This is a genomic window from Amycolatopsis sp. NPDC102522 (assembly GCF_055584485.1).
Window position 1 is genome coordinate 270,604 of sequence record NZ_JBVJLY010000009.1, and the last position, 55,142, is coordinate 325,745.

General features: G+C 68.4%; 54 protein-coding genes, 2 tRNA genes and 1 pseudogene (1 of these 57 running past the window's edge). 25 read left to right on the forward strand and 32 right to left on the reverse strand.

What is annotated here, in order from left to right; all coding sequences use genetic code 11:
* Positions 1–214 precede the first annotated feature (214 nt).
* Positions 215–1,048: an SAM-dependent methyltransferase gene (locus ACZ6YV_RS22910; protein WP_465511553.1), complete on the reverse strand. Its 834-nt coding sequence runs from the start codon at positions 1,046–1,048 to the stop codon at positions 215–217.
* A 142-nt stretch (positions 1,049–1,190) separates the two neighbouring features.
* A complete protein-coding gene (locus ACZ6YV_RS22915) occupies positions 1,191–2,288 on the reverse strand; it encodes a WD40/YVTN/BNR-like repeat-containing protein (RefSeq protein ID WP_465511554.1) in 1,098 nt (365 codons plus the stop codon).
* Between the two features lie 144 nt (positions 2,289–2,432).
* Here ACZ6YV_RS22915 and ACZ6YV_RS22920 point away from each other — a divergent pair, with 144 nt between their 5' ends.
* Together ACZ6YV_RS22920 and ACZ6YV_RS22925 are read left to right on the forward strand one after the other, a co-directional pair.
* Entirely contained in the window at positions 2,433–3,752 is a 1,320-nt protein-coding gene (locus tag ACZ6YV_RS22920; protein WP_465511555.1) for a serine/threonine-protein kinase, read from the forward strand.
* A gap of 49 nt (positions 3,753–3,801) precedes the next feature.
* A complete protein-coding gene (locus tag ACZ6YV_RS22925) occupies positions 3,802–4,188 on the forward strand; it encodes a hypothetical protein (RefSeq protein WP_465511556.1) in 387 nt (128 codons plus the stop codon).
* Here ACZ6YV_RS22925 and ACZ6YV_RS22930 read toward each other — a convergent pair.
* Together ACZ6YV_RS22930 and ACZ6YV_RS22935 are read right to left on the reverse strand one after the other, a co-directional pair.
* Positions 4,181–4,354: a hypothetical protein gene (locus tag ACZ6YV_RS22930; RefSeq protein ID WP_465511557.1), complete on the reverse strand. Its 174-nt coding sequence runs from the start codon at positions 4,352–4,354 to the stop codon at positions 4,181–4,183. The genes ACZ6YV_RS22925 and ACZ6YV_RS22930 overlap by 8 nt on opposite strands.
* A gap of 68 nt (positions 4,355–4,422) precedes the next feature.
* On the reverse strand, positions 4,423–4,965 hold the full coding sequence (locus tag ACZ6YV_RS22935; RefSeq protein ID WP_465511558.1) for a type 1 glutamine amidotransferase domain-containing protein: 543 nt from the start codon (positions 4,963–4,965) through the stop codon (positions 4,423–4,425).
* A gap of 66 nt (positions 4,966–5,031) precedes the next feature.
* On the opposite strand from ACZ6YV_RS22935, the pseudogene ACZ6YV_RS22940 reads away from it, so the two are divergent.
* Together ACZ6YV_RS22940 and ACZ6YV_RS22945 are read left to right on the forward strand one after the other, a co-directional pair.
* Positions 5,032–5,136, forward strand: a pseudogene (locus ACZ6YV_RS22940) (DNA topoisomerase IB); the annotation flags it as partial.
* A gap of 208 nt (positions 5,137–5,344) precedes the next feature.
* The gene (locus ACZ6YV_RS22945; protein WP_465511559.1) at positions 5,345–5,707 is read left to right on the forward strand and encodes a hypothetical protein; all 363 of its coding nucleotides are present in this window, start codon (positions 5,345–5,347) and stop codon (positions 5,705–5,707) included.
* On the opposite strand, the gene ACZ6YV_RS22950 is transcribed toward ACZ6YV_RS22945, so the two are convergent.
* Positions 5,690–7,267 carry a SpoIIE family protein phosphatase gene (locus tag ACZ6YV_RS22950; protein ID WP_465511560.1) on the reverse strand — a complete coding sequence of 526 codons (1,578 nt, stop codon included), beginning with the start codon at positions 7,265–7,267 and terminating at the stop codon, positions 5,690–5,692. The genes ACZ6YV_RS22945 and ACZ6YV_RS22950 overlap by 18 nt on opposite strands.
* 184 nt (positions 7,268–7,451) lie before the next feature.
* Here ACZ6YV_RS22950 and ACZ6YV_RS22955 point away from each other — a divergent pair, with 184 nt between their 5' ends.
* Positions 7,452–12,080 (forward strand): HAMP domain-containing protein, encoded by a 4,629-nt coding sequence (locus ACZ6YV_RS22955; RefSeq protein WP_465511561.1) that lies wholly within the window; start codon positions 7,452–7,454, stop codon positions 12,078–12,080.
* Between the two features lie 296 nt (positions 12,081–12,376).
* Here the strand turns inward: ACZ6YV_RS22955 and ACZ6YV_RS22960 are convergent.
* A tRNA-Gly gene (locus tag ACZ6YV_RS22960) sits at positions 12,377–12,450 on the reverse strand.
* Between the two features lie 84 nt (positions 12,451–12,534).
* Here ACZ6YV_RS22960 and ACZ6YV_RS22965 point away from each other — a divergent pair.
* A tRNA-Pro gene (locus tag ACZ6YV_RS22965) sits at positions 12,535–12,608 on the forward strand.
* A 99-nt stretch (positions 12,609–12,707) separates the two neighbouring features.
* On the opposite strand, the gene ACZ6YV_RS22970 is transcribed toward ACZ6YV_RS22965, so the two are convergent.
* The 3 genes from ACZ6YV_RS22970 to ACZ6YV_RS22980 form a co-directional block, all read right to left on the reverse strand.
* The gene (locus ACZ6YV_RS22970) at positions 12,708–14,156 is read right to left on the reverse strand and encodes a tyrosine-type recombinase/integrase (protein ID WP_465511562.1); all 1,449 of its coding nucleotides are present in this window, start codon (positions 14,154–14,156) and stop codon (positions 12,708–12,710) included.
* Between the two features lie 2 nt (positions 14,157–14,158).
* Positions 14,159–14,365 (reverse strand): excisionase family DNA-binding protein, encoded by a 207-nt coding sequence (locus ACZ6YV_RS22975; protein ID WP_465511563.1) that lies wholly within the window; start codon positions 14,363–14,365, stop codon positions 14,159–14,161.
* 232 nt (positions 14,366–14,597) lie between these two features.
* Positions 14,598–15,362 (reverse strand): hypothetical protein, encoded by a 765-nt coding sequence (locus ACZ6YV_RS22980; RefSeq protein ID WP_465511564.1) that lies wholly within the window; start codon positions 15,360–15,362, stop codon positions 14,598–14,600.
* Positions 15,363–15,491: 129 nt separating this feature from the next.
* On the opposite strand from ACZ6YV_RS22980, the gene ACZ6YV_RS22985 reads away from it, so the two are divergent.
* A complete protein-coding gene (locus tag ACZ6YV_RS22985; RefSeq protein WP_465511565.1) occupies positions 15,492–15,788 on the forward strand; it encodes a hypothetical protein in 297 nt (98 codons plus the stop codon).
* Positions 15,789–16,093: 305 nt separating this feature from the next.
* Positions 16,094–16,378, forward strand: a complete 285-nt coding sequence (locus ACZ6YV_RS22990; protein WP_465511566.1) for a hypothetical protein — start codon at positions 16,094–16,096, stop codon at positions 16,376–16,378.
* A 71-nt stretch (positions 16,379–16,449) separates the two neighbouring features.
* Here the strand turns inward: ACZ6YV_RS22990 and ACZ6YV_RS22995 are convergent, their stop codons facing one another.
* From ACZ6YV_RS22995 to ACZ6YV_RS23010, 4 genes are read right to left on the reverse strand one after another with little or no spacing between them, the layout of a single operon-like run.
* Positions 16,450–18,234, reverse strand: a complete 1,785-nt coding sequence (locus ACZ6YV_RS22995) for a DNA cytosine methyltransferase (RefSeq protein WP_465511567.1) — start codon at positions 18,232–18,234, stop codon at positions 16,450–16,452.
* Positions 18,231–18,671, reverse strand: a complete 441-nt coding sequence (locus ACZ6YV_RS23000; RefSeq protein WP_465511568.1) for a hypothetical protein — start codon at positions 18,669–18,671, stop codon at positions 18,231–18,233. Before ACZ6YV_RS23000 ends, ACZ6YV_RS22995 begins: the two co-directional genes overlap by 4 nt.
* A 42-nt stretch (positions 18,672–18,713) precedes the next feature.
* Positions 18,714–19,061 (reverse strand): hypothetical protein, encoded by a 348-nt coding sequence (locus ACZ6YV_RS23005; RefSeq protein WP_465511569.1) that lies wholly within the window; start codon positions 19,059–19,061, stop codon positions 18,714–18,716.
* A gap of 13 nt (positions 19,062–19,074) precedes the next feature.
* Positions 19,075–19,332: a hypothetical protein gene (locus ACZ6YV_RS23010; protein WP_465511570.1), complete on the reverse strand. Its 258-nt coding sequence runs from the start codon at positions 19,330–19,332 to the stop codon at positions 19,075–19,077.
* A gap of 375 nt (positions 19,333–19,707) precedes the next feature.
* On the opposite strand from ACZ6YV_RS23010, the gene ACZ6YV_RS23015 reads away from it, so the two are divergent.
* A complete protein-coding gene (locus ACZ6YV_RS23015) occupies positions 19,708–20,121 on the forward strand; it encodes a hypothetical protein (RefSeq protein ID WP_465511571.1) in 414 nt (137 codons plus the stop codon).
* Positions 20,122–20,126: 5 nt separating this feature from the next.
* Here the strand turns inward: ACZ6YV_RS23015 and mobF are convergent, their stop codons facing one another.
* The 10 genes from mobF to ACZ6YV_RS23065 form a co-directional block, all read right to left on the reverse strand.
* Positions 20,127–24,641, reverse strand: coding sequence for a MobF family relaxase (mobF, locus tag ACZ6YV_RS23020; RefSeq protein WP_465511572.1), 4,515 nt, complete (start codon positions 24,639–24,641; stop codon positions 20,127–20,129).
* Between the two features lie 220 nt (positions 24,642–24,861).
* Entirely contained in the window at positions 24,862–25,875 is a 1,014-nt protein-coding gene (locus ACZ6YV_RS23025) for a hypothetical protein (RefSeq protein ID WP_465511573.1), read from the reverse strand.
* A 14-nt stretch (positions 25,876–25,889) separates the two neighbouring features.
* Entirely contained in the window at positions 25,890–27,614 is a 1,725-nt protein-coding gene (locus ACZ6YV_RS23030; protein ID WP_465511574.1) for a hypothetical protein, read from the reverse strand.
* Positions 27,611–28,333, reverse strand: a complete 723-nt coding sequence (locus ACZ6YV_RS23035) for a hypothetical protein (protein ID WP_465511575.1) — start codon at positions 28,331–28,333, stop codon at positions 27,611–27,613. The genes ACZ6YV_RS23030 and ACZ6YV_RS23035 overlap by 4 nt, the downstream gene beginning before the upstream one ends.
* Positions 28,330–28,776, reverse strand: a complete 447-nt coding sequence (locus ACZ6YV_RS23040; RefSeq protein WP_465511576.1) for a hypothetical protein — start codon at positions 28,774–28,776, stop codon at positions 28,330–28,332. Before ACZ6YV_RS23040 ends, ACZ6YV_RS23035 begins: the two co-directional genes overlap by 4 nt.
* Positions 28,773–28,982, reverse strand: a complete 210-nt coding sequence (locus ACZ6YV_RS23045; RefSeq protein ID WP_465511577.1) for a hypothetical protein — start codon at positions 28,980–28,982, stop codon at positions 28,773–28,775. Before ACZ6YV_RS23045 ends, ACZ6YV_RS23040 begins: the two co-directional genes overlap by 4 nt.
* Positions 28,982–29,350: an SsgA family sporulation/cell division regulator gene (locus ACZ6YV_RS23050; protein WP_465511578.1), complete on the reverse strand. Its 369-nt coding sequence runs from the start codon at positions 29,348–29,350 to the stop codon at positions 28,982–28,984. The genes ACZ6YV_RS23045 and ACZ6YV_RS23050 overlap by 1 nt, the downstream gene beginning before the upstream one ends.
* Positions 29,347–29,631, reverse strand: a complete 285-nt coding sequence (locus tag ACZ6YV_RS23055) for a hypothetical protein (protein WP_465511579.1) — start codon at positions 29,629–29,631, stop codon at positions 29,347–29,349. The genes ACZ6YV_RS23050 and ACZ6YV_RS23055 overlap by 4 nt, the downstream gene beginning before the upstream one ends.
* The gene (locus ACZ6YV_RS23060) at positions 29,628–31,727 is read right to left on the reverse strand and encodes a type IV secretory system conjugative DNA transfer family protein (protein ID WP_465511580.1); all 2,100 of its coding nucleotides are present in this window, start codon (positions 31,725–31,727) and stop codon (positions 29,628–29,630) included. The genes ACZ6YV_RS23055 and ACZ6YV_RS23060 overlap by 4 nt, the downstream gene beginning before the upstream one ends.
* Positions 31,727–32,140: a helix-turn-helix transcriptional regulator gene (locus ACZ6YV_RS23065; protein WP_465511581.1), complete on the reverse strand. Its 414-nt coding sequence runs from the start codon at positions 32,138–32,140 to the stop codon at positions 31,727–31,729. Before ACZ6YV_RS23065 ends, ACZ6YV_RS23060 begins: the two co-directional genes overlap by 1 nt.
* A gap of 208 nt (positions 32,141–32,348) precedes the next feature.
* Here ACZ6YV_RS23065 and ACZ6YV_RS23070 point away from each other — a divergent pair, with 208 nt between their 5' ends.
* The gene (locus ACZ6YV_RS23070) at positions 32,349–33,041 is read left to right on the forward strand and encodes a GntR family transcriptional regulator (protein ID WP_465511607.1); all 693 of its coding nucleotides are present in this window, start codon (positions 32,349–32,351) and stop codon (positions 33,039–33,041) included.
* Between the two features lie 69 nt (positions 33,042–33,110).
* Here the strand turns inward: ACZ6YV_RS23070 and ACZ6YV_RS23075 are convergent, their stop codons facing one another.
* Positions 33,111–33,947 carry a class I SAM-dependent methyltransferase gene (locus ACZ6YV_RS23075; RefSeq protein ID WP_465511582.1) on the reverse strand — a complete coding sequence of 279 codons (837 nt, stop codon included), beginning with the start codon at positions 33,945–33,947 and terminating at the stop codon, positions 33,111–33,113.
* A 460-nt stretch (positions 33,948–34,407) separates the two neighbouring features.
* On the opposite strand from ACZ6YV_RS23075, the gene ACZ6YV_RS23080 reads away from it, so the two are divergent.
* From ACZ6YV_RS23080 to ACZ6YV_RS23120, 9 genes are all read left to right on the forward strand, one after another.
* On the forward strand, positions 34,408–34,848 hold the full coding sequence (locus ACZ6YV_RS23080) for a GNAT family N-acetyltransferase (protein WP_465511583.1): 441 nt from the start codon (positions 34,408–34,410) through the stop codon (positions 34,846–34,848).
* Between the two features lie 124 nt (positions 34,849–34,972).
* On the forward strand, positions 34,973–35,479 hold the full coding sequence (locus tag ACZ6YV_RS23085; RefSeq protein ID WP_465511584.1) for a hypothetical protein: 507 nt from the start codon (positions 34,973–34,975) through the stop codon (positions 35,477–35,479).
* Between the two features lie 124 nt (positions 35,480–35,603).
* Positions 35,604–36,770, forward strand: a complete 1,167-nt coding sequence (locus tag ACZ6YV_RS23090) for an ROK family transcriptional regulator (protein WP_465511585.1) — start codon at positions 35,604–35,606, stop codon at positions 36,768–36,770.
* 96 nt (positions 36,771–36,866) lie between these two features.
* Positions 36,867–37,886, forward strand: coding sequence for an ABC transporter substrate-binding protein (locus ACZ6YV_RS23095; RefSeq protein WP_465511586.1), 1,020 nt, complete (start codon positions 36,867–36,869; stop codon positions 37,884–37,886).
* Positions 37,883–38,644, forward strand: a complete 762-nt coding sequence (locus ACZ6YV_RS23100) for an ABC transporter ATP-binding protein (protein WP_465511587.1) — start codon at positions 37,883–37,885, stop codon at positions 38,642–38,644. Before ACZ6YV_RS23095 ends, ACZ6YV_RS23100 begins: the two co-directional genes overlap by 4 nt.
* The gene (locus tag ACZ6YV_RS23105; protein ID WP_465511588.1) at positions 38,641–39,477 is read left to right on the forward strand and encodes an ABC transporter permease; all 837 of its coding nucleotides are present in this window, start codon (positions 38,641–38,643) and stop codon (positions 39,475–39,477) included. Before ACZ6YV_RS23100 ends, ACZ6YV_RS23105 begins: the two co-directional genes overlap by 4 nt.
* Entirely contained in the window at positions 39,474–40,796 is a 1,323-nt protein-coding gene (locus ACZ6YV_RS23110; RefSeq protein ID WP_465511589.1) for an LLM class flavin-dependent oxidoreductase, read from the forward strand. The genes ACZ6YV_RS23105 and ACZ6YV_RS23110 overlap by 4 nt, the downstream gene beginning before the upstream one ends.
* Positions 40,793–41,695, forward strand: a complete 903-nt coding sequence (locus tag ACZ6YV_RS23115) for a TauD/TfdA dioxygenase family protein (protein WP_465511590.1) — start codon at positions 40,793–40,795, stop codon at positions 41,693–41,695. The genes ACZ6YV_RS23110 and ACZ6YV_RS23115 overlap by 4 nt, the downstream gene beginning before the upstream one ends.
* A gap of 26 nt (positions 41,696–41,721) precedes the next feature.
* Positions 41,722–42,948: an RNA polymerase sigma factor gene (locus ACZ6YV_RS23120; protein WP_465511591.1), complete on the forward strand. Its 1,227-nt coding sequence runs from the start codon at positions 41,722–41,724 to the stop codon at positions 42,946–42,948.
* Here the strand turns inward: ACZ6YV_RS23120 and ACZ6YV_RS23125 are convergent.
* Together ACZ6YV_RS23125 and ACZ6YV_RS23130 are read right to left on the reverse strand one after the other, a co-directional pair.
* Positions 42,945–43,391, reverse strand: a complete 447-nt coding sequence (locus ACZ6YV_RS23125) for a nuclear transport factor 2 family protein (RefSeq protein ID WP_465511592.1) — start codon at positions 43,389–43,391, stop codon at positions 42,945–42,947. The genes ACZ6YV_RS23120 and ACZ6YV_RS23125 overlap by 4 nt on opposite strands.
* A gap of 3 nt (positions 43,392–43,394) precedes the next feature.
* Positions 43,395–44,270: a TIGR03619 family F420-dependent LLM class oxidoreductase gene (locus ACZ6YV_RS23130; protein ID WP_465511593.1), complete on the reverse strand. Its 876-nt coding sequence runs from the start codon at positions 44,268–44,270 to the stop codon at positions 43,395–43,397.
* Positions 44,271–44,393: 123 nt separating this feature from the next.
* Between ACZ6YV_RS23130 and ACZ6YV_RS23135 the strand changes: the two genes are divergently transcribed.
* Entirely contained in the window at positions 44,394–45,197 is an 804-nt protein-coding gene (locus ACZ6YV_RS23135) for a hypothetical protein (RefSeq protein ID WP_465511594.1), read from the forward strand.
* A gap of 90 nt (positions 45,198–45,287) precedes the next feature.
* On the opposite strand, the gene ACZ6YV_RS23140 is transcribed toward ACZ6YV_RS23135, so the two are convergent.
* Complete coding sequence (locus ACZ6YV_RS23140) at positions 45,288–46,097, reverse strand: Fpg/Nei family DNA glycosylase (RefSeq protein ID WP_465511595.1); 810 nt, start codon at positions 46,095–46,097, stop codon at positions 45,288–45,290.
* 1 nt (position 46,098) lies between these two features.
* Positions 46,099–46,572, reverse strand: a complete 474-nt coding sequence (locus tag ACZ6YV_RS23145) for a ribose-5-phosphate isomerase (RefSeq protein WP_007034718.1) — start codon at positions 46,570–46,572, stop codon at positions 46,099–46,101.
* A 45-nt stretch (positions 46,573–46,617) separates the two neighbouring features.
* Here ACZ6YV_RS23145 and ACZ6YV_RS23150 point away from each other — a divergent pair, with 45 nt between their 5' ends.
* Both ACZ6YV_RS23150 and ACZ6YV_RS23155 read left to right on the forward strand, forming a co-directional pair.
* Entirely contained in the window at positions 46,618–47,361 is a 744-nt protein-coding gene (locus tag ACZ6YV_RS23150) for a 2-phosphosulfolactate phosphatase (protein ID WP_465511596.1), read from the forward strand.
* Positions 47,358–48,161: an MBL fold metallo-hydrolase gene (locus ACZ6YV_RS23155; RefSeq protein ID WP_465511597.1), complete on the forward strand. Its 804-nt coding sequence runs from the start codon at positions 47,358–47,360 to the stop codon at positions 48,159–48,161. The genes ACZ6YV_RS23150 and ACZ6YV_RS23155 overlap by 4 nt, the downstream gene beginning before the upstream one ends.
* Here ACZ6YV_RS23155 and ACZ6YV_RS23160 read toward each other — a convergent pair.
* Positions 48,158–48,778 (reverse strand): mycothiol-dependent nitroreductase Rv2466c family protein, encoded by a 621-nt coding sequence (locus ACZ6YV_RS23160; protein WP_005158288.1) that lies wholly within the window; start codon positions 48,776–48,778, stop codon positions 48,158–48,160. The two genes, ACZ6YV_RS23155 and ACZ6YV_RS23160, sit on opposite strands and share 4 nt — an antisense overlap.
* Positions 48,779–48,945: 167 nt before the next feature.
* On the opposite strand from ACZ6YV_RS23160, the gene pepN reads away from it, so the two are divergent.
* Positions 48,946–51,519, forward strand: a complete 2,574-nt coding sequence (gene pepN, locus ACZ6YV_RS23165; RefSeq protein WP_465511598.1) for an aminopeptidase N — start codon at positions 48,946–48,948, stop codon at positions 51,517–51,519.
* 89 nt (positions 51,520–51,608) lie between these two features.
* Here pepN and ACZ6YV_RS23170 read toward each other — a convergent pair whose 3' ends face one another.
* The 3 genes from ACZ6YV_RS23170 to ACZ6YV_RS23180 all read right to left on the reverse strand — a co-directional run bounded on the left by ACZ6YV_RS23170 (position 51,609) and on the right by ACZ6YV_RS23180 (position 53,615).
* Positions 51,609–52,088: a DUF5130 family protein gene (locus ACZ6YV_RS23170; protein ID WP_465511599.1), complete on the reverse strand. Its 480-nt coding sequence runs from the start codon at positions 52,086–52,088 to the stop codon at positions 51,609–51,611.
* Positions 52,075–52,332: an aa3-type cytochrome oxidase subunit CtaJ gene (ctaJ, locus tag ACZ6YV_RS23175; RefSeq protein WP_465511600.1), complete on the reverse strand. Its 258-nt coding sequence runs from the start codon at positions 52,330–52,332 to the stop codon at positions 52,075–52,077. The genes ACZ6YV_RS23170 and ctaJ overlap by 14 nt, the downstream gene beginning before the upstream one ends.
* Positions 52,333–53,120: 788 nt before the next feature.
* Complete coding sequence (locus ACZ6YV_RS23180; protein ID WP_378236521.1) at positions 53,121–53,615, reverse strand: HNH endonuclease; 495 nt, start codon at positions 53,613–53,615, stop codon at positions 53,121–53,123.
* Between the two features lie 430 nt (positions 53,616–54,045).
* On the opposite strand from ACZ6YV_RS23180, the gene ACZ6YV_RS23185 reads away from it, so the two are divergent.
* Positions 54,046–55,023 carry a mechanosensitive ion channel family protein gene (locus ACZ6YV_RS23185; RefSeq protein WP_465511601.1) on the forward strand — a complete coding sequence of 326 codons (978 nt, stop codon included), beginning with the start codon at positions 54,046–54,048 and terminating at the stop codon, positions 55,021–55,023.
* Positions 55,024–55,043: 20 nt separating this feature from the next.
* On the forward strand, positions 55,044–55,142 hold the 5' portion of the coding sequence (locus ACZ6YV_RS23190; RefSeq protein WP_038517366.1) for a globin. Its footprint extends 297 nt past the window's final position; 99 of the gene's 396 nt are visible here — the first part of the coding sequence; its start codon is at positions 55,044–55,046; its stop codon lies beyond the right edge, outside the window.

The window sequence follows — 55,142 nt, forward strand, 5'->3', positions numbered from 1 at the left end:
CGCGCGGTGGGGGGGGGGCGGGTGGGTGGGGGTGTGGTGTGGTTTTTGGGGTTCACACCCCCCCCCCCCCCCCCCCCCACCACCCCGACCCACTCGGTGCCGCCGCCCCGCCCTGCTTGAGGTACGCGAAGGTCGAGATTCCTCGGCTGAGCCGAGGGAAGGGGTCCTTCACACGCAGCTGGTGCGCTGCGGCGAACGTCGCGATACGAAGTCCCTAAGGCTTGACCGCGACCCCGCCCAGGCTCAGGTAGTTCAGCTGGGTCAGCGGCGCGAGACGCGGCCCTTCCGGCCACCATTCGTGCAGATGGACCACGCCGGGATCGAGGATCTCCAGCCCGTCGAACAGCGACTCGACCTCCTCGCGGCTGCGGTGCGCCGTGGGGTAACCGATGCCGGCCATCAGGCCGTCGAGCTTCCGCGCGAACGCGCCGCGCGGGCCTTCGCCGTCGGTGTAGTAGTGCGTGAGCAGCATGTACGACCCGGGGGCGAGCGCGTCGACATAGCCGCGGACGATGGCCCGCGCCTCGTCGAGGTCTTCGACGTGGTGCAGCACCGCGTTGAGGAGCACCGCGACCGGGCGGTCGAGTTCGAGATGCTCGGCGATCACCGGATCGCTCAGTGTCTGCTCGGGATCGCGCAGATCCGCGCCGCTGACGTGCACGAGGTGGTCTTCCAGCAACGCCAGTCCGTGCGCCTGGACCACCGGGTCGTCGTCGACGTAGATGACCAGTGCGTCGGGGTTGTACCGCTGCGCCGTCTGGTGGGTGTTCTCGACGTAGGGCATGCCGGAGCCCAGATCGAGGAACTGGCCGACCCCGCGGGTGCCGGCGAGGAACCGGACCACCCGGCTCGCCCAGGACCGGAATTCCTTGGCCACCGCGGCGCCGTCGGGGGCCACCTGGAGGAAGGCCTCGACGGCGAGCCTGTCGATCTCGTAGTGGTCGTGTCCGCCGAGGAGAGCGTCCTTCATCCGGGCGAGATTGGGCTTGTCGTAGTCGAGAGGTGGCAGCGGGCGCCTCGGCATCGACCGGACCTCGTCCGAAGTCATGGACACGCTCCACCCTTCAGCCGCATGTGGATCGTGACTGAACACGGTCCACGGCTCCCTCGACATCGACGGACAGTGCACAGGTTACGACACGGCGTGCGAGGAAGTGAACCTCCCCAAGGGCCTTGCCTACCTGCGGTGATCATTTGAAAACAAGTTCGCGCCACGTGCGGCCGCCGTCGACTGTGCGGTAGACGGCCGATCCCCCTGCGGCGTCGGGCAGTCCGTCGACCACCACTCCGGCCCGTTCGTCCGGGAAGTCCAGATCGTTGAGGCAGACCCCGCGGCCGCTGAGCTCCGTCGTCTTCCAGGTCACCCCGCCGTCGACGGTGCTGTGCAGGAATCCGGTGCCGCCGCCTTCCGCCGCGACGGTCGCCGCCGCGGGCGAAGCGGCGCTGAAACTCTGGTTGATCCCGAGGGTGGGCGCTTGCGCCGTTCCGGTGAACCGTCCGCCGAGTTTCGGCGCCCGCCACAGCCGCCGGACGGTCGCGCCCGGATGCGGTGTCCCCGGTCCCCCGCTGCACAGCGCCAGCACGCGGCCTTGCCGGATTCCGCTCAGCAGAGCCGAACTGTCCGCCGGGCAGGGCGGCGGCGCGGCGGTGAAGGTCAGCCCGTCGGACGACGTCCAGTACTTCTGGACGCGGTAGTCCGACCCCATCGACACCTGCACGCCGCCGCTGGTGGCGATGTCGCCGTAGGTCGCGGAGCCGGTGACGGTGAACCCCGGGACGGGCGTGAGGACCCGTGTCCCGGAAGGCCCGGCGTACAGCGTCGTCGTCGAGGGGCTGCCGAAACCGGTGACCATCGCGAACACCCGCGCGCCCGCTTCGGTGATTTTCGAAATATAGAACGGTTCCCGGACCCCGGCGAGCCGGACGCCGGACCAGGTGCCGCCGCCGTCGTGGCTGGCGAGCAACCGGTTGCCGTCGGAGAGGAAGACGTCGTGCTCGTCGATCATCGCGAGTTTGACCTGATTGTGGTTGTCCGGCAACGAGATCGGCGGGGCACCGACGAGCCGCCACCGCTTCCCGCCGTCGGCCGTCGACAGCAGGGACGCGCACCATCCCGGTTTCCCGCACGGTGAGAACCCGAGGACGAACCCGCGCAGCGGTCCGGTCCAGCTCGTCGAAGCGGGCGCGAAACCCTTGGGTACCAGCGAATCAGCGGCGGCCGGCGGAGTGCAGACAGCCAGGGCGGTCACTGAGGTGGCGGCGAGCGCGGCCCACCGGTTCGGCTTCATGACCACGAGACGTGCGGCCCTCGCGGGGGTTGCCCACCGTTCGGGGTGAACCCTCAGATCATCTCCGGTACGCTCTCAAACCTTGTTTCGCCCGGCGCCGGACCGGGTACTCGGCGTTCGGCCGGTGAGACGGAGGTAGCACCGATGGACGACGCGGATTCGCGCGCTGGCGGTGACGACGACGAGGAGCCCGATGCGGGGACCACCCAACGCCGCTTCAGCCTGAACGTCCACGACCCAGACCATCTGCCCCGCAAACTCGCCGGCCGGTACGAGATCGGGGACCTGCTCGGCCGCGGCGCCACCGCACGGGTCTTCCGAGCCCGTGACCTGCGCGAACGGCGCGAGGTCGCGCTGAAACTGTTCCACGCGGACACGATGACCCGGGACGAGCGCCGCCGGGAGCAGGAGATCCAGACCCTCAGCTCGGTCCGTCACCCCGGGCTCGTCCCGATGTACGACGCGGGCTCCGACGACGGCTACACCTACCTCACGATGCGCCTGGTCGAGGGCCCGAACCTGGCCCAGCGCCTGCGGTCCGGCCCGCTCTCCCAGGACGCCGTCGTCGATCTGGCCACCCGGCTGACCGACGCGCTCGCCCACGTCCACGCGCACGGCATCACCCACCGCGACCTGAAACCGGCGAACATCCTGATGGCCGACGACGGCCCGATGATCGGCGATTTCGGGGTGGCGCACGCCTTCGACGCGACCAGGGTGACCGAGACCGGCGGTGTCGTCGGCACGGCCGCGTACATGGCGCCCGAACAGGTCCGCGGCGAGAACGTCGGCCCGCCCGCCGACATCTACTCGCTCGGCCTGGTCCTGCTCGAATGCCTGTCCGGGGAACGGGAGTACACCGGGACGCCGGTCGAGGCCGCGGTCGGGCGGCTGCACCGGCCACCCCGGATCCCCTCCCGGCTTTCGGTGACCATGACGACGTTGCTGCGCGGGATGACCGCGCAGAAGCCCTCGCAACGCCCGACGGCGGCGGCGATCTCCCGGATCCTCTTGGAGGACTCCACCGGGACGAAGGTCGTGCGTCTCGGGCCGAGCACCCGCAAGCGGGCGGCCGTGGTCGCCGCCATCAGCGCGCCCGCCGCCGCGATCACCGTCGCCGTGCTGCTGACGGGCAGCCAGACAGCGACGAACCCGCCGGTCCAGCCGGGCGGGATGCTTCCTCCGGCGGCGACGGGAACTTCCGGCCCGGTGGCGAGCCAGGGAGCGCAGTCCCTGGACCCCGCCGAAACTTCCACCCGTGGTGCGGAAGAAACCCACGGCACCGTCGTGGTGACCGAAGTCGTGCCGGTCTCCGCGAACCCGCCTCCAGCCACCGAAGGCGTCGGCGTCACCTCGACACCGAGCGACACGACCGCGGCGGGCGGCGACCCGAGCACCTCGGCCAAACCGAGCAAGACGAAGACCAGGAGCAAGACGAAGACAAGGCCCCAGCCCCCTGGCTGAGCACCCGCTCGACCAGGCTGTCCACTGTGGACGATGATGGGAGACGGCGATGACCTATCTCAACGACCCGCGTGAACCGCAGGAAGAGATCGTCGAGCGGACGCCTGCCAGGATCCGCGTCGTGCGTGTGGTCAACGCCCTCGTCCACGCGGTGTGCTGGATCTTCGCGCTGGTGCTGCTCGTGCACATCCTGCTCGTGTTCGGGGAAGCCAACCCCGCCAACGGGTTCGCGCGGCTGATCGACCAGTGGTCACGCGGGGTCTCGCTCGGACTGCGCAACCTGTTCACCCCGGAGGGTCCCAAACTGCGCATCCTGTTCAACGACGGCCTCGCCGCCCTGCTGTGGCTGATCATCGGCGGCGTGGTGACCGACCTCGTCTCGCGGATCGGACTGCCAGGCCCGAAACGGGTCTGGTACCGCCGGCCGCTCAGCTGAGCGAACCCGGCTTCGCCTCCGGGACGTCCCCGGCCTGGGCCTGCTCTGCCTGGGCGTCGGCGACGTCCGGGGGCGCGGCCTCGGCGGACGGTTTCCGGTCCGGCTCCGGCTCGGTGTCGAAATGCTCACGGCACCACCGGCCGTAGCGTCTCGAATGCACGGTCATCGCGGCACCTCCTCCTCTGCCACCACGATCCCCCATTTTTGTGACGTGCGCCACTCGTTTATCCGGAGTCAGCGGGCGAATTCGGTCACGATCTCGGCGCAGAACGCGGGCAGGTCGCCGGGATTCCGGCTGGAGATCAAGCCGTTGTCGTTGACGACCTCCTGGTCGACGACGGTGCCGCCGGCGTTGCGGATATCGGTGCGCACACTGGGATACGACGTGAGCGTGCGGCCGCGGACGACGTCGGCCTCGATCAGCGTCCACGGTCCGTGGCAGATGACCCCGACCGGTTTGCCGCTGTTCACGAAGTCACGGACGAAGCGGACAGCGTTCTCGTCCACGCGAAGATTGTCCGGATTCATCGTGCCGCCGGGGAGTACGAGCGCGTCGAAGTCGTCGACCGTCACCTCCTTGACGACGCGGTCCACGGTGAACTTGTCCGCCTTGTCGATGTCGCCGTTCATGGCCTGGATCTCGCCGGATTCCAGCGAAACCAGCTCGGCCGTCGCCCCGGCATCGGTGACCGCTTCGCGCGGTTCGACCAGTTCGACCTGTTCCACGCCGTCCGCGGCGAGGATGGCCACGCGGCGTCCGTTCAGCGATGTCGTCATGGGTTTCCCTCCTGAAGTCTTCCTCGCCCCCGGACTACCCCGGGCCGAGCCCGCCGAACCATGGGCATGAACCGCGGGTCCCCCGGCATCCGGAGGCGGCGCAGAGGTCGTGGCTTCGGCTATCTGACCCCGGACGGCGGGCCGCTCAAGGACCGGGACACGATCGAGCGAATCGACGCGCTGGCGATCCCGCCCGCGTGGCGGCGCGTGTGGATCTCGGCGCGCGGCCTGAAGCGGGAACGTGTGCTCGCCGGCGCCTCGCGCATGATCGATCTGGGCGTCTCCGCACCGGTGGAGAGAGTTACGCCGACGAGCACGGCACCCACGGTGTGGCGACACCGCTGTGCGAGCACGTCGAACTCCGCGACGAGTGCCTGGTGTGCGACTACCCCGCGAAACACGGGTTCCAGCGCGAGGTCCGGCTGCCGCGCGTCCGCTCGCGTACCGCGACGGCGGCGACTGGCACGAGGTCAGGGCCGACGACATCAACGAACGACTCCGGGAACTCGTGGGCGAGGGCATGAAACGGACCGAGAAGGCCGTGATGGCAGAGGTCGCCGAAGGCTTGGGCAACACTCCCGCCGTCGCACGCCGGTCCTATGTGGACCCTCGCGTGATCACGGCGTACCACGAGGACCGGACCATCGCGCGTGCGACGAGGAGAGCGGGGAAGGCGGCCGATCCGAACGAGGCCCGCGACATCGTGGAGCGGGCTGTGGTGCGGCTACCGAACGGGGCGTGAGGCTTCGATGGCGAGGACGGCGATGTCGTCGTGCGTCCCGCTGCCGAGCCACTCCCGGACCGCGGAGCGGACCCTCCCGACGACCTCGCGGCCGGACAGCCCCCGGCAGCCGGTCAGCAGTTCGCGCAGCCGTTCGTCCCCGAACAGGTCCGACGTGCGCTCGTGGTGGCGCGCTTCGGTGATCCCGTCGGTGTAGAGCAGGCAGATGTCGCCCTCGGCGAGCCGGATGGCCGTCTCGGCGAACCGGGCCTGCGGCGAGATCCCGACCAGCGTGCCGGGCAGGGTGATCTCGTCGACCCCGCCGTGGCGGCGCACCACCAGCGGCGCGGGATGCCCGCCGGAGGCCAAGGTGACACCGAGGCCGTCTTCGCCCGCCAGCACCGAACCGAGCACCAGCGTGGCGAACCGGCCGCTGCCGCCGGTGATCAGCAGGGAGTTGAGCAGGCTCAACAAGGTCGTGTTGTCGTGCTCGACGAGATCGAGCGCGGCGAGGGTCTGCCGGACCCGGCCGGTGAGCGCGGCCGCCTCGGCGCCCTTTCCGCAGACGTCGCCGAGGACGAACATCGCGCCGCCGTCGTCCCGCGGCAGGACGTCGTAGAAGTCGCCGCCGACGTCGAGCAGCCCGCTCGACGGCTCGTACCAGACGTCGAACTTGACGCCGGGCACCTCCGGCGGAGGCGTCGGGCGCAGCGTGGTCTCCAGGCCGCGGGTGGCCTCTTCCTGGCGGGCGTAGCGATGCGCGTTCGCCAGCGCTGTCCCGGCCGCGCGGGCGAACGCGGTCACCGCGCGCGGGTGGTCTTCGCCGAACGAGGGCGCGCCGCGCCTGCCGAGGACGACCGCCCCGGTGACGCCGGTGCCGGTGTCGGAGCCCAGCGAGACCACGGTGACCGACGGATGGACGGCGAGCCGCTCCGCGACGACGGCGGGCAGCGTCGCGACCTCTTCCTCGGGGACCGCCTTGGCTTCGGGTTCCTCGGTGGAGGCGAAGGTGCCGGCGAGCACCGGCGCCAGCTGGGCCGGGACGCGGCGGATCCGGCCGTGCCCGTGGTTGGTGCGGTGGTCGCAGCTCCACCACTCCCACCGGCCGCGAGTGGTCGGCAGGAGGACGAACACGCAGTCGCCGAGTTCGGCCGCGGCGAGTTCGGCGATCACCTTCGCCGTCCCGTGCCGTCCCCGGGCAGAGGCCAGCCGCGGCCCTGAGGAGGCGAGGAAGCCGTCCACGCGCGGACCGTCGGCCGCGACCGCGGAGGTCACCGTCCAGGCGTGCCAGCCGCCGGGCAGCGTCCGGATCCGCGCGGGGAACCGGCGTCCGGTGTGCTCGACGTGGCCGACGTCGGGGCCTTCGGCTGTCAGCACCGGTCGGCCGCCGCCGAACAGCTCACGGGCGGCGGGATTAGACCAGCGCAGGGCGCCGTCGACATCCTGCACGAGCACCGCGTCACGCACGTCTTCGAGCAGCTCGCGCCAGAATCTCCCGGATTCGGGCAGCGCGCCCTCGCTGGCACCTGCCGACGGCTCCGAGGGGAGCGACGTCGAGGCCGGGGCCGGCCGTGACACCATTCCCGGACCTCCTCCTGCCTGGCGGGTAGCGCAGTGTGAGCGGGCGGACTGGCTCGAAGTGTAGGTCGAATCATGGCACGCTGATGCGACGACCATGGCTTGGCATGCGTGGTGGAGAGGGTCGACACAGATGACACAGCACTCCCAAAGGCATCGGACCCCCGTGGAAGGTGGTGGCGGCCAGGTGGACGAAGCGACCCTGGAACGCCTGCTCTCGGCGGCTCGTGACCTCGGGGACGGCAACTTCCGGCGACGGTTCGTGGCGCACGGCGACGGGCTCGCGGCCCAGCTCGCGGGCGCCTTCAACGACATCGCCGAACGCAACCAGCGGCTGGTGACCGAACTCCTGCGCGTCCGCGAGGCGGTCGGCAAGGAAGGCAGGCTGACCGAGCGCGTCGCGGCCGAGATCGGCCCCGGCGGCTGGGCCACCGCGGTCGACGTCGTCAACGGGCTGATCGAGGACGTGAGCAGGCCCACGGCCGAGCTCAACCGGGTCCTCGTCGCGGTCGCCGAGGGTGACCTGTCCGAGCCGATGCCCCTGGAGGTCGGCGGGCGGCCGCTGCAGGGCCAGTTCGCCGAGGTCGCGAAGACGGTCAACGGCCTGATCAAGCAGCTTTCACGGTTCGCGACCGAAGTCACCAGAGTGGCTCGCGAGATCGCCACCGAAGGACGGCTCGGCGGGCAGGCCGAAGTCCCGGGTGTGGCGGGCACCTGGCGTGACCTCACCGACAACGTCAACGTGATGGCCAGCAACCTGACCGACCAGGTGCGCAACATCGCCCAGGTCACCACCGCCGTGGCGCGGGGCGACCTGACCCAGAAGATCAATGTCGACGCGCGCGGCGAGATCCTGGAGCTCAAGAACACCGTCAACATCATGGTCGACCAGCTGTCGGCGTTCGCCGACGAAGTCACCCGTGTCTCGCGGGAGGTCGGCAGCGAAGGACGTCTCGGCGGGCAGGCGCAGGTCCCCGGCGCGGCGGGCACGTGGCGTGACCTCACCGACTCGGTGAACCTGATGGCGGACAACCTGACCGACCAGGTGCGGAACATCGCCCAGGTGGCCACCGCGGTGGCGAAGGGCGATCTCTCGCAGAAGATCAACGTCGACGCCAAGGGCGAGATCCTCGAACTCAAGAACACACTGAACACCATGGTGGATCAGCTCTCGTCCTTCGCGGATGAAGTCACCCGGGTGGCGCGGGAGGTCGGCAGCGAAGGACGTCTCGGCGGCCAGGCGACCGTGCCGGGCGTGGCGGGCACCTGGCGCGGCCTCACCGACTCGGTGAACCAGATGGCGGACAACCTGACCGACCAGGTCCGCAACATCGCCCAGGTCACCACCGCGGTGGCCAAGGGCGACCTGACGCAGAAGATCACGGTCGACGCGCGCGGCGAGATCCTCGAACTGAAGACGACCGTCAACACGATGGTCGACCAGCTGTCCTCGTTCGCCGACGAGGTGACGCGGGTGGCGCGCGAGGTCGGCACCGAAGGTCAGCTCGGCGGGCAGGCGCAGGTACCGGGTGTCGCCGGGACCTGGCGCGACCTCACCGGGTCGGTCAACTTCATGGCGAACAACCTCACCGCGCAGGTCCGCAACATCGCCCAGGTGGCGACGGCGGTGGCGAAGGGCGACCTGTCGCAGAAGATCGCCGTCGACGCCAAGGGCGAGATCCTCGAACTGAAGAACACGCTGAACACCATGGTGGATCAGCTGTCGGCGTTCGCGGACGAGGTCACCCGTGTCGCCCGCGAGGTCGGCAGCGACGGGCGTCTCGGCGGCCAGGCGGCCGTGCCCGGCGTGGCCGGGACGTGGAAGGACCTGACCGACAACGTCAACTTCATGGCGAAGAACCTGACCGACCAGGTCCGCAACATCGCCCAGGTCACCACCGCCGTGGCGAAGGGCGACCTGACGCAGAAGATCATCGTCGACGCGCGCGGCGAGATCCTGGAGCTCAAGAACACCGTCAACATCATGGTCGACCAGCTCTCGGCGTTCGCCGACGAAGTCACCCGGGTGTCCCGGGAGGTCGGTACCGAAGGCAAGCTCGGCGGCCAGGCGCAGGTGCGCGGCGTCGCCGGGACCTGGAAGGACCTCACCGACAACGTCAACGTCATGGCCACCAACCTCACCGACCAGGTGCGGAGCATCGCCACGGTGACCACGGCGGTGGCGAACGGCGACCTGTCGAAGAAGATCGCGATCGACGCCCAGGGCGAGGTCGCCGTCCTCGCCGAGACGATCAACAGCATGGTCGAGACGCTGCGCGCGTTCGCCGACGAGGTCACGAGGGTGGCGCGCGAGGTCGGCACCGAGGGCATCCTCGGCGGCCAGGCCCGCGTGCCGAACGTGGCGGGCACGTGGAAGGCGTTGACGGACAACGTGAACGTCATGGCCGACAACCTGACCGGCCAGGTCCGCAGCATCGCGACGGTGACCACCGCGGTGGCGCAGGGCGATCTGTCGAAGAAGATCGACATCGACGCGCGCGGCGAGATCCTCGAACTCAAGACGACCATAAACACGATGGTCGACCAGCTTTCGGCGTTCGCCTCCGAAGTCACCCGTGTCGCCCGCGAGGTCGGCACGGACGGCACGCTCGGCGGCCAGGCGGAGGTGCCCGGCGTCGCCGGCACGTGGTCGCGGCTGACCGAGAGCGTGAACCAGCTGGCCGGGAACCTGACCACCCAGGTGCGGGCGATCGCGCAGGTGGCGACAGCGGTGACCGCGGGCGATCTGACCCGGCACATCACCGTCGACGCGTCCGGGGAGGTGGCCGAACTCAAGGACAACATCAACCAGATGATCGCGAACCTGAAGGAGACCACCCGCGCGAACCGCGAGCAGGACTGGCTCAAGACCAACCTCGCCCGGCTGTCCGCGCTCATGCAGGGGCACCGCGATCTCGCGTCGGTGGCGTCGCTGATCCTGTCCGAGCTGACCCCGCTGGTGTCCGCGCAGCAGGGCGCGTTCTTCCTCGCCCGCGAGGACGAGCAAGAGGAAACGGTCCTGGAGAGCATCGCCACCTACGGGCTGGCGAAGTCACAGGCAGGCCTGCGGTTCTCCCCCGGCGAGTCGCTCATCGGGCAGGCCGCGGTCGACCGGCGCACGATACTGGTCCACGAAGCTCCGCCGGAGTACGCGCTCATCTCCTCGGGGCTGGGTTCGGCCGCCCCGGTCAACGTGATCGTGCTGCCGGTGCTGTTCCAGGGCGAGGTGCTCGGGGTGCTGGAACTGGCGACGATCAACGCCTTCAGCACCGTCCACATCGACCTGCTGGAGCAGCTGAAGGAGACCATCGCGGTCAACGTCAGCACCATCCAGTCGAACTCGCGCACCGAGGCGCTGCTGACCGAATCCCAGCGCCTGGCGCAGGAACTGCGCGCGCGGTCCGAGCAGTTGCAGGCGCAGCAACGGGAACTGCGCCGGTCCAACACGGATCTGGCGGAGAAGGCGGCCCTGCTGGCGCAACAGAACCGCGACATCGAGGTCAAGAACAGCGAGATCGAGCAGGCGCGCCAAGAACTCGAAGAGCGCGCCGGGCAGCTGACCATGGCGTCGCAGTACAAATCCGAGTTCATGGCGAACATGTCGCACGAGCTGCGGACCCCGCTCAACAGCGCGCTGATCCTCGCGAAACTGCTGTCGGAGAACCCGGACGGGAACCTTTCGGGCAAGCAGATCCAGTTCGCGCGGACGATCTATTCGGCGGGCAGCGACCTGCAACAGCTGATCAACGACATCCTCGACATGGCCAAGGTCGAGGCGGGACACCTGGATCTGCAGATGTCCGACGTCACGCTGCCCGAACTGGTCGAGTACGTCGAATCGATCTGCCGTCCGCTCACTTCGGACAAGGGCCTGGAGTTCGCCGTCCTGATCGACCCGCCGGTGCCGTCGTCGATCCACACCGACGAGCACCGCGTGCAGCAGGTGCTGCGGAACCTGCTGTCCAACGCGGCGAAGTTCACCGACGAGGGCGGCGTGCGCCTGCACATCCGGATGGCAGACCCGGGCGAGGTCGAAGCCGACTCGCTCCGCCAGGCCCCCGGCGTCCTCGCGTTCGCCGTCGAGGACACCGGGATCGGCATCGCGCCGGACAAACTCGCGATCATCTTCGACGCGTTCCGCCAGGCCGACGGCACCACCAGCCGCAAGTACGGCGGGACCGGGCTGGGCCTGTCGATCAGCCAGCAGCTGACGGAACTGCTCGGCGGCGAACTGCGCGTCCGCAGCGATCCCGGCAAGGGCAGCACGTTCACCCTGTACCTGCCGGTGAGCGCGTCGAACCTGATCGTCCCGACCACGCAGGCGAGCGGTGTCCCGCTGATCATGGCCGTCCCGCAGGTGATCCCGGTGACCCCGTCGCTGCGGTTCCACGGCGAGAAGATCCTGATCGTCGACGACGACCTGCGCAACGTCTTCGCGCTGGCCGCCGTGCTGGAGCGCAACGGCCTGGAGGTCATCTACGCCGAGACCGGCGTCGCGGGCATCCGGGCGCTGGAACGGCACGAGGACACCGCGCTGGTGCTGATGGACGTGATGATGCCCGAACTGGACGGCAACGCCACGATCACCGCGATCCGCGCCGAAGCCGCGCACGAGGACCTGCCCGTGATCGCTGTCACCGCGAAGGCGACCGCGGAGGACAAGGCGCGGACCCTGGCTTCGGGGGCGGACGACTACGTGACGAAGCCTGTGGACACGGACAGACTGCTGGACCTGATCGCGGCCCACCTGGAGGCGGATGCCGCCTCCAGCGGCCTCTCGCAGGCCGTGACGCCCACGGACAGCTCCACCGACTGAAGCAGCGGTGAGCTGTTGGTCCGGCGCCCTGGTCGCTTGAAGTACGTGAAGGCCCCCTTCATTGCGCTAGGCGCAATGAAGGGGGCCTTCACGTACTTGTCGGTTGCTGAGGCTGAAGGTGCTGATCCGGGCGAGTGAGGGGAACTTTGATGCCCTGGGTTCGACTCACCCACTGTAGGTACCCACTCACGACCCACGACGGAGTTGGCCAGGCGGCCTTCAAGACACTCCAGCTTCCGGTCTCGGAAATGAAAGAACCCGCAGGCCAGAGTGCCTGCGGGTCTCGTTCGAAGCGGTGGAGCGGGTGACGGGAATCGAACCCGCGTAGCTAGTTTGGAAGACTAGGGCTCTACCATTGAGCTACACCCGCGTGCCCCCGAAGTACCGGGTGCGAAAACAGCTTAGCGTGACCCGCTAGGCTGTGCGCACACCCCCCGGAAGATCGGGGTTGTCACGGGATGTGGCGCAGCTTGGTAGCGCATCCGCTTTGGGAGCGGAGGGTCGCAGGTTCAAATCCTGTCATCCCGACTTCGGTCAACACAGTCACCAGCGAAAACGGCGGGACCAGCTCAAATGAGCCAGTCCCGCCGTCTCAGTTTCCGTCTCAGTACAAGGCGTTATACGTGTTCAGCTCACCACTCGAAGCGCGGGCGGATCCTCGTCGTCGGGGGTATCTGACGCCTTGGCGGCGTCGAGCAGGCGCTGAAGCTGATTGATCAGTGAAGCGTCGGTGGACGGTGGCGGGCTCTGCGGCCTTGCCGTGTCGCCCCACAGGAAGTCACCAACCTGTCCGGCGATCTCGGAGACGACCTCGTCAGGCACGTGCACGTAGCGTTTCGCCACTGCTGCGTCTCCCCAGCCCATAATCTCCATGATCGCGGGCAGCGGGACTTTGAGGACCAGCAGCATGGTGGCTGCGGTATGCCGCGCGTCGTGCAGCCGGGCGTCGCGCACCTCCGCCTCGGCCAGCAACGCCTTCCATTCGTCGTGGTCGGCGCGAGGATCGAGCGGGCGGCCGGTCGGCTGAGCGAACACCCAGCCGCTCTCCTGCCACTCGGTACCGGCGAACTCCCGCTCCTCGTCCTGTGCGGCCCTATGCGCGCGCAGCAGCTCCAGCAGCGGTTTGGGGATACCGACCGTGCGGCGTCCGGCCTTCGATTTCACGTCGACTTCGCGGAGACCTCCGCCATGACGCTTCGGGCACGAACTCGCGTGCCGCGCACAGTCTTCCGGGCACACCGGCGGACACTTCGCGTGTCTGGTGCACACGTCGGGGCAGGGCTTGACCTTGTGGAGCCGTTCGCCGCATCGGTGAGGATCATCGCATCCGTGCTTCCACTTGTGCCGTTGAAGCTGGCGGGGTGTCCGCAGCAGACCGGCGTCGAGGTCAATTCGTGACCACTTCAGGCCGAGCGCCTCGCCCCGGCGAAGGCCGAGCGCGAGGGCGATCACGAACCGCGCTCCATTACGCCGACCGCGGGCCGCGGCCAGGACCCGCTTCGCCTCAACCGCAGTCAGCGGGACGATCTCGTCCTCGTCGAGGCGGGGCGACTTCGCCAGCTTCGCCGGATTCGTGTCCAGCCGACCGCGCTCCAGGGCGACATTGAACGCCGTCTTCGCGGTGCGGTGCACCTGGTGCACCGTTCCGGGCTTCGCGCCGCGGTCGGCCAACTTCACGTACAGCTTTTCGAGGTGTTCAGGCTCCAGCTTGCGGAGCCGATGTGCGCCAAGCCCGGGAATGAGATGTTTGTAGACCGCTGTTCGATAGCCAGCCAGCGTGTTCTCGCGAACGGATGGCGCTGCGATCGTCTCGACCCAATGGGTCAGCCACTTTTCGACGGTCCAGGTCTGCGATCCAGCTTTGGGCGCCTTGCCGCTGTCGCGTAGGCGCTCCAGTTCGCGGACCTTGCTGACTACCTCAGTCTCAGTCGCCCGCTCGACGTGTCGCCGGTCCGGCTTTCCGTTATCGAGCACACCCATGGTGACGCGACCATGCCATTTTCCATCCTTTCCCAGGTAGATGCTGCTGGCACCATTAGGTGCACGTGTGCCCTCCAGTCGCTTCTTGCGCGGCATGATCAGTCACCTTCCGGAGCAGAAAGGCTCTCGACGTAGGCATCCAAGTCGTCAGCCGGGATACGCCGGTAGCGCCCGACGAGCACGCTTGGTACGACTTCGTCCCTGATCAGCGCGAACATGGTGGTACGACTGACGGAAAGTCGGTCGGCTGCCTGCTCGACGGTCAGCATTTCCCGGGGCGCTTTCGCGTTTTCGGGTGAGCTCACTTTTCCTCCCTTACGTGACCTGTTCACAGTGGCGACGGTTCCAATGAAACCAACCGTACTTCAAATCACCAGGATTGAGCGGAGGAATATTCAGTTCAATTTATCGCTTATTTCGCAGCATTCTCTCGTGTTTCACAATTTGCATAACGCGGGCAGTGTTCGACATCGCTGAGCAGCAGTTCGTGGACCAACTCGTGGACCAAGATCGCCGCTGAAGGTAAACAGCAGAAGGTCAGCAGTCCGGCAGCTTGTGGAGCCAGTGCAGGCGCGCGCGGCGGTAGTCGTAGAAGGGCGCAAGCCCGTCCGGTTCGAGTTCCCAGCGGTAGAACACCCCGATGTAGTTAACGATCAAGCTGCCGGAGTACGTGACCAGACGCCCGAGGGACGGGCTGACGTGGCCAAGCCCAGGCTCTAGCCAGAGCCCCCGGACATCGTCGTCTTCCGCTTGAGCTCGTCGGCATTCGTTGTAGTGAGATCGACTCTTAAACAAGACCATCTGTACGTCCACAGCGCGGGGTGCGCCGTCGAGGAAAGCCGAGAGCGATGGCGGCACCGGAAAACGGTCGTTGGCCATCCGGCAGCCGATGTGTTTGGCGAAGTACCGGGCCAGATCGGGAACCTTGGTCGGCCACTCCTCGCCGTAGATCTGGGCCATGTCGAGCCAGCCAGCCCAGCCGAGCTCGACATGTTCCCAGACGTAGTCGGAGAACACTTCGTAGGCACGGTCAAACGGTTGACTGCGGTTGTTGTTGCAGGGTGCGCACAGTCCCGGTTCGAATAGGACATCGCGGGATTTGCGCATACTCCTGACCGGCCGGAGTTCAGTGCCATTTCCCCATACGAGACTCTCGGTACCTTCCCACATGCGGCTGAGGTCACTCTTCTTGAACTTGTGCTCACGAGTCAGCGGCCCGGCACTCCCGCACCACCAGCAGGCGGTGAGAGCGGGAACCCGGTACCGATCCAGGGCTGTTCCGGAAAGCATGTCATCGGCCATCCGAACATTCTCCAAGGTCTCCGCCTGCAGGGATACTGAGTATCGTCGTTGCGACGGGAACTGGGTGAGGGACGACAGTTGGTCGAACCTGATACTACGACCTGCGGTGTTCGATACATAATCGAACACATGCTCGATACTGGCGACACGACTTCACCAGGGCCGCCGTACCTGCATATGGTGCGGCCGAGCCGTCCTGTGTGGGTCGACTTGAGCGAGGTCTACCAGGTCGGTGAGGTCTGGCCGACCTTGCCGAACGAGCTTGACCTCACCGCCACGGTGCCCGGGTTCCTCGGCATGTGGCGGGCGACCACCACCGGGCACTGGGTCGGCTGGGTGGTCTTCACGATCGGCGATCTCGACCGCGGCGGTACCCGACACCAGCAGTGCGTCATCGCGGACGCGCTGCGGCCCAGGGACGCCTGACCGGGAGGCTCGCAACTGGGTCGCTACCGTTCGCCGCGCGGAACCATCCGCTGCCCGCGCCCGGCGGGGGTAGAGGGGACAGGCGGGGCCGCTCGTGCCCGAGCTGAAACTGTGCAACTTAACGTACCGGCGGCTGCGCTCGCAGAGTCGCGGTTCCCAGGTTGGGCAGGTTCTCGTACGTTCGTTCGTGAGCACCATCGGCCGCAAAGCGGGGGCGGTCTCTCCTGATCCAAGAGACCGCCCCCAGTAGCTGTCCCGTCCGGTGGTGTCTTGCCTCCAGCAGGAACACGTGAGAACGGAACACCATGACGATAGATGCTCCACGGGAAATCTTGCGAGCCCGCGACGACAGAACGACAGTCCCACGCGACGACGAACAGCAGGTAGCAGTACCGGGGCCGAATCCGCCGGTCTGTGAGCGTGAGGAGCCAGGCGCCGAGCGGCGAGCCCTGCTCCAGCTCACTGGGCAGATCCTCGGCTCCTGGCCGGCCACGATCCGGCTGCTTGCCATCCTCGCCGTCATCGCGGGCGGCTTGTGGCTGCTGAACGCCACTGTTGACCTCGGCCTTATTCGCCTCGGGAAACCCTGACGAAACGGCTGAGACGCAGATGGACCCCGTCATCACGACGGGGTCCATCTGCGTCTATCGGCGTTCGCCGGTCAGGCGATCGCTTCCGGAGTGTCGAGGACGGCGCGTAGCCGGGCGCCGATCCACGTGCCGACGGCCGGGGTCACGGCGTTGCCGAAGCCGTCGGTCTGGGCGCGGGCGGTTCCCCAGACGACGAACGTTCCCTGGTAGCCGGGGAAGTCCACGTCGAAGCCGCAGCCGCGGCCGATCTCGTGCTTGCCGAGCATGCGGAAGTAGCAGTCGTCGAGGGTGAGGTCGGCGAGCGTGGCACGCCACACGGCGTCCAGGTGCGCGGCCGAGGCCGCGTCGGTGCCGTGCCATTCGGAGAACAGCAGCGCTTGACTGGCTGCCGTTGTCACGGCGGTGCCGAGCGGGCTGCTGACCGGGTGGGCGCGGTATCCGGCCTCGCCGATCGCGCCGTTGTTCTTGATTGTCCCGGCGGCGGTGAGCAGGCCGGGGATCTGGTCGGAGGTGACGGTGGGCATGGCCTCGGCGTGCACGGTCGGGATCGTGTTCTGCCGGAACGGCACGACCCCGGCCGACACCATGCCGAGCGTCTCCGACCCGGCTTGCGTCGGCAACGGCTCCGCCGCGCTGCGCGGCGTGCCCTGGAAGTTCGCGACCGCGAGCAGCATCGCCTTCTCGTGCGTCGAGGTCACGGTGTCCATCGGCCGGGTGATGTGCTGGCCGTCGCCGTTGTGGCGGTGCGCGGCGATCACCGCGCCCGTGGACAGGATCGCGGTCTCCTGCTGGCTGGTCTGCGTCGCCATCGGCTGCCCGATGTGCTTCTCCGTGCCGTGGACGGCTTTCGCGGGCATGAGGACGGCGGGGTAGTCGGCGAACTTCTGGCGGCAGCGTTCCGCGCGGGCCATCGTCGCCGCGGCGAGCGGCCCGACCGACCCGTCCCGCTGCTTCTTGTGCGGCTTGTCCCCGATGCGGGTACCGAGGTTGGACAGGTCCAGCGCGGCCAGCGACGGCGTCATCGGCGGGAACACCTCGGTCCGGCAGCGCGGGCAGCGGTAGTTGTACTGCTTGCCGTAGCGCACGGACCCAGAGGCCGGGACACCGGTTTTCCAGGACCACACCGCCTCGACGGTCGTGTCGCAGCGCGCGCACCACGATTCCGGCCGGTGCTCCAGGTCCGGCGCGGGCAGGGCCTTGTCCCAGAACGCGGCGTAGTAGCGGTCGCGGGACTGGCCCACACCGAAGAACATGCTGTTCAAGTACATGATCTTGTGGTCGTAGCCGAGGTTGTCGAACTGCTTGAGCCACCACCGGTAGGTCGACCCGTCGCCCACCTTCGGCTTGCCGGGGATCGCCGGTCCCCACGACGTCAGCTCGGTCGTGCACTCGACCAGGATCAACCGGGGGTGGTGCACGGCGGCGTAGTGCAGCACGCAGTTCGCCGTCGCGCGGTCCCGCTCCGACCGGGTCACCCGCTCCTCGAACTCCGGGTCGGTCATCGAGAACAACGTCAGGCCCTGCTCATATGCCTTGACCGTGTTGGCGATCGAGTGGTTGACACAGCTCACCCCGGCCGAGAGGAGATCACCGGCGGGCAGGTCGCGGGCGTCGTGGTAGTCCCCCGACTCCGGGTCGACCAGGTCCGCGATCCAGTGCTCGGCCTCCGGGTGGTTCGCCTCGTGAACCTCGACCTTGAACTCGTTGTGGTTCGCGGCCATGATCGTCTCGAACCCGGCCAGCTTGATCCCCTGCGTCAGACCCCCGAACCCGGAGAACAGCTCCACCGCGACCGGGTCGTCGTGGCGGGAACGCCGTCGGCGCTTGGCGGGCCGGTGGGTGGCTGTGCGGCTCATGCGCCTGCTCCTCGCGCGAGGTCGTCGAGGAACTGCTCGACACGTTCCACCGCGTCAAGGACGCCGCCGCTGCGGTCGGTGAGCACGTTCTCGCCCCGGTCGTTGACGACACGGTCCAGCGAGCCGCGCAGGTCCCGCATCAGCGTGAGCAGCTGTTCGCCGGTGACGGTGTGCTTGCGGGCGATGGCGTCGATCATCGGGCGCAGGTGGTGGTCGTCCCATTCGTCCTCGGCCAGTTCCTCGCCTTCGTCGGTGGGCGGATGAACAGCGAGCCCGCGCCATCCGCACTCGCAGTGGGCGCGGTAGCCGGTGAACTCGCGGGTGGCATGCGACCAGGTGCCTGTCTCGGTGCCGTCAGGCAGAACCCGGGCGGCGTAGCCCTCATGGCGGTCATGGCCGATCTCGTCGGCATACGGTCCGCAGTAGACGATTCCCATCAGAACTCCTTGTGGTTGAGCGGAAACAAGTGTTTTCAGATGTCAGAGCGCGGCCGCGTCGTCGTCGGCGAGGACATAGGTTGCGGTGCGGTGAATGACGGAGTGGATCCCGGCGCGCTGCGCGGCCTCGGCGCAGTGGGTGGCGCCGCGGGAGTTGTCGTGGATGAACGCGAGGCAGTAGTCGGCACCTGCGTTGACCATGTGCTCGTTGCGGCGGAACCCGGCGGAGCGGCCGTAGCGGTCCCAGTCGGCGAGCCACTGCTCGATCTGCCCGCCCCACTGCGCCCAGCACTCTTCGGCGAGCTGCCACACCTTCGCGAGGGCGTCCCGGATCACGGTGGTGTCGGTCCAGGTGCGAGATCCGGTGACCAGCACACGCGGCGGAGTCATGCGATTTCCCTTCTCAGATGTGCCACTGGTGGCCGCAGTCCAGGCAGGTCGCGATTCCGGCGAGAACGTAGAAGCTCCAATGCGTACAGCCCATGCGGACGTCGACAGCGGCCCGGAACTTGGTGTCCGCTCCGGCGGTCCCGGCCGGGCGCCTCCCGCGCCCTTTCGCGGCTCCGACCTGTCCTTTGAGTTCGTGGAGCTTCTCGACGGTCATGCCAAGCGCTTCCGCGTTGAGTTCGTCGTTGCTCTTCTTCTTTCCCTGTGCTGCCATGGCGATCTCCCTGTGTGGGTGGTGATCGGTTGGTGTGCCGGGTGGTTTTCTTCGCTGCCCGTGAGGGCGGGGCGTCGGCTTGCCGCTGCCCCTTTTCGGCGCACCGCGCGGCCCCAGAGGCTCGCGGTCAAGGGGTCAGGCCAAAAAGTTTTTGGGCGCACGCTTTTCGCGTCCGAAAAGTTTTTGGAATGTGCCCCTTTACCGTGAGGTTGGGGCCGTGCTAAGCCGGGCTGCGAAGCTCAAAAACACAGTCCGCGCTTGCGCGGACCTTGTTCCGCCCGCAGAGGGCGGTCATCGGTGAAGGCGACCGAACGGCGGCGGATTGCCCCGGTCGGTGGACGGTTTCTGTCGGGGGCGCGTGTCACCATGGATTCCATGGAGCTGACCGGGCGCGACTTCGACCGGATCCCCCACCGCAACGTGCGGGTGCCGGTCGTGGAATTCGCGCGCCTGTGGCTCACGGCCGAACGTCAGTACGAGCGAGAGCGCAGCTGGGCGGCCCTCGGTGTCGTCGACGTGTGTCGCTGGATCGCTTGCGCGACCGTCCGTCTCGACAACGGCCGCACGTTCCTCGCCTACGCCCCCGTCACTGAACGGACCGGGCTTGCGCACGAGGAAACGATCGAAGCGGAATGCCTGGCCGCTCAGCGGCTGTGGCTGCGCCGGCCGATCCCGGGTTACCTCGCGAATCGGCCAGGCTGGCTCGATTCGATCGTGGCCACCCTGGAATGGGCGTGGCATCGCAGCGGTGTTCCACCGCTCGACGTCCCCGCCCACTCCCAGGGCTGACCTGTTCATCGCCCGTACACCGCGCCGTCGGCGTCGGCCAGCTCGGCCGCGTCGGCGGCGTCGCTGGTGTTGCGGCGGTACAGCTCCGCCGCCTGGGCCTCCTCTTCGGCGTGCCGTTCCTCGACGGCCTGGCGGGCGGCGATCTCCTTCAACGCACGCTGCGCCAGCTCGACGGAACCCGCCGTCTCCTCGGCCGACGGCACCCGCACGTCGTCGGAGTCGACGACCGGGTCCTCAGCGGCCGCGACCTCGCGGACATCGGTCACCTCGACCTCGGCGAGCGACTCCTTGTCGGCATCGGCGAGGGTGACGGTGTCGACGTCGTCGGCGCGCTGCTGGGTGACGTCGGCGAGATCGTGGTCGGCGGTGACCTCGCGGTGCACGTCCTCGGCGGCCATGTGCTCGTGGTGGGCCTCAAGCCACTCGTCCGAGGTCACCAGCGGTGCGGGGGTGGTGTCGAGGTTGCGGGTAGAGATCTCCGCACTGGCGCGATCGGCCGTGGCGCGGGTCTCGGCGGTGTGGGCGTACCACAGCGCCCGCGCCTCGTCCGCGCCTTCCAGCTCGGCCGCGCGGGCCGCGAGGGTGTCGGCGAGCGCGTCGGCCTCGACGGCTTCCTGCAACAGCCGTTCCCGCTCCGAGTCTTCGGTGGCGGCGTCGGCTTCGGCGCGGCGCATCGCCGCGTCCCGGCGGCGGGCGTCGAGGGCCTGGTGGGTTCCGGCGAGTTCCTGGCCGACGAACTCCGGGCCCCACGCCTTCTCCCGCTCCCACGCCCGCATCCGGACCAGCAGCTGACCGTCGGACATCTCCAGCTCATCCCGCCCGGACTCCGGGCGACCGAGCACCCGCCAGGCCGAGCGCCACGACGCGTACGCCTCGACCTGCCCGGACTTCGGTGCCGCGCCCAACGCGGTCTCCGGGTCCTCGTGCCCGGTCAGCTCCCGGTGAGCCGCGACCGTCCCGGCTTGCTTGCTCCACTCCTTCCGCGCTTCCAAGTCCTCCGGGACAGGCCCGAACGCCTCGACCGCCCATTGCTGCGGCTCCGCCGCCAGCTGCTCGCCCAGTTCCTGGCGGCGGGCGTCGGCGGTGTCGGCCAGCGACCGCAGGTAGGTCGCCCACTGGGGGTCGTCGACCTTCGGCAGCCAGTCGGCGTAGGAATCGCCGACCGGGTCGAGGGTGACGGTGTCGGTGATCCGGTGGTGGATCACGTTCGTGAGCTGCCGCGACCCGGACAGCGTCCGGGCCGTCACCGCGTGGTCCAGCACGTCGCGCGGATCGTGTCCGGCCAGCTCGGCGCGGCGCAACAGCCGCGCGAGCGTGGGCCCGCCGTCTTCGGCGGCGATCCGTGCGCGCTGGTTCTCCGTCAGTTTCCCCTCCTCCACCAGTTCGTCGAGCCACCGCTGAGTACGACCGGCGGTCGCCAGCTCGGTGGCGTCGGCGAGAAGTTCGGCAGGGGTGCGGATCGCTTCGTTCTCGGCGGCGGCCTCGGTCGCCTCCTGAAGTGCCGAACGCTGCGGACTCGCGCTCTCGAACGCACCGGCGAGGACGGCGAGCGGTGACTTGTGGACGACGTCGACAACGTCACCGGTCGGGCTGTCCACCTGCACCATCAACCCGCTATGCGGCTGGTCGTCGTCGCCGACCCGGGACGCCAGTTCATAGGCTGTGGCCGTGGTGACGTGCGCGGTGTTGCCCTCGCGGCCGCGGGTGAGGCCGACGTAGAGGGCTTCCTGGCCGGTGGCTTCGGTCACCACCGCGTGGCTGGTGTCGACGGTGAGGCCTTGGGCGCTGTGGACGGTCGAGGCGTAGCCGAGCGCCACGTGTTCGGACACGTAGGCGCCGGGGAGCGTGATCCGCTCCCCCGGTACCTCGCCGACACCGGTTTCGCGTCCGAGGACGCGGGCGACGATGAGGCCGCCGTCGTCGCGGGTGTCGAGGACGCGGTACTGCTTGCGGTTGATCGGCGCCTCCGGGTTCCCATCGAACCCGGTGAGGTGCCAGCCGTTGTATCGCGCTTGCACCAGGTCCCCGACGCCGGCGTAGGTGCCCTGCATCCCCAGCGGCACCCCCGATTCGGCGACCCTGCCAAGGCGGACCAGTTCGTTGCGGAGTTCGGCCGACAAGTGGGCGGCCTGCTCGTTGGTGTCCACGATCAGGATCGAATGCTTCCCTGCGAGCGTGTCGGCGAGCCACGCCTTCCCGGCCGTGGCCTCGGCCTGTTCGCGGGTTCCGCCGTCGAGGATCCGGCCGTGCTTGTGGTAGTCACCGAGCACGGTCTCGTCGCCGTCGCGCAGCCGCAGCGACGCGCCGCGTTCCCACTCGGCGCGGAACCGGCGGACCTCGGTCAGCTCATACGCGGCCCCGGCGGTGGCCATCAGGTCCATGCCGCCCCCGGCGCCGACCGCGGCCAGCTGCCGGTGGTCGCCGGTCAGCAGCAGCTTCGCCCCGGCTTGCTCGACGTGGTGGTGGATTGTCGCGAGATCGGCGGTGTTGGCCATCGCGGACTCGTCCACCACCACCAGGTCACCGGGATTCAGCCGCCACTCGACGTGGTCGGGGTGGGTCGAACCCTCGGCGAGCTTCGTCTGCGCGTGCAGCCACCGCGCGATGTTCCGCGCGGTCAGGCCCTCGCCCGCGAGGACATCCGTGGCGACCTGACTGGACGCCAGACCGACCACGCGGCGGGACTGCCCGCCCCACAAGTCGTTGTCCTGCCACGCTTTCGCCAGCGCGCCGACCACAAAGGACTTCCCCGTTCCGGCCGGGCCGACCAGCGACTCGACCGCCGCACCGGAGGTCAGCACGCCGCGCACCGCGGCGGCCTGGTCCGCGCCCAGCACCATCCCGTGCTCCGCCAAAGCGGACACGAACCCGTCCACGTCGGACACATCCAGCGCCGGGGCACCGCCCCGGGCCGTCGCGGCGGCGAGCGCGCGTTCGGTGTGGACATGCTCCGGGGTCGCGTACAGGCGGCGGCCCGGTGCCTCGTAGGCGGATTCGCCGTTCGCGAGCTTCAACGCGTCCGGCAGGACGGCGGCGCCGGGACGGTCGGTGGCGAGCGGGGTCGCGAGCTTGACGCCCTCGGCCGTGAGGGTGTCCAGCAGCCGCGCGATCTGGGCGCCGTCGAGATCGCCCAGCTGGTCCGGGAGGGCGTCGGAGATCGCGCGGGTCAGGTCCGGTGCGGTCCATCCGGCCTTTGTGGACTGCACGTCCGCCAGCGCGGTCTTGAGCACCTCGTCCGGGGACCACCGGGCGGCTTCGCGCGGACCGTGGGCGAGGTTGAGCACGTCGCGGGCGACGCCGGCGAGACCGTCGGCGACCTCGGCGCGCAGCTCGCGGTCCCACCGCTCCAGCCGTGCCTCCGTGGTCTCGCCGTCGTGCGACTTCGCCTTGCGGGTCGCGAAGGTGGCCTGCCGCTGCAAGCGGTCCAGCTCCAGCGAGTTCGGTTCCCGCCCGAACCGGGCTTCGAAGGACTCGACCAGGCTCGCGGTCTTCTTCGTGATCGCGCGGCGGCGCGAGCTGAACAGGTCCATCACCTGCTGGTCGACTCCGACGACCTCGCGGGACTTCCCGTCCGGCCGCGTGGCAAACGAGATCCCAAGCGCCTGCGCGAGGTGCTCCTCGGTGGTGCGCTCCCCCACCGCCGCCGCCGCGCCCCGGTGCGCGTACAGCGCGCGGCCGTCCAGCGTGCGCCACTGGCCGTCCGCGCCTTCGACGCGGTTGAGGATCGCGTTGTGGATGTGCAGCTGCGGATCGTGGTTCCGCGAATCGTGCTGGAAGAACGACGCCACGACCAAGTCGTGGGCATCGATGAACCGTCCGGCGGCCCCGCCGTGGTGACCGACCCGCGAATACCCGGCGTGCTCGGACAGGTAGTCCAGCGACGCACGGTTCCCGGCCCAGATCGCGTCCTCGACCGCGTCGCGGTGCGCGCGCCACGACTCCGCCGCGGTGCGGGCGTCGTCGCGCTGCCGCCCGATCTCGGCCAAGTCGGCCGGGGACGCGCCCGCCGCCGTGGCGGCGGCGAGCGCGTCGTCCAGTCGTTCAGCCGTCCGTTCAGCGCGGACCTGCTGCGCCTCGAACGCGGTGTGCAGCACGGTGACGGACTTCTGGACGCTGTACGTGGCGTCCAGAAAGGCGACGTTCTTCCGCGCGGACTTGTTCGCCTCCAGCCGCAACTCCTCGCGGCGTTCAGCCGTCGCATCCGGTTCCTTGTCCAACGCGGCCGCGTACAACTCGTCCGCCGTTGGATAGTTCCGGCCGGTGTGGCCGAGAGTGGACGCCTCCGCCCACCGCGCTGGATCCTTGAACGCCTCGTCACGCGGGTCGACGAACTGCTCGTAGACCGCCTGCATGTCCTGCTCGTCGACCAGCCCCGTCAGGCCGAGTTTCTCCGCTCCGCCGCCGTACCAGCGCCCCGGCGGCTCCCCCTCGGCGACCGCGTCGGTGTAGTAGTTCTCGCGGCCTTTCGCGACCTCCTCGGTGAGGTAGGAGACCGAGTATCCGTTCGACAGAGTCAGCATTTCGGCCCCCTTTCAAGATCAACACGTGGCACGTGAAGATCAACAACGGCGGTGGTGTTCCCGGGCGCCCTCCAGGGCGCACCGGCCCGACAGATCGTGATGCATAGGTGTGCATCTGATTTCTTGGTTGGTGAGTACTTGCTGGGTGAGGTGCTGATGGGTGTCTTGGGCTGAGTTGGTGGCTTCTTGAGTGGTGATGTGGTGCTGACTGACTTGCTGATCATGAATTGGCCTTGGTGGTGCTGGTGTTCGTGATGACGTGAAGGTGGTGCGGCTGTTCCCGGAGTTCCTTGAGGACGGTTCCGGCGGTGCCTCGGGAAACCTCGGCCGTGTCGGAGAGTTGATCGACCGTCGGGAGAGCGCCGTGGAGGGCCTGGTGCTTGCGGGCCTCGTGCAACGCCCGGTCCCGTTTCGGCGAGGACGGCACCGGCGCTGGACGCTCCGGCGACCGCACGTCCGAACCACGCTCCTCGGCCGTGTCGAGCTGAACAGATTCCGGCTGCACGACTGGACGTTCACCCGACGCGGGGCCGCTGGACACGTCCAACGGGGTCGGTTGGACGTGTCCAGACTGGACGGCGGCAGCCGACGGCTGTTCCGATTGGACGGGCTCCGGCCGGACGCTCGGCGTGGACGGACGGTCCGCCGCGGGCGTCTTCGCCGGGCGGGCGGTGATCAACTGGTGGACGACCACACCGCCGATGGACACCACGGCCATCACGACACCGGTGTCCCAGTGGTGTCCGGTCGAGAAGCCGTGCAGGAAGTTCAAGCCCGCCGCGACGGCGGCGAACACCCACACCCCGGCCTTGAGCCACCCGGTCGGCTCGCCCCGGCGGACCCCGATCGTGACCGCTGCGGCGAACGCCCACATCGCGGCCTCGCTGAACAACGGCAGCAGCACCCCGACCGGGCCGAACACCTGCATGCCGTAGGCGGCCATCGCCGACCACGCCAAGATCGCCGGAACCAGGATCACCGGAACGAACAGCAGATCCAGCGCGTGCTTCCTGCCCGCTGCCACCAAGGCCTTCGCGAACCGCGACCGGGCCGCTTTCCGCCCGGCACGCTTCGCCTCCCGCGCCTCCCGCGTGGCGACCTCGGCCGCACGGCGCTGCTCAAACTCCAGCCGCCGGTCCTCCCGCTCCTCCGCACGCTCCGCTGCCTTGTCCGCGCGGCGCTGATCGGCGACTGCGGCCCGGTCCGCGCGGGCCTCCTCCCGCCGCGTCGACACGCCATCCACACTCATCACTGCCCCCACTCGTCGCCGTCGTCATCGGTGTCGTCGGCCGCCTCGACGTCCTCGGCGGGCTCGTAGGCGGCGCTGTCGGCGTCCTCGTCGACGTCGGCGTCCTCGGCGGTCAAGCGGTCCACGGCGTCCTCGGCCTTCTCGACCGCGTGCTCGCATTGCGCCATCTGTTCCGCAAGGGCGGCGTAGCCGTCTTCCTCGGACACGACGTCGTCGATCCGGTCCAGCACGGAATCCGTGTCGATCTCGTCCGGCTCACGGACCGCGCCAAAAGGGAGATCGTCGGCGACGTCGGTGGTCTCGTCCTGGTCGGCGACCGGCCACTCGCTCGCCTGGCCATCGGCGGACGGCTCGGCCGTGACGCCCGCTCCTGTCAGGTCTTCGTCCGCGAGAGCGCTTACGCGCTCCCTCTCCGCCTCGTCCAAGGTTGACGGTGGTTCGGCGGCGTCCTCGTCGAGGACCTGGTCGATCCGGTCGACCACGTCGTCGGCGTCAGCGGCGACGCCGGTGGTGTCGTCCTGGTCGGCGACCGGCCACTCGCTCGCCTGGTCGTCGGACGATGCGGTCGACAGCTGCGCGAGTGCCTGGTCGAGATCCGCGTCGAACGCGTTGAGCACGGTGAGATAGGCGGCGCGGGTCGCGTCGCTCTCGACCACGCCGTGGATCTCCTCCTCGGTAAGTTCCCGTGCCATGGCGGCGGCATCTCGGGCGGTCAGACCCTCGTTGGCGGCCTCGATACGACTGTCGTCGGTAACCAGCTCGATCGCGGTCCGCAAGTCCATGTCCGGCAGGCTCGTAGTCACGCTGGCATCCCGGGCAGGCAGGTTTCGCTCGATCCAGCCGCCGGGTTTCGGGGCCCGCTCGGGAACCTCGGGTGCCTCGATTTCGTCGGCCTCGTCGAGGGCGTCGTGGGTCGTGGCGACGTGGGTCTGGTCCACCAGCCGCTGGATTTCCTGTTCCTCCTGCGGCTCGTTCCCGTCGGCCATCTCGGCGGCCTTCGCGTCGTGGCTGTCGGCCGTGGCTGTGGCCTCGGCGGCTTCGCGTTCCAGTCGCGCGCGCACCTCCGGGTCGGTGGCGCTGGCCGCGGCCGTGGAGCGCAGGGACGCGACGTGGCGGTATCGCTCGGCGGCGAGCCGGGTCGCTGCCTGGGTCAGCTGATCCGGGTCCTCGGCCGCTGCCTGTTCGGGTCCAGTGATGCCGTCCGCGGGAATGGGATCCTGGGCGGCGGTGTCGGTGGCGATCGCCCGCGCGTCGTCGGGCTCGTAGCCGATGATCAGTAGTTGCTCGTAGTCGCTGACGGCCTTCGCCCCGATCGGGGACACCCGCTCCAACCGTTGCGCGATCTCCTCCGGCGGGACGCCGTCCTGCTGCCAGGTCTGGTAGTCCCGCATGGTCGTGTTGGCGATCTCGCGCTGCCGCAACTGCCCGGACGTTTCGCCGAGATCGTCGAGGACGTCGTGGGTCGCGGCCACCCGGGTCTGGTCCACCAGACGCTGGATCTCCCGTTCCTCCCACGGCTCGTTCCCGTCGGCCATCTCGGCGGCCCGGGCGGCGTAGCCGTCAGCGGCGGCCGTGGCCTGGCGGGCTTCGCGTTCCAGCCGTGCCCGCACCACCGGATCGGTGGCGCCCTCGGCGGCGGTGGAGCGCAGGAACGCGACATCGCGGTGCCGCTCCGCAGCGAGCCGGGTCGCGGCCTGGGTCAGCTGATCCATCCACTCGCTCATCGCCGGCCACCCCCGCTCCGGCGGCGCGCGGCCTCGGCCTCGCGGGCGTCGGCGATCACGTCGGCGTCCGGCTCCGGCGCGGTCTCGGTGCGGGCGGTGCCCCACCAGGCGGCGATCGGCGCGAGCGCCGTCCCCGACGGGACCCGGGGCGCGGGCAGGAACAGATCGCCGCCGTCCTGGTGGTTCTCCAGCGAGCAGTTCGCCGTCGCCGCCTTGATCCGCTTCACCACACCCGGCCGGTACCGGTCATGCCAGTCCGCGGCGCGGGCGACGGTGGCGTCCCGGTCGACGTAGGCGGCGAGCCACGACCGCATCAGCGTGACGAGTTCCTCGACCACGTCGGGGTGCCACCACCAGCATTCGGGCAGCTCGGCACCGTGGTAGCGCAGATACACCCGCGCCAGCCACACCGACAACTCCGTCAACACGATCTGGGCCTCGTCGGCGCCGTCGGTGTCGTCGCCGTCGGCCAAATCGAGCCACGACAACGGCCGGGTCTTCGTCCCCGGCTCCTCATCGTTGACCTGCTCCACCAGAGCCTTGACGACCTTCGCCAGCTTCGTCACCTGTTCCGGCAACGGCTCCACCAGCTCGTGCAGCGTCGTCACCTGCTGCGGAAGCGGCGTCACCGCTTCCATCGCCATCCGCAGTCCCTCCACCTCACGGGCCAAACCCGCGACCGCGGCCGACGTTGCGAACTCCTTGTCGTTGGCGGTCATCGGGCACCACCGCTCTCGACACCGGCGACCAGGTGGGCGTGTGCCATCCACGACCGGGCCAGCTCCAGGTGCCGACGGGTGCGGACCGTGTCGTGGTCGTCGGCGGCGGCCAGCGCGGCGCGGATCGTGTGGGCGAGGACGTTGAGAACCACCTCGTCGGGCACGATCCGGCACCCCGGCCGCAGCGCGCGGCCGAGGCCGAACAGCACGGCCGCGGGCACGGTGACATCGTCCGGGCAGGAGATCATCGTGGCCTTGCGCAAGAGCACCGCGTGCAGCGCGATCACGCCGTCTTCGGCGGTGTCGTACTTCGCGAACAGCGGCCGCAGCAGCTCGACTTCTTCGTCGATCATGGTGCGGCGGCCGAACGTCGACAGCGTGGAGACCTTGGCGATCATGGTCGCCGGGATGTCAGCGAAGATTTCTTCGGGCGTAAAAGTCATCGGTTGATCACCTCAACGAGGTCGAAGCGGGCGTGGAGTTCGGTCCAGGCGGCGTGGTGACGGTTGTCGGCGGTGTGCCACAGCCCGTCGGAGCCGGGGAACCACAGGTGCATCAGGTCGTCGCGCACCACCGGCGCGTCGGTCGGGGCGGGCTTCTCGGCGACGCCGGCGGTGAGCCACACACGCGGTGCCGTGGGAGCGCTCATCAGAACGTCACCTCCGGGAACACCGCAGCGGCGGCCGACCAGTCGATTTCCTCGGCCCCGGCCGGAACCATCCGGTAGGTCAGGGACAGGAAGGTCGCGAGGTCGTCGCGGCGGAAGATCGCCGAACCCTCACCGTCCGGTGTGGACAGGGCGAGCACGAGCAGGTCGTCGCGGGCGATGAGCCGCACGTCCCCGAGCCCGGCGGCACCGGTGTTGAGGGCGAGGTCTAGCAGCTCCCGCGCGAGGACCCAGCGGGCCTCCGGCTCGCTCGGGAACGTCATCGTCACGGCGAACGGCTCGTCGGGCCGGTACTCGACGGCCACGCGCAGCCGGGTCGTGCCGACCAGGGCGGGCATGTGCACCTTCATCGCGCACCCCCACGGGGAGCGGAGCCCAGACGGCGGCCGGTCTCGGACACGACCCAGGCCACGAAGTCCGGGCGCACCCCGGGCGCGATGTGCGCGTCCAGGAACGTGGTGATCTGCTCGGCGGGCTGGCCGTTCACCGTGCGCCACACGATGATCTCCACCAGCATCGCGACCAGCCGCCGCGATTCACCACTGTGGACCGCGAACTCGCGGGCCAGCTGCTCGATCACGGCCGTGATCCGGAACGTCTCGACCGGCACGAAAGGCGGGTTCGGGTTCATCGGGACCGGCCCTCCCCGCGCTCATCGCTGCCCGGGAGCTCGCTCGTCCCGGCGATGTGCGCGTCGAGCTCGGCGTCCAGTGCCGCCAGCGGATCCGCCGCAGAGGCATCGCCGTGCTTCTCTCCCTCCGGTTCGGTGTCCAGGCGCACGGCCTCGACCCGGACGGCACCGGCCTCGTGTTCGGCCTGCGGCGGCACCACCGGCTCGACGCGAGCGGCGCGGCGGGTGGCGGCCCAGTCCTGGGCGCGGGCCACCCACGGCTCGACCCGGTCGGCGAGCATGTCCACGAACGCCCCCGCCTTCGTGGTCCACCGGTCGACGCGTTCGTCCCAGCGCAGCAGCAGGTCGGTGTGGCGGGCTCGGCGCTCGACGGCCTTCACATCCCGGCGCTTCCACGCCATATGGAGCCGCCCGATCGCCGCGGGCATCCCCCTGCGCACGATCACCGCGTGCAGCTCCGGCAGCTGCGCGATCTGCCCCGGCGAGAGCACCGGCACCCGTTGCGGCGTCCGCCCCGTCACGTGGCCGTCGTTGTCCTCGGTCGCGACCATCTCGTGCCGGTCGGAGGTCAGCAGCGAATAGGCCTGCAAGTCGTCCGCGTCGCGGGCACCGGCCAGGATCAGCACGGTCGCCGAGTTCGTCATGATCGCCGCGCAACCCGTGTCGCCCCACCGCTTCCGCAGCTGCGCCCGCGACTGCGCTCCGATGTGGATAGTGATGTTGCGGCCACCCATGTCCGCCGTCCAGGTGTCCAGCGGCACCGGCGCGATCAGCGCCGCCTCGTCCAAAACCAGCGTCAGCGCCGGATCCAGCCGCCCGCCCGGAGATTCCGAGGCGATCTGGCGGGCCTCGCGGGCGATGTGCGCCGTCAGCGCCGCCACCAACGGAGCCGTGTGCCCCTCCTCGGCGCCGAGGAGGTAGAGGGTGGCGCGCCGCTTGAGCAGCTCGGCCACGTCGAGCCCGCCCAGGGTGGTGGTGGCCTTCGCCGTCGGGTCGGTCAGCCACGCCAGCGCGGGCATGATCGTGGTCGTGATCGACGACCGGGTCCGCTCGTTCGTGGTCAGGAACTGCTCGGCCGTCGTCGCGAACGCGTCCTCCGGCGAGCGGCGCAGCAACCGCAGCACCTCATCCGCCGCGCGCTCCGGGTTCGCCACCCACGCCTGCACATCGCGCATCTCCAGCTCACCCAAAGCGGCGGCGTGCATCAGCGCCGCCAACGCCCGGCGGGCCTGATCCACCCAGTGCTGCCGCTCCTCGCTGCCGCCATCAGCGGGCAGCAGGTCGGCGGCCCGGTAGGTGGCGGTCACCGGGTTCCCGCAGCCCTGCAACGGATCCAGGCCGATCGTCGACTCGACCTTCCCGATCCCGGACGGGTTGTACACAAACACCGGCCCAGTCGCCTTCCGCAGCTGCGCGGTCAGCTCGATCAGATCCGTCCGCGTCGACGTGGCGATCACCGCGCCCGGCGCCTCGAGGATCCGGCACGCCAGCTCCCCGGTCTTGCCCGACCGCGGCCCACCCAGCCGCAACGTCACGTCCTCCACCGGCGACCACACCCACTGGAAACCCACCCGCGCGATCCGCGTCGCGTACCCCAGCACCGGAACCCGCCGACGCGTCCACCACATCGCCCGCTTCAAACCCGGCTTCAACGTCTTCGCCTTCCGCCGCATCGCGCCCTTCGACGCCACCCGCCAGATCTGCCACCGCGACGCCACACCACCATTCCGGCGCGACCGCCGCGACCACTTCCCAATCAACCCCGACGAACCATTCCGGCCCCGCAAACCCAGGAACGCGGCAACCGCGAGAACCGGGCCACCGAACAGCAGGCCCCACGGCCACACGTCGTAGCCCGGCGTCTCCGACGGGACCCAGCCCGCGAACCACACCGACAAACCGGTCAAACCGGCCGCGACCGTCACCAGGCGTGCCGCGTTCCCCTTCATCAACTCCGCGAGACCGAACACACCGGCCGCGACACCCGCGACCACGAACCACGGCCACACCACAGCGGCCTTCACATGCCAGTCACCCAACAGATTGCCCAGCGCGATCAACACGACCGCCACCAAAAGAGCCCCGAAAGTACGCATCAGGCCGCACCCCCAGCCACGAATCCAGCTGCGTCGTCGTCCTCGCGCTCAGCCCTTGTCGCTGCTGCGGACTCGCATGCCGCGATGTACTGCTCGATGGCCGCGCCCGGGATCCGAACCGCGCCCCTTCCAGTGCCAATCCGGATTGCGCGTAGCGCCCCGGACTCGACCGCCCGATAGATCGTGGCCACTGAGACGTCGAAGCTGTCCGCGACCGTCCGAACCCGGTACAGCCGGGTACGTTCCACCTGCATCGTTTCTCCCAAAGTTCCGGTGCAAGCCCCGGTTGGTGTGCCAGCACCGGCCGGGGCATCTGCTTTTGCTGCGGTCGCAACCCCTTCTGGAGTCGCTGTGATCGCAGCGTATACGCAACTGTGTATGCACAACAGACTTGGTGCTACACAACTGTGCATACACAGCCAGACTTTGGCTCACACGGGTCCTTTGACCTGCGGAAACGCTTGAAGATAACGATTTAGCAACGACCAGGCACGGGCTGCGAGCGGGTCGCGGGTTCAAGCTGGCGACACCAGCTACCCAGAGGGCGCCGTCGTCACAACTCGGCAACCCATCAGCGAAGCGCTATGTATACGCAGCTGGGTATACTCTGCCCGAGTGTCCATGCACCCAATGTTTGGAGAGGAACAAATGCCCGAGCCAGCGTACGTTTCCATCGCAGGTAAATACGCTCGAAAAATTCGAAGCGGGCAGCTTCCTCCGGGCATCCAGTTACCAAGCCTCTCTGAGATTTCCGCAGAGAATGGCGTTTCCAAGATCGTTGCAAGAAACGCGATCGAACTTCTGCAAACCCAGGGACTCGTTCGCACAGTTCAACGCCGGGGGGTTTTCGTCTCAAGTCGAACAAACCTGGTTCGAGTCGCACTGGAGCGACAGCTTGAAGACGCAGAAACGACCTTCGGGCACGAATCGGCCGAAGGTGCACATGTCGAGCGGGAGACTAGGGAAATTCCCGCGTCCGCCGAACTAGCCGAAGAAATGATCGTGCCACTCGGCGAGATTGTGACTCACGTTATTACGCGAGCCACCGAGGAGCGTCTGCCGATTTCCATATCCGACACGTATCAGCCACTCGGGATCACCGGATTATCCACGGCAAAATACCTTGAGGAAACGATCGCCGACCGACTTCCTGTTCCCGCACACGCCGAATGGCTCAAAGTTGAGCCTGGTGAAATCGTGAAGACCGTGCATCAGAAATTCACTACAGCCAACGGTGGAGTGGTGATGATTTCCGATATCTCCTATCCTCGCGACAGGTATGACGCGTTTGTCTTTAAGATGACTCTGCGGTGAGACCGGCGGTCAATTAACGCGAGTAACGCGGGCCAGGCTTTCAAAGCCTGGCCCGCGTTTGTCGTTGAACTATCGTCGTTCCCAAATCTGAGCAACATCGTTAAGGTTCCACCACGACACAAATTGATCATTCTCGTCGGCGAGGCTCCATCGCGCTGCTAGCTCATCAAAGAACAACTCGTCGCCGGTCTTTCCTCCGCGCGGCTCGCCAATAAAAAAGAGTCGATGACCGCCAGAAGCCTCAAAATTAGCGAGCATCTCCGAAGCCATCGAGTTACCCCACCCCGGCGGCCAACACAGGAAGAGTGTACTTTCGCCACTGTTCCAGACATCCGGACCCAGCTCTTCGACGCGTCTAACGGAATGCCATACGGCTTGCCGCCCCACCGCATGGTCGAATGACGCGTTCGAACTCGCGTCGGGCGGTGCAATATCAAACGCGTGAACGTCGATGCCCGACTGGGACAGCTGAGCCGCCCAGTAGCCGCGGCCCGCACCGACCTCGACCACAGCGTGCCCTGCGCAAGCCGCTACAGCCCATTCCAGGGTCGCGGGCGACGGGATAGCGTACGCGAACGTCGACTGCAAGATCGTGGCCGCGAACGCGAGTCGACCGCTGCCTGAAGGCCGGCCGCCGTCTACAACTCGACGACCTGCGCGTTCGGAAACGAGCGGCGCAACGATCTCCCAGTACGGGTTGCCACCCGCTGCCTCGCTGGCCGTCAGATAGTGGATCATCCGCAGGTCGAAGGCTGCGTCGAGCTGATCGTCACCGGTCCCCGGCAAGCCTGGTGCGAAGTCCAGGTACTCGGCGAGTTTTGGATACTCCTTCTGGAGACGTTCTTGATCGTCCAGCAGTGCGACCAACTCACTGCGGCGACTGTCTGTCAGTACAAGTTCGGCCACGTGCACCAGTCTGACGCACCCGCTGTGAGACCGACATTGGGCGAGCGTCGGGGCCGGAGGTTGCGGGACTCGGCCCGTCGCAGTTTCCGTCTCAGTACGCACCATTTCAAGGCGCGTCACAGGTCGCAGAAATCGCGCTGACCTGCACTTAGGCAACTTGGGCTAGCCTGAGAAACTGCCTCCCCGGGTCTTTGGGAGCGGAGGGTCGCAGGTTCAAATCCTGTCATCCCGACTCAAGGTCTCTGACCTGCGAGTTCATTGGTATTTCGGCCTGTCCGGGCCGGTTCGAGGGCTAGCGTGGCGCTCAGCGACCCTCCGCTTCGAGCAGGGTGTGTGGAAATAGGGACACTCAACGTCTCTATTTCCACACACCTCTCACTCCGAGTCACGGCTCACGAGCACTAGGCGCCCGCCTCCCCAGACCGACCGACCCTCGGTGATCCTTCGCTTTAATGGGCCCATGGAGATCCGCCAGGCACTCACCACCGATGCCCCCGCCGTGACCCCGTTGCTCGCCCAGCTGGGCTACCCGGACAACCAAGAGGAAGACGTCCGCCGCCGGCTCGAACGCTGGGAGCGTCACCCCGAAGGTGCCGCGTTCGTCGCCGTGTCGGGCGAAGGCGTGGTCGGTGTCATCGCGGTGGCCGCGATCCCGCTTCTCGAGCGGGAGGGCTCCGTGGGCCGGATCGTGGCCTTGGTGGTGGACGAGAGCCGGCGCGGTACCGGGGTCGGACGCGAATTGGTCGCCGTCGCCGAAGCGGAGGCGCTGCGGTGGGGTTGCGGCTCCATGGAGGTCAGCAGTTCCCGCCGCCGGACCGGTGCGCACGCCTTCTACCGGGCGCGGGGGTACGAAGACCGCTGTGAGCGCAGCGCCAAGTTCTACCGCACGCTGACGGCCTGACGTCTCTTGTCACATCACCACAAACCACCACTCCGGCGCCGGTGAGGTTTCTCCTTCAGTCACGAAGACGCGGGCGACACCACGGAAACACCATTGAGTCTCCGCTTCACGAAGGAGACCCCGAATGAAACTCTTCCACTCTCGGACGCTGAGACGGCTCGTCGTCGTCCTCGCCGCCTTCATGGCGAGCTTCACCCTCTTCGCCACCGCCTCCAGCGCCGGGGAACTCGGCTCGCCGCGTGCCGCGTTCCATGTCGTGGGCCAGATGGTCGTGAACTCGCCGGGCGCGCCGGTGCGGTGCGAGGTCGGCTTCGGCAACGACGTCACGGTGTCCGGCGGCACGCTGAACGTCACGTGGGCCGTGGCCTGCCGGTGGACCGACGACGGCCAGTTGTCCACCGAGGTCAGGGACATCAACATCCAGATCGCCATCCGCAAGAACAATCGCGTCGTCGGCTCGGTGCTGCCCTGTCCGCCCGCTTTCAGCCCGTCCACGACGTGCAGTCACCGCGTGCCTTTCGACGGCACCGCGGGCCGGTACGACAGCGTGATCTTCACGACGGTCACCTGGAACGACGGCTACCCGCCGATCGGCGGCCTGTTCGGCTCCAACGGCACCATCATCACCTGATCCCGCACCGGCGCTGACCGAAGCCCTCCCAGGACCGAGTTCCATTCCTGGGAGGGCTTCGCGCACAGCTCCCGGATGCTGAGAGCCCTAGGCCCACCAGCACCGGCTTGCGAACATCGGCACCGTGACCGGCAGGCGGAGCGCCAGTGCCAGCGCGGTGCTCCGCGTGGTGCTGGACGAAGGGGCGATAGCGCGCAGCACCATCGCGCGCCGCACCGGGCTGTCCGCGGCGGCCGTCACGGGGCACGTGTCGGAGCTGATGCGCCGGGGCTTCCTCACCGAGCTGCCCGAGGTCGCCGGCGCGGTCGGCAGGCCGCATGTGCCGCTGGACCTCGACACGGAGCGGTTCGTGGTGTGCGGGGCGCATATCGCGGTCGACCATCTCACCGTCGGACTGCTGGATCTGCGCGGGAAAGTGCTGGCGCAAGTGGAGGCACCGCACCACGGCGCCGAACCCGCCGTGCAGGTCGCACAGATCGCGGAGTTGCTCGACGACCTCCTCATCGGACATGCACCGGAGCGGACGCCGCTCGGGTTGGGGGTGGCGACCGGCGGGTGGGTCGACGAGGCCTCGGGGACGGTGGTGGAGCACGGGTTGCTCGGCTGGAACGGCGTCCCGTTGCGCGATCTGCTCACCGAGGTCACCGGTCTCGACGTCCGGGTCGACGGGCATTCGCGGGCGCTCATCCACGCCGAACGCCTTTGGGGGCAACCGAGAGCGCGCAGCAGCGTCGTGCAGTTGTTCACCGGCAACGTGGTCGACGCCGCCTTCGCCACCGGCGACACCGTCCATCATGGTCCACGCTCGGCCGCGGGCGCCGTCGCGCATCTGCGGGTCGACGACAGCGAAGAATCCTGCCGCTGTGGGCGTTCCGGTTGTCTTGAGGCCACGGTGTCCGAGCGCACGGTCGCCCGGAAAGCCGTCGAAGCACAAATCATCGAAGAGCCGAATTTCGCCGACGTGCTCCATTTGGCAGCGTCGGGAAACAAAGGCGCCGTCGCCCTTTTTCACGAACGCGCGCGGATAATCGGACAGGCCGCCGCCTTGCTCTTCGACGTCCTCAACCCGGAAATCCTCATCGTGCTCGACCAGAGTGTACGTGACGTCGAAGGCTGCCTTTCCACGATCCGGGACGAGGTCTCCCAGCGGTCTTGGATATGCCAGGACGCGGTCAAAAGTGTTGTGGCGTCGAGCTTTCTGGGAACCGAGCTGGCCACGGCCGGCGGCGCGGTCGTGCTGAACGCCCTCTACGAAGATCCGCTTTTCACGAGACTCGCCACCGCTTCTTGAGCCGGAGTTACTTCACTAAATCGCAAAATTGACGCTCTCCGCCGGGCCTGCGAAGAATCTTCTTCAACGACGCGAACCCGAACGAAAGAGCCCACCGTGAAGAAACCAGTGCCCTTGATCGCCGCGCTCCTCGCCGGACTGGCGCTGTCGGGCTGCGGCGCCTCCGCCACCCCGGCGGGCGCCGCCGGGCAGCCGGAGAAACTCGAACTCCGTTACCAAGGCTCGGCGAACAACGTCACCTTCCCCGAACTGGCCGAAGATCTCGGGTACTTCGGCCCGGTCAAGCTGAAGTGGGTCGGCAACACGATCAGCGGACCGCAGGACATCCAGTCCGCCGCGACCGATCAGACCGATTTCGGCGGCGCCTTCACCGGCGCGGTCGCCAAACTCGTCGACGCCGGCGCCCCGATCAAGGCCGTCGTCAACTACTACGGCTCCGACGCGAAGACCTTTTTGGGCTTCTACGTCAAGGAAGACAGCCCGATCCGCAACCCCCGGGACCTCATCGGCAAGAAGGTCGGCGTCAACACCGTCGGCGCGAACCTGGAAGCCGCCCTCGACACCTGGCTCAAGCGCAGCGGCCTCTCCGACGCCGAGATCGACCAGGTGCAGCTGGTCGTCCTGCCGCCGATCAACACCGAACAGGCCCTGCGCAACGGCCAGATCGACGTCGCCGCGCTCAACGGCGTCCTGCAGGATCGCGCCACCTCCGTCGGCGGGGTGCGGCCGATCGTGAAGGACGTCGAGGCGTTCGGCCCCTACAACGGCGGGCCGTACGTGCTGCGGACCGACTTCATCAAGAAGTACCCGGAGACCACGAAGACCTTCGTCACCGGGGTCGCCAAGGCGATCGAATGGGCGCGCACCACGCCGCGCGACGAGGTCATCGCCCGGTTCACCAAGATCATCCAGCACCGCGGCCGCAACGAGAACACCGAAACGCTCAAGTACTGGAAGAGCGTCGGCGTCACCAAGGGCGGGCTGATCTCCGACAACGACTACACGCTCTGGACGGACTGGCTCAAGCAGTCCGGGTTCATCAAGAACGACCAGGTCGACCTGAAGAAGATCTACACCAACGAATTCAACCCCTTCCGTGAAGGCGGTGGCGCGTGACCGCCAAGATCAGCCTCCGCTCGGTCACCAAGACCTTCGGCGCCCTGACCGCGCTGGACGACGTCTCCCTCGACATCGAGGAAGGCACGTTCCTCTCCCTCGTCGGGCCCAGCGGTTCCGGCAAGTCGACGCTGCTCGACCTGCTCGGCGGCCTCGCGAAGCCCACGTCCGGCGAGGTCCTGATCGACGGGAAGCCCGTCACCGGACCGGGTCTGGACCGCGGGGTCGTGTTCCAGCAGTACGCGCTGTTCCCCTGGCGCACAGCACGCGCCAACGTCGAATTCGGTCTCGAAGGCGGCACGCTGAACAAGCGGCAGCGTGCCGAGCGGGCGCGGGAATTCCTCGACCTGGTCGGGCTTTCCGGTTTCGAAGACCATCTCCCCCACCAGCTTTCCGGTGGTATGAAACAACGCGTCGCGATCGCGAGGAGCCTCGCCTACGACCCCGGCGTCCTGCTGATGGACGAGCCGTACGCCGCGCTGGACTCCCAGACCCGCGAACTCCTTCAGGAGGAACTGCGGCGGATCTGGCAGCGCACGGGCAAGACCATCGTCTTCATCACCCACAGCATCGAAGAAGCCGTCTATCTGGGACAGAAGGTCGCGGTGCTCACCTCGCGGCCGGGCAGGCTCAAGGACGTCGTCGACATCGACCTCGGCGACCGCTCGAACGACGACCTGCGCTCGGCGCCCGCGTTCGTGGCACACCGGCACCGGCTGTGGGAACTCCTGCACGACGAGATCCGGAGGGCCGCATGACCGCGACGCTCGAAGCACCGACTGTCCATACAGGACCGAAGCCAATCGAGAAAGCACACAAGAAAGGCAGGCTGAGCAAGGCGTTCCGCAGTTCTGCGGCGATCCTGCTGTTCCTCGCCCTCTGGGAACTCGCTCCGCAGTTCTTGCTCGACGAGGGCACGAGGACCTTCCTTCCGCCGCTGTCGGAAGACCTCGTCGCGCTCTGGGAACTCGTCCTCAACGGCCAGCTGGCCGACCATCTGCTGGCGAGTCTCGGCCGATCCGCCGCCGGATTCGTGATCGCGGTGGGTGTCTCGGTCCCGCTCGGGCTGCTGATCGCCTGGTACCGCCCGCTCGCGGAGTTCCTGAACCCGCTGCTGGAACTGGCCCGCAACACCGCCGCGCTGGCCCTGCTGCCGGTGTTCACGCTCCTGCTCGGCATCGGCGAGGTGTCCAAGATCGCGCTGATCGTCTACGCCTGCGTCTGGCCGGTGCTGCTCAACACGATCGCCGGGGTGAACACCGTGGATCCCTTGCTGGTCAAGGCCGCGCGTTCGCTCGGGCTGTCGAGTCCGAGCCTGTTCCGCAAGGTGATCCTGCCGTCGGCGGTGCCGACCATCTTCACCGGCATCCGGATGGCGGCGGCGTACTCGATCCTCATCCTGATCGCCGCCGAGATGGTCGGCGCCAAGGCCGGGCTCGGCTATCTGATCAACAACTCCCAGGTCAACTTCCAGATCCAGCAGATGTACGCCGCGATCATCACGGTGTCGGTGCTCGGGCTGGCCATCAACGCGGGCTTCGTCGCACTGGAGCGGCGGTTCTCCACCTGGCGTGTCAAGGAGAAGGCGTGAAACACTTACACCTCAACGCGTTCGTGATGCCGAACGGCCATCACGAGGCGGCCTGGCGGCATCCGAGCACGGATCCGCGGCGCGCCGCGACACTGCAGCACTATGTCGACGTCGCCCGCACGGCGGAACGCGGCAAGCTGGATTCGCTGTTCCTCGCCGACGGGGTCGCCTTGTGGGGCAACGTCCGCTACAACTCGCACACCCTGTTCGAGCCACTGACGCTGCTTTCGGCGCTGGCCGGGGCCACCGAGCGCATCGGCCTCATCGCCACCGCCTCGACGACCTACAACGAGCCGTACCACCTGGCCAGGAAGTTCGCGTCGCTCGATCACCTCAGCGGCGGCCGCGCGGGCTGGAACATCGTGACGTCGGCGGGTGAGGACGAGGCCCGCAACTTCAACCGCGACGCCCGGCCGGCGCACGCGCTGCGCTACGAACGCGCCACCGAGTTCGTCGAGGTGGTCAGGAAGCTCTGGGACAGCTGGGAAGACGACGCGGCCGTGATCGACAAGGCGAGCGGGGTCTACGCCGACACCGACCGCATCCACCCGATCGACCACAACGGCCCGCATTTCCAGGTGCGCGGCCCGCTGAACATCCCGCGGCCGGTGCAAGGACATCCCTTGCTGGTGCAGGCCGGTTCCTCGGAGACGGGCAAGGAGTACGCGGCCCGGTTCGCCGAGGCGGTGTTCACCGCGCAGCAGACTTTCGCGGAGGGCAAGGCTTTCTACGACGACGTCAAAGGCAGGCTCGCGAAACACGGGCGCTCGCCGGAGGCGATCAAGATCCTGCCGGGGATCAGCCCGATCCTGGGCCGCACCGAGGCCGAGGCGAAGGACCGCGAGGCCGAACTCAACGCTCTAATCACGCCCGCGTACGGCGTGCGGCAGCTGTCGAACATGCTCGACCACGACCTCACGCCGTACCCACTGGACGGTCCGCTGCCCGACGTCGGCACGTTCACCGAAGGCGCGCAGAGCCGGTTCGAGCTGGTCACCGGCCTGGCGAGGCGCGAGAACCTCACCATCCGCCAGCTGATCGAACGGCTCGCGGGCGGGCGCGGGCACCGCGTCTTCGCCGGTACCGCCACGCAAGTGGCCGATCAGCTGGAGCACTGGTTCACCGAAGGCGCCGCAGACGGCTTCAACGTCATGCCGCCCACGCTTCCCGGCGGTCTCGAGGACTTCGTCGACCTCGTAGTGCCCGAACTCCAGCGGCGCGGTCTGTTCCGCACCGAATACACCGCCACGACGTTGCGCGGCCACTACGGCCTCGCCCGCCCAGTCAACCGAATCCCAGTGAAGGAGCACGCCGCATGACCGCCCTCAACACCCAGGTCGAGGTCCGCAAGATCACCGGCAGGATCGGCGCCCAGGTCGTCGGCGTCGACCCGGCCAAGGACCTCGACACCACGACCGTCGCGTTCCTGACCGACGCCCTGCACGAGCACAAGGCGCTCGTCTTCCGCGACGTCGACCTCGACGACGCGAGCCAGCAGCGGTTCGCCGAGCACTTCGGCGAGCTGACCAAGGCGCACCCGACCGTCCCTTCAGTCGACGGCGAGCCCGCGATCCTGCCTGTCGACAGTGAGCAGGGCCGCGCGAACCAGTGGCATACCGACGTCACCTTCGTGCACAACCCGCCGAAGGCCAGCACGCTGCGCAGCCTGGTCGTGCCCCCTTACGGTGGCGAGACATTGATCGCCAACTCGGCCGCCGCCTACCGTGACCTGCCGGAACCGCTCCGGGCGTTCGCGGACACGCTGCGCGCCGAGCACACCAACGACTACGACTACGCGAAGGCGCCGGAGACCCTCGACGAGGCGGAGCAGGAACGCCGCAAGGTGTTCGTCTCGCAGAAGTTCCGCACGGTCCACCCGGTGGTGCGGGTGCATCCGGTGACCGGGGAGCGCGGGCTGTACATCGGCGGGTTCGCGCAGCGGATCATCGGGCTGTCCAAGGGCGAGTCGCGGGACATCCTGCGGCTGCTGCAGTCCTACGTGACACGGCCCGAGAACGTCGTCCGGGTGAGCTGGGAGCCGAACCAGCTGGTGCTGTTCGACAACCGCATCACCCAGCACTACGCCGTCGACAACTACGACGACCTGCCTCGCCGCCTGAACCGGGTGACCGTGGCGGGTGACGTCCCGGTCGGCATCGACGGGGTGCCGAGCGAATCCCTCGAAGGCGACGCTTCGCACTACTCCCCCGTCGCCTGACCCACGAAATGCGGAAGACTGGCGTCGTGAAGGACGATCGTCAGGTGGAAGCGCTTCTCAGGGAGCTAGCCCCGCAGGTCATCGGGCTGCTGGTGCGCAAGCACGGGCAGTTCGACGCCTGCGAGGACGCCGTCCAGGAGGCCCTGCTTTCGGCTGCGCAGCAATGGCCGGAGCAGGGCATCCCGGACAGCCCGAAGTCCTGGCTCGCGACGGTCGCGTCGCGGCGGCTGGTGGACGAGTGGCGCAGCGAGAGCGCGCGACGGCGGCGCGAGGAGAACGACGCGCTGATGGACCTGGCCGGTCCGGGCGAAGCGTCCACTGTGTCCGATTCGGACGACACGCTCACCTTGCTCTTCTTGTGCAGTCACCCTTCCTTGTCCGCGCCGTCGCAGCTCGCGCTCACGCTGCGCGCTGTCGGAGGCTTGACCACTGGCGAGATCGCGACCGCGTTCCTGGTCCCGGAATCGACGCTCGCCCAGCGGATCAGCCGGGCGAAACAGACCATCAAGAAGGCGGGCGCGGAGTTCGTCCTGCCGCCGGCCGCGGAACTCGCCGAACGGCTCCGCGTCGTCCTCCAGGTGCTGTACCTGATCTTCAACGAGGGCTACACGACCAGCGGCGGCCCGGATCTGCACCGCGCCGACCTGACCGCCGAGGCGATCCGGCTGACCCGGCTGCTCCGGCGGCTCATGCCGGACGAGGACGAGGTCACCGGCCTGCTCGCGCTCATGCTGCTGACCGACGCCCGCCGCGCCGCCCGCGCCGTCGGGGACGGCTCGCTCGTCCCCCTCGCCGAACAGGACCGCTCGCTCTGGAACGCGGACACGATCGCCGAAGGGGTCTCGCTGGTGAGCGAGGCTTTGGCGGCGGGCCCTGTCGGGTCGTATCAGGTGCAGGCCGCGATAGCCGCCGTCCACGGCGAGGCGGCAACCGCGGCCGACACCGACTGGGCGCAGATCCTCGCGCTCTACGACGTTCTCGAAAGGGTCTCGCCCGGTCCTGTCGTGAGGCTCAACCGCGCCGTCGCGGTCGCCGAGGTCAACGGACCCGAAGCGGGCCTCGAACTGCTCGCCTCGCTCGACGACGACACTCGGATGAGCCAGACCCACCGGCTCGATTCCGTGCGCGGGCATCTGCTGGAGCTGGCCGGGGACGCCGTCGCCGCGCGCGAGGCGTACCTGCGGGCGGCTCAGAAGACCGCGAGCGAACCCGAAAAGCAGTACCTGACCCGGCGCGCGGAACGACTCTCCTAGTCTTCGGCTTTCCTGGCCGTGGCCATGGCGCGCTCGGTTTCCCAGAACGCCCGCATGGACACGATCAGGCCGTCCTCACGCACCCGGTAGACGAACACGCCGTCGGTGTCGACGCGATAGCCGCCGGGCAGGTACGTCGTGATCGTGCCGACGTTCGCGACCTCGTCACCGGCCGCGTGGGAGTCGCGGACGGTGAACTGGAAGCGTTCGACGTTCGCGATCGTCTTGTCCCAGAAGGCACTGATCCCGTCGTGCCCGTGGTGTCCCTTGCCCTCTTCGTCGAACATCGACCGGCCGATGGGGTCCTCGACGACGGCGTCACCGGCGAAGAGTTCGAGCCAGGCGGCTTTGTCCCCGGCGGTGACCGCGGTCATCGAGCGGAACGCGGCCTGCCGCGCGGGCGGCTGCGTGGCGGCCGGATCCCAGCAGACGTCGACACCCATGGCTCAGTCTCCGATCTTCGCGATGATCTCGTCGCCGAACTTCTTGATGGAATCCAGCTTCGGGCCGACCTCGGCGTCGAATCCGAGGCCGTCGAACACCCACGGCATGGTGATGATGTCGGTGACGCCGATGTCGCCCTGCTCGCGATAGCCGTCGAGACCGAACTTGTCGATGCAGACGGCCTGATACTCGAACGGGTCTTCGGCGCGGCCCCGTTCGGCCAGCAGTCCGCGCAGCTTGGCGATCGTGTCGCGAAGGTCATCGAACTTCATCATCGCCGAAGACCAGCCGTCGGCGACGCGCGCGGCCCGGCGCAGCGCGACGTCGGTGTGGCCGCCGATGTAGAACGGCACCTTCGACGGCGGCGTCGGGCTCATCCGGAGCTTGTCGAAGTCGAAGAACTCGCCGTGGAACTCGACCATCCCGCCGTCGAGGATCAGCCGCAGCACCTCGATGGCCTCGTCCACACGCTTGCCGCGCTTCTCGTACGGCACGCCGCACCAGCGGAACTCCTCGGGCGACCAGCCGACGCCCAGGCCGAGGCCGAAGCGGCCGCCGGTCAGCGCCGCGACCGAGTTGACCTGGCGCGCGAGCAGGACCGGGTTGCGGGAGCCCAGTTTGAGCACCGAGGTGTAGAACGTGAGCCGTTCGGTGACGGCGCCCATCGAGGCGGCCGCGACCAGCGGATCGGCCCAGGGCGTCTCCTCGGTCCAGAACCGGCTGCCGTCGGGCGTGTACGGGTAGTCGGCCGAGACCGTCTCGGAATAGAACAGGGAATCCGGGAGCGCGATCGAGGAGAAACCCGCCTCTTCGGCGGCGCGGGCGAGCTCGCCCAGCTGATCGAGCGGATTCATCGCGATCGACAGGGTGAACTTCATGGCGGGAACTATAACGTGTTCTAGTTTCACTCGCCAGTGGTGACCGGGACCACCGGCGGGAACCCCCGGCGAGCCGTCCGCGTTGTCCGGAGCAAAGGCCGAACGAATTCCTGGAGTGAACCCATGGGTACCGCGATCTTCCTGATCGTGCTCCTCGTCGTCGTGGTCGGCGGCGGCATCTACTTCGCGAAATCCCAGGCGGCGGCCAAGAAGCGCCAGCTGGACGACGCGAAGGCGGACGCACGACGCCTCGTCGAACGACTGGGCGGTCAGGTCATGAACCTCACCGGCACGGACACCGCCTCCCAGCAGGCGATGGCGGACGCGTCCGAACGTTTCACCGCGGCCGGCTCCCAGATGGAGCAGGCGCAGACCATCGAGCAGGCGCGCCTGGTGCGCGAGACAGCCATCGAAGGGCTCTACTACGTTCGCGCCGCGCGGCTCGCGATGGGCATGGACCCCGGTCCGGAACTGCCCGGCAGCGAAGAGCGCGACCGCGCCGGCAAGGTCACCGAGCACCGCTCTGTCGACGTCGAGGGCGAGCACTACGAGGCCTCGCCGGACCCGAGCCAGCGGACGCCGCACTACTACCCCGGCGGTCGCGTGGCGGGCCGTCCGGTGCCGCAGGGCTGGTACAGCGAGCCGTGGTGGAAGCCCGCGCTCGTCGCCGGTGCCTGGGGCCTCGGTTCGATGCTGCTGTTCGGCGCGATGTTCTCCGGGATGGCGGGGGTCGCGAGCGCGTCGGCCTGGGAGTCCGGTTACGACGCGGGCCAGGAAGACGCCGGAGCGGCCGACGGCGGCGGTGATGCCGGAGGCGACATGGGCGGGGACGCCGGTGGGTTCGACGGTGGCGGCTTCGATGGCGGCGGTTTCGACGGTGGCGGCTTCGACGGCGGGGGTTTCGACGGCGGCGGTTTCGACTTCTAGCCCACGCCCCGCAAGAGCCCCAAGTACGTGAAGGCCCCCTTCATTGCGCCTAGCGCAATGAAGGGGGCCTTCACGTACTTGGGGAAGCCGTCAGGCGGGTTGGCAGGTCGGGCACCAGAAGAGGTTCCGCGCCGCCAGGTCGCTCCGCAGCACCGGAGTCCCGCACACGAGACAGGGCAGCCCCTCGCGGCGGTAGACGTAGACCTCGCCCCCGTGCCGGTCCTGCCGCGGCGCGCGGCCGGTCGCCTCCGGCAGGTGTTCCGGCGCGACCGTGTCGATCCGTCCCACCCGGACACCGTGCCGCATGAGCGTCACGAGATCCGCCCACATGTCGTCCCACAGCCCGCGATCGAGCGCGCGGCCCGGGATGAGCGGGGCGACACCGTGCCGGAACAGCACCTCGGCGCGGTACACGTTGCCGACACCCGCCAGCACCGACTGGTCCATCAACAGCGCCGCGATCGACGTCTTCGACCGGGAGATCCGGTCCCACGCCTTGTCCGGCTTCGCGTCCCGGCGCAGGGGATCCGGGCCCAGCCGGGCCTTGATCGCGTCGACCTGCGGCACGTCCAGGAGTGCACACTGGTTCGGGCCGCGCAGCTCGGCGGAATGCGTCGGGCCGACCAGCCGCATCCGCACCTGCCCGACCGGTTCGCCCACCGGCAGCGGCACGTCGGAGAACGTGCCGTAGAGGCCGAGGTGAATGTGCACCGTCCCGTGTGGACCGTAGTCGTGGAACAGGTGCTTCCCGTACGCCTCGGCCTTCACCAGCACCCGGCCGTCCAAACGGGACGCTTCTCCCGCGAACCGCCCCTGCGGGCTGCTCACCTCGACAGGGTGACCGGCGAAACGGCGTTTGTGCAGGCGCGCCAAGCGATGGAGCGTATGCCCCTCGGGCATGTCAGTGCTCGGGCAGCGGCGGCGGCCAGCCGGTGTTCTCGTAGTCCAGGATCTGCTGGACGCGACGGCCGTGGCGCTCGTCCGGGCTCGGCGGGGTCGCGAGGAACGCCTCGACGATCTCCGTGGCCTCTTCGGTGGTGTGCATCCGCGCGCCGACGCCGATCAGCTGGGCGTGGTTGTGCTCGCGGGTGAGCTTCGCGGTCTCGACGCTCCACGCGAGGCCGGCGCGAGCGCCCTTCACCTTGTTGGCCGCGATCTGCTCGCCGTTTCCGGAGCCGCCGACGACGATGCCGAGGCTGCCCTCGTCCGCGACGACGCGGCGGGCCGCCTCGATGCAGAACGCCGGGTAGTCGTCGGCCGCGTCGTAGACGAAGGGGCCGACGTCCTCGACGTCGTGGCCCTGCTCCTTGAGGTGGGCCACGAGGTGGTTCTTCAGTTCGAAACCGGCATGGTCGGAGCCAAGGTAAACACGCACAGCGCGGAGTCTGCCATCACGTTCCGGCGCGGGCATGCTGTGGGGGTGGACATCCGGTGCCAGCCCGAATCGGACATCAGACTCGAATGGGGACCCGAAGGCGTCGAAGCCTTGGGCCGGAACTGTGCCGTTCTCGTCGTCGTCGACGTACTTTCCTTCTGCACCACAACGGATCTCGTCCTCGGGAACGGCGGGCGGGTGCTGCCGGTCCGCTGGCGCGATCACCGCGGCGAACAAGCCGCGAAAAAGCGAGGCGCCATCCTCGCGGGTGAAAGCGACTGGACCTTGCGACCTTCGTCTGTGACGGAAATCCCTTCCGGCACACTCCTCGCGCTCCCCTCCCCCAACGGTGCCACGCTCTGCGACGCCGCCGCCACGACCGGTGCCGAAATCCTGGCGGGCTGTCTGCGCAACGCGGCCGCCGTCGCCGCCCGCGCGGCCGAACTGGCGGACGGCGCGCCGATCGGTGTCATCCCGGCCGGGGAACGCTGGGGCATCGACATGCACACCGAAAACAAGGCTTTCGGGCCGTTGAGGCCGTGCGTCGAGGATCAGCTCGGCGCGGGCGCGATCATCGCCGCGCTGAACGGCTACGGCCGTCTCTCCGCCGAAGCCCTGCTCGCGGCCGTCGCGGCGAAATCGATGGACATCGCCGAAGCGCTGACAGAGTGTTCTTCGGGGCGCGAGCTCGCCGCGGCCGGGCACGGGAACGACGTGACCCTCGCCGCACGGCTCGATACGAGCAGCACGGTTCCTGTGCTGCGCAACGGAATTCTGGAGGATCTGTGACTTGGCTCGAACTCGCGGACGGGGTGTACGCCCGCCGGTACGAGGAGCTGGACCTGACTGTCGGCCTGGTCGTGGGCAGTGACCGCTGTCTGGTCGTCGACGTCCGCGGTGACGTCGAGCAGGGCGCCGAGCTCGCCGCGGCGGTCCGGGAGATCACGCCGCTGCCGTGGTCGGTCGTCTACACCCACGCGCATTTCGACCACGCCTTCGGCACGACGGCGTTCCTGCCGTGTGACGTCTGGGCGCACGAAGGCTGCGTGGCCGAGCTGACCACGTACGGCGAAGGCGCGCGGCGTAAATGGATACAGCACTACCTCGACGAAAACCGCCCGAAGATGGCGGAGGCGCTGGAGCGCACCGAGATCACGCTGCCGGACAAGCTGGTCACCGACACCGCCGAGATCGACCTCGGCGGCCGCACGGTCGTGCTGCGGTTTCTCGGCCACGCCCACACCGACCACGACCTGTTCGTGCACGTGCCCGACGCGGGCATCATCTTCGCGGGCGACGCCGTCGAGAACGCCGAAGCGGGCTTCAGCGCGTACTCCTTCAACGACGGCAGCTCGCTGGCCGAATGGCCCGGCGTCATGGACGCGATTCTCGCGCTGGAGCCGAAGACGATCGTGGCCGGGCACGGCGACCCCGTCGACACCGCGTTCATCGAGAAACACCGCGACGGGCTGCGCGAACTCGTCGCGCTCAAGGCCCTCATCGCGGCAGGAGACCTCACGACGGACGAAGCCGTCGCGAGGTCCTCCTACCCCGGCGATGTCACCAAAGCGGCACTGCAGACCCCTTAGTCGAAGTTCAGGTCCCCGCTCCGGGTGCGCTTCAGCTCGAAGAAGTCCGGGTAGCTCGCCAGCGCGCGGGCGCCGTCGAAGACCTTGACGGCGTCCTCGCCGCGCGGGATCGAGCTGAGCACCGGGCCGAAGAAGGCGACGCCGTCGATGTGGATGGTCGGGGTGCCGACGTCCATTCCGACCGGATTCATACCTTCGTAGTGACTCTTCTTGAGCGCCTCGTCGTACTCGGTCGACTCGGCGGCCTCGGCCAGTTCGGCCGGAGCCCCGATGGCTTCCAAGGTCTCCTTGATGACCTTCGGGATGTCCTTGTCGCCCTGGTTGTGGTGGCGCGTGCCGAACTCCGTGTAGAAGTCGCGCAAGGCCTCCTCGCCGTTCTTCTGCGCCAGCGCGGTCGCGACGCGGACGGGGCCCCAGCCCCGGCCCAACAGCTCCTTGTACTGCTCAGGCAGGTCCTCGCGGCCGGAGTTGAGCTCGGACAGGCTCATGATCCGGAACCTCAGGTCGAGGTCGCGGTGCTTCTCCACTTCGAGGATCCAGCGCGAGCTGATCCAGGCGAAGGGGCAGATCGGATCGAAGTAGAAGTCGACCTTGGTCGTCTCGGACGGGGCGGTCATCAGGTTCTCCCAGTGCCATCGTCTTGGGTGTGCCGGTACACGCAGGGTGCTACACAGCGAGCCAACATCACGGCCGTCGGCGTTGTTCCCGTCGTCAGCACCGGGCCGGACATGATTGGATGCCTGTAGTTGGAAACCAAAACCGATACCGATGACCAGAGGTGCCAGTGCCCGCCCCCAACCTGACCCGAGACCAAGCCAAGCTGCGCGCGGACCTGCTCGACGTCGAGTCCTACGACATCGAGCTGGATCTGACCGACGGCCGCGGCGGTCCCGGTGAGAAGACCTTCACCTCGAAGACGACGATCAAGTTCGCGAGCGCCAGAAGCGGCGAAGCGTCGTGGGTCGACATCGTCGCCGAGGGGATCGAGTCGGCCGTCCTCAACGGGACGGGCCTCGACGTCAGCGGGTACGTCGAGGACAAGGGCGTCGAACTGCCCGGGCTCGCCGAGTCGAACGAGCTCGTCGTGGACGCGGTCTGCCGGTACATGAACACCGGCGAAGGCCTGCACCGGTTCGTCGACCCGGTCGACGACGGCGTCTACCTCTACACGCAGTTCGAGACCGCCGACGCCAAGCGCATGTTCGCCTGCTTCGACCAGCCCGACCTCAAGTCGGTCTACCGGCTCACCGTGCTCGCGCCGAAGGACTGGAAGGTCATTTCGAACGCGCTGATCGAGTCGGCCGAGGAGACCCCGGAAGGGGCCGTCCGCACCGTCTTCAAGGTGTCCGAGCGGATCTCGACCTACCTGGTCGCGCTGATCGCGGGCCCGTACAGCGAGTGGCGCGACGAGTTCTCCGACGACCACCGCACGATCCCGCTGGGCATCTACTGTCGCGCCTCGCTCGCCGAGCACATGGACGCGGACAAGCTGTTCACCGAGACCAAGCAGGGTTTCGCCTTCTACCACGAGAAGTTCGCCACCCCGTACCCGTTCTCCAAGTACGACCAGCTGTTCGTGCCGGAGTTCAACGCGGGCGCGATGGAGAACGCCGGCGCGGTCACCTTCCTGGAGGACTACGTCTTCCGGAGCCGCGTCACCCGCTACGCCTACGAGCGCCGCGCCGAGACGCTGCTGCACGAGATGGCGCACATGTGGTTCGGCGACCTGGTCACCATGCGCTGGTGGGACGACCTGTGGCTGAACGAGTCGTTCGCGACCTTCGCGAGCGTGCTCGCCCAGGCCGAGGCGACCGAGTACAAGAACGCGTGGACCAGCTTCGCGAACATCGAGAAGTCGTGGGCGTACCGGCAGGACCAGCTGCCCTCGACGCACCCGATCGCCGCGGACATCGTCGACCTGCACGCGGTCGAGGTGAACTTCGACGGCATCACCTACGCCAAGGGCGCGAGCGTCCTGAAGCAGCTCGTCGCCTATGTCGGGCTTGAGTACTTCCTCGAGGGCCTGAAGGTCTACTTCGGCAAGCACGCCTGGGGCAACGCGACCCTGGCGGACCTGCTGGGCGCGCTGGAAGAGGCCTCGGGCCGCGACCTGTCGTGGTGGAGCGCGCAGTGGCTGGAGACCACCGGTCTCAACTCGCTGAGCCCGCGCTACGAAATCGGCGCCGACGGCGCGTACACCTCGTTCGCCGTCACCCAGACCGGCGCCAAGCCGGGTGCCGGTGAGCTGCGGACGCACCGCGTCGCTGTCGGCGTCTACGACGAGGACGAGAACGGCAAGATCGTCCGCAAGCACCGCGTCGAACTCGACGTCGACGGCGACCGCACCGAGGTGCCGGGCCTGGTCGGGCTCCCGGCGGGCAAGCTCGTGCTGGTCAACGACGACGACCTGACCTACTGCACGATGCGGCTCGACCCGGCGTCGCTGACCACGCTGATCGACCGCATCGCCGACATCACCGAACCGCTGCCCCGCACGCTGTGCTGGTCGGCGGCGTGGGAGATGACGCGCGAGGCCGAGCTCAAGGCCCGCGACTTCGTCACGCTGGTCCAGCGCGGCGTGCACACCGAGACCGAGGTCGGCGTGGTGCAGCGGCTGCTGCTGCAGGCGCAGACGGCGCTGAACTCGTACGCGAAGCCCGCGTGGGCGGCGGACAAGGGCTGGCCGGAGTTCTCCGCGCGGCTGCTGGAGCTGGCGCAGGGCGCCGAGGCCGGTTCGGACCACCAGCTCGCGTTCGTGAACTCGCTCGCCGGGTGCGTGCTCGACGACAAGACGCTGCGGATCATCGCGGGCTGGCTCGACGGCACGGCACCCCTGGAGGGCCTGACCGTCGACACCGACCTGCGCTGGCGGCTGCTGCACGCGCTGGTCGCGCACGGCAAGGCGGAGAACCCCGAGATCGACGCGGAACTCGCCAAGGACGACACCGCCGCCGGGCGGCGTCAGGCGGAGCGCTCGCGGGCGCTGCGGCCGACCGACGAGGCGAAGGCCGACGCGTGGCAGCGGGCGGTGTACGACGACGAGCTGCCCAACGCGGTCAGCGACTCGCTCATCACCGGCTTCTCCCACCCGGGCCAGAAGCACCTGCTCGGCGGCTACGTGACGCGCTACTTCGAGGTCATCGACGAGGTGTGGCAGCGGCGCTCCAGCGAGCGGGCGCAGCCGACCGTGGTCGGGCTGTACCCGTCGTGGGCCGTCGAACCGGCGACGGTCACGGCGTCGGACGAGTGGCTGACCGGTGAGCACCCGGCGGCGCTGCGCCGTCTGGTGTCGGAAGGCCGGGCCGGGATCGTGCGGGCGCTGGCCGCCCGGGAGTTCGACTCGCAGGCCGGGCTCTAAAGAAAGCTGAAGGGGCCCTTCACCGCATGTGATGCGGTGAAGGGCCCCTTTGCTGCGTCTTATGCGGGGAAAGTCCCCTTCAGCTCCCGTTAGCTGGGGCTGCCGGCCTGGTCGCTCAGCATGCGGAGAGCGTTCACGATGCCGCCGACCAGGTCGCCTTCCTTGAAGGAGGCCACCATGCTGGCCACGGCGAGCTTCGCGCCGCGGTCGGGCAGGCGGTGCCGGGCCTGCGAGCCCGTCACGATCTCGATAGCGCGCTGCCCGGGCGACACGGCGACGAGCACGGAGTCCGCGGGGTTGTCGGTCGAGGCCAGCAGGCCCTCGGCGGCGACGCGGGTGTCCTCGCCGAGGTCGCCGAGGTACACGCTGAAGTCCAGGCCGGTCTCACGGCTGGCCAGGGTCAGCGCCTCGTCCAGCCGTGCGAGCTGCTGGGTCGTGAATGGGCTGATCGGCCCAGCGGGTTCGTACATCTTGGCGGCGGAAATCCGGCCGCTGGAGGTAACGGCGGCGCCGTAACCGGGCTCTTCGTCAACAGCGGTGGACGAATGGGTCAGTTCACCAGTTGCCACGAGCGCCTCCCGTCACCGAAGCTCCGTTCGCCGCGCTGACGGCTGTCGCGCCGCCCGCGTGCGAATGCCTGGCGCCGACTCCGTCGGGGTTGGCGCTCCACCACATGGCCGGGTACTCCCACGGCTGCCCCGGTCGGTACCGGGCGACGCCCGCGCCCTTCGACCGCAGCGTGGCCACTCCGCAAAGCGCGTAGATGGCCAAGGGGATCACCGCGAAGACCAGGATCGTCTCGACAAGGTTCACGCGCGTGAGCGTATCCGATGGCACTCGGCCCCACCCGCTCGCACGGCCGTTCCACCGACACGGACCTGCGCCGCGACACCGACCGCTCACCGTCCGGGGGCCGCCGTCCGCCGCTTGCCGCGAAAGCGCTCCCACGTTGGGGCGAAGCCCTGAAGGCCGAAAGGTTGCAACTCAACGTACGGGCGGCCGCACCCGGCGCTGTCATCTTGTCGGAGCCTTGAAATCCTCGTAGCTTTTTCACCTGTACGGGCCTTGCGCCCAGCTCCCCCACCCCAGCAGGTAACGCACCGGTCGCAGGAGGATATGTCATGCAGAGCACCCAGACACCCGGCCAGGCGATCATCGACGACGTTTCGTCACTCTTCGAAATTAGTTTCGTCCCCGGCACGCGTGTGACGGCGGGCACACGGGTTACTCGCGGTACTCGTGTCACTCGCGGTACCCGCGTCACTGCCGGGACCCGAGTCACTCGCGGCACCCGGGTGACCCGTGGCACCCGCGTCACCGCCGGAACCCGCGTCACCCGTGGCACCCGCGTCACTCGCGGCACCCGCGTGACCGCCGGCACTCGCGTCACCTGCGGCACTCGGGTCACTCGCGGCACGCGCGTCACCCGTGGCACTCGCGTCACCTGCCAGAGCGACTTCTCCCTCGCCGCCTGAGCTTCGAGCACGACCTGCCAGCAGGGGATTCACCGCGGTAGAGCTTCACCACGGCATCATCGGCCCGCCCCGGCCGCCGAAAGGCAGCCGGGGCGCCGACGTGTTCACAGCCCGGTCAGGACCCGGTCAGGCCGCGGTCCCCAGGTACGGCCGCCACAACGGATCGGCCTCCTTGGAATGGGCGAGCAGCCGCCAGTGCGGCCCGTGCGGGGCCCTCGGCACGACGCGCAGGCGCCAGCCGATCTCGGAAAGCAGCTTGTCCGCCTTCCGGTGGTTGCACTTGGCGCAGCAGGCCACGCAGTTCGTCCAGCTGTGGGGACCGTTACGACTGCGCGGGACGACGTGGTCGATCGTCTCGGCCCGCCCTCCGCAGTAGGCACAGCGATACCTGTCGCGATGCATCAGCCCGGCCCGGGTCAGCGGCACCTGCGCGCGGTAGGGCACGCGCACGTAGGTGCTCAGCCGGATCACCGAAGGCACGGGCAGCGAGACCGTGGCGGCGTGCAATTCGAGCCCTGCCGGGTCTCCGTGCACCACCTCGGCCTTGCCGCACATCACAAGGACCACCGCGCGCCGCAACGGCAGCGCCGTGAGTGGCTCGAACGTGGCGTTCAACAGCAATACCCGTCTGCGGCCCCATGACGACGCTGTAGTCGTGGTGGGTACCGCCGTAGTCGACGGATCCCGCCCTCTACGCTGTCCGGGCGGGCGGGCAACACCCCCTGGCCGCGTTCCCGGCCCGCCCGGTGGAGCCCCGTGCGAGGGGGCACCTCCCGGATGGGCGCGCAACACGACCTCCGGCGCCTGTCCGGCCAAGGCTTGGCTCGGGACGCCGAGGGGGATGGGTTGTCGGTCTGGCACTCGACCACCTCCACCGGTGCAGGCATAGTCGACCACAGATCAGCCTCAAAGTGCACGTGTGTTACTGGACGTGTCATAAGCGCGCGACCCGGCGGCCACCTGGAGTCGGCTGTTTCGCATCCGCCGGGGCGCCTGCCGCGCCGAGCAGCGGATGCGATCCCCGCCGAGTACGAAAGGACATTTCTTCTCCGTGAACCTGCTGCCCACCGAACCCCCGGCATGCACGAAGGACGCCAGCACCCTGTGCGGCCAGGTGTTCCAGGTCACAAACAACGAATGGCTCTCCGCGTCGGCCGGTTGGCTGGTGACGAAGCCGATCAAGATCCTGATGATCGTCGCCGTGGCGTTCCTGCTGCGGTACGTGGTGCGGCGCCTGATCAACCGCGTGACCAGGATGCCCGGCGGCTCCTCGAAACTGCCCGCCCTCTTGAGACCGCTGCGGGAGAAGGCTCCCGAAGTGCTCGGGTCGGCGGTGATGGAACGACGCCGTCAGCGCGCCGCCACGATCGGCTCCGTACTCAAGTCGATGGCGACACTGTTCATCTACGGCTTGGCGTTCATCCTCGTGCTGGGCGAACTGGGCATCGACCTGGCGCCGATCATCGCTTCGGCGGGCATCGTCGGGGTCGCGCTCGGTTTCGGCGCGCAGAACCTCGTCAAGGACTTCCTGTCCGGCATCTTCATGATGATCGAGGACCAGTACGGCGTCGGTGACGTCGTCGACGTCGGTGAGGCGTCCGGCACCGTCGAGGCCGTCGGCCTCCGGATCACCACCCTTCGTGACATCAACGGCACCGTCTGGTACGTCCGCAACGGTGAGGTGCTGCGGGTCGGCAACTCGAGCCAGGGCTTCGCGGTCGCCGTCGTCGACGTCCCGCTCAGCTACTCCGCCGACGTCGAGAAGGCCACCGAACTGATGGCCGAGAAGTCGAAGACCCTCCTCGAGAGCGAAGGGCTGGCACCGAACGTGCTGGAGCCGCCCGAGATGCTCGGCGTGGAGACCGTCACCCCCGAGGGCATCAAACTCCGCCTGACGGTGAAGGTCCGCCCCGGCAAGCAGTGGGCCGTGCAGCGCGCGCTGCGGGCACATCTGCTCGCCGTGCTGGACGAAGCCGGCTTCGAACCACCACTCGGGCGCTTTATGTCGTCCGGCTCCGCCGGGCAGTAGGACAAGGGCAGAATGGAGCTGTGTCCGTGACCGAACCTGACCCCACCACCTTGTACGAAGCGATCGGCGGTGAGCCGGTCTTCACCCGGATCGTCGCGCGGTTCTACGCCGAAGTGGCG

Bases quoted from the DNA above. Each gene is read 5' to 3' on its own strand.
- ACZ6YV_RS22980 (WP_465511564.1), bottom strand. From the start codon at position 15,362: ATGGCCGATGACATGCTTTCCGGAACAGCCCTGGATCGGTACCGGGTT.
- ACZ6YV_RS23085 (WP_465511584.1), top strand. From the start codon at position 34,973: ATGAAACTCTTCCACTCTCGGACGCTGAGACGGCTCGTCGTCGTCCTC.
- ACZ6YV_RS23035 (WP_465511575.1), bottom strand. From the start codon at position 28,333: ATGACCGCCAACGACAAGGAGTTCGCAACGTCGGCCGCGGTCGCGGGT.
- ACZ6YV_RS23105 (WP_465511588.1), top strand. From the start codon at position 38,641: ATGACCGCGACGCTCGAAGCACCGACTGTCCATACAGGACCGAAGCCA.
- ACZ6YV_RS22950 (WP_465511560.1), bottom strand. From the start codon at position 7,267: ATGGTGTCACGGCCGGCCCCGGCCTCGACGTCGCTCCCCTCGGAGCCG.
- ACZ6YV_RS22920 (WP_465511555.1), top strand. From the start codon at position 2,433: ATGGACGACGCGGATTCGCGCGCTGGCGGTGACGACGACGAGGAGCCC.
- ACZ6YV_RS23060 (WP_465511580.1), bottom strand. From the start codon at position 31,727: ATGCGTACTTTCGGGGCTCTTTTGGTGGCGGTCGTGTTGATCGCGCTG.
- ACZ6YV_RS23130 (WP_465511593.1), bottom strand. From the start codon at position 44,270: ATGAAGTTCACCCTGTCGATCGCGATGAATCCGCTCGATCAGCTGGGC.
- ACZ6YV_RS23050 (WP_465511578.1), bottom strand. From the start codon at position 29,350: ATGAAGGTGCACATGCCCGCCCTGGTCGGCACGACCCGGCTGCGCGTG.
- mobF (WP_465511572.1), bottom strand. From the start codon at position 24,641: ATGCTGACTCTGTCGAACGGATACTCGGTCTCCTACCTCACCGAGGAG.
- ACZ6YV_RS22930 (WP_465511557.1), bottom strand. From the start codon at position 4,354: ATGACCGTGCATTCGAGACGCTACGGCCGGTGGTGCCGTGAGCATTTC.
- ACZ6YV_RS22935 (WP_465511558.1), bottom strand. From the start codon at position 4,965: ATGACGACATCGCTGAACGGACGCCGCGTGGCCATCCTCGCCGCGGAC.
- ACZ6YV_RS23125 (WP_465511592.1), bottom strand. From the start codon at position 43,391: ATGGGTGTCGACGTCTGCTGGGATCCGGCCGCCACGCAGCCGCCCGCG.
- ACZ6YV_RS23000 (WP_465511568.1), bottom strand. From the start codon at position 18,671: ATGGGAATCGTCTACTGCGGACCGTATGCCGACGAGATCGGCCATGAC.
- ACZ6YV_RS23115 (WP_465511590.1), top strand. From the start codon at position 40,793: ATGACCGCCCTCAACACCCAGGTCGAGGTCCGCAAGATCACCGGCAGG.
- ACZ6YV_RS23070 (WP_465511607.1), top strand. From the start codon at position 32,349: ATGCACCCAATGTTTGGAGAGGAACAAATGCCCGAGCCAGCGTACGTT.
- ACZ6YV_RS23080 (WP_465511583.1), top strand. From the start codon at position 34,408: ATGGAGATCCGCCAGGCACTCACCACCGATGCCCCCGCCGTGACCCCG.
- ACZ6YV_RS23140 (WP_465511595.1), bottom strand. From the start codon at position 46,097: ATGCCCGAGGGGCATACGCTCCATCGCTTGGCGCGCCTGCACAAACGC.
- ACZ6YV_RS22915 (WP_465511554.1), bottom strand. From the start codon at position 2,288: ATGAAGCCGAACCGGTGGGCCGCGCTCGCCGCCACCTCAGTGACCGCC.
- ACZ6YV_RS22990 (WP_465511566.1), top strand. From the start codon at position 16,094: ATGACGATAGATGCTCCACGGGAAATCTTGCGAGCCCGCGACGACAGA.
- ACZ6YV_RS22925 (WP_465511556.1), top strand. From the start codon at position 3,802: ATGACCTATCTCAACGACCCGCGTGAACCGCAGGAAGAGATCGTCGAG.
- ACZ6YV_RS23030 (WP_465511574.1), bottom strand. From the start codon at position 27,614: ATGAGCGAGTGGATGGATCAGCTGACCCAGGCCGCGACCCGGCTCGCT.
- ACZ6YV_RS23005 (WP_465511569.1), bottom strand. From the start codon at position 19,061: ATGACTCCGCCGCGTGTGCTGGTCACCGGATCTCGCACCTGGACCGAC.
- ACZ6YV_RS22985 (WP_465511565.1), top strand. From the start codon at position 15,492: ATGCTCGATACTGGCGACACGACTTCACCAGGGCCGCCGTACCTGCAT.
- ACZ6YV_RS23045 (WP_465511577.1), bottom strand. From the start codon at position 28,982: ATGAGCGCTCCCACGGCACCGCGTGTGTGGCTCACCGCCGGCGTCGCC.
- ACZ6YV_RS23015 (WP_465511571.1), top strand. From the start codon at position 19,708: ATGGAGCTGACCGGGCGCGACTTCGACCGGATCCCCCACCGCAACGTG.
- ACZ6YV_RS23135 (WP_465511594.1), top strand. From the start codon at position 44,394: ATGGGTACCGCGATCTTCCTGATCGTGCTCCTCGTCGTCGTGGTCGGC.
- ACZ6YV_RS23055 (WP_465511579.1), bottom strand. From the start codon at position 29,631: ATGAACCCGAACCCGCCTTTCGTGCCGGTCGAGACGTTCCGGATCACG.
- ACZ6YV_RS22910 (WP_465511553.1), bottom strand. From the start codon at position 1,048: ATGACTTCGGACGAGGTCCGGTCGATGCCGAGGCGCCCGCTGCCACCT.
- ACZ6YV_RS23040 (WP_465511576.1), bottom strand. From the start codon at position 28,776: ATGACTTTTACGCCCGAAGAAATCTTCGCTGACATCCCGGCGACCATG.
- ACZ6YV_RS23010 (WP_465511570.1), bottom strand. From the start codon at position 19,332: ATGGCAGCACAGGGAAAGAAGAAGAGCAACGACGAACTCAACGCGGAA.
- ACZ6YV_RS22995 (WP_465511567.1), bottom strand. From the start codon at position 18,234: ATGAGCCGCACAGCCACCCACCGGCCCGCCAAGCGCCGACGGCGTTCC.
- ACZ6YV_RS23160 (WP_005158288.1), bottom strand. From the start codon at position 48,778: ATGACCGCCCCGTCCGAGACGACCAAGGTCGACTTCTACTTCGATCCG.
- ACZ6YV_RS22970 (WP_465511562.1), bottom strand. From the start codon at position 14,156: ATGCCGCGCAAGAAGCGACTGGAGGGCACACGTGCACCTAATGGTGCC.
- ACZ6YV_RS23065 (WP_465511581.1), bottom strand. From the start codon at position 32,140: ATGCACAGTTGTGTAGCACCAAGTCTGTTGTGCATACACAGTTGCGTA.